This window comes from Vibrio lentus (assembly GCF_002875945.1).
Taxonomy (GTDB): Bacteria; Pseudomonadota; Gammaproteobacteria; order Enterobacterales; family Vibrionaceae; genus Vibrio; species Vibrio apostichopi.
On record NZ_MCZK01000150.1, the window covers coordinates 1 to 57,671 of the forward strand.

The window sequence follows — 57,671 nt, forward strand, 5'->3', positions numbered from 1 at the left end:
AATTACGCAACAAAGCCCTGTAGTTCTTCGAACTTACTGGTCAGATGATTACTGCTCGTTTCTATTATAAAGAATATATTCTTATGATTTCGAACGATATTAGGTATCTGACCTGCACAAATAATGACTATTCGCTTGTTTAGATTTTCGCAAATAGACAGTGCCATTGTAAGTAGTTGAAGTTCATCCGTTCGATTCAATATATAGAATACTAACCTTACATCTAAGTTACTGATTATAGATATGTCTTGTTTATAGTTCTCAATAGGGAAGTAGTGACTAATTTTATTGGTAATAATTGAGTTGAAATCACTGTCTATATCAGAAAGTAGTGGTGTTATTATTTCCATGGGTATTGAACCTGTGTCATATCAAAATAAACAGTAAGAAATAAATGTAAAAATGGTATTTATTAAATAGATTAGAAGTACCACAAAAAAGTGCAAGTAAATGGCAAGAAAATCCTAACCGAATATATTGTTCAGCTCTAGATTTAGTTTACAGGTAAATAAACCTGTAATGTAAATCAAGGAGAGATTCTCATGAGTAAGTTTTTGAAAAATTGTAAAGAATTCATGAATGATGAAGAAGGTCTTACTGTCATTGAATACGTAATTGGTGCTGCTATGCTCGTATTGGGGTTAACGACAATATTTACTGGTATTGGTACTGCGCTATCAACGAAGCTAAGTACAATCGTTGATCAAATTAGTACCTCATAAGAGTTTACCAAAATGAACTTTAAAAGAGTGGGGCGCCAGAAAGGATTAACTGTGGTGGAATATGTCATTGGAGCTGCTTCACTTGTCATTCTCGCTTGGTTAATATTTTCAGGAATAGCAACTGCTCTAATCAGTAAGTTTCTTTCTATTGTGGCGGGTATCTAAATTAATGATAAGTGAATCTTTAGTGTTTTGGGCATTGCTTATTATTGTTTCGGTATACGATGTTGAGAAACATCGTATACCAAATAAGGTTCTGATTTTATTTTTGTTTTTATACTTTTTATCAGTGTTAAATAGTGGGTTTTCTTTAGATGTATTAGTTACTTCATTTATAGGTGCTGTAGTTCTTTTCTGTTCAGGCTTGATTTTGTATTTTCTGAAGGCCATGTCTGCAGGGGATGTGAAATTATTAGGTGTTATTGGGTTGTATATTGGGTGGGGCTCATTACTTGATGTGTCTTATTACATACTCATCGCTGCCGGAATAATAGGAACATTATATTTACTTTATAATCGAGCCAATAATAGTGAGATGACAGTTAGACGATACTTTGAAGAAAAACTAATGCTAGTTAGCGGGATATCACCTGATATTAAAGGTAAGCCTGTTGTGCATTCTCGGTACTCAAATAAAGTAACCATGCCATTTGCTCCTTCCGTTGTTATAGGTTTAGCGATGTACAGTTATTTTACATAGATCAAACTAAATCACTAATCGATGTGTTGGAGAGGACATATGGATATGAGAGGGATATCTTCCCCGAGCAATTTAAAGCCTCAAATATCAGCTCCAGTGGTACCGACTTCCATCGAAATGCTTGGTGTTCCTGAGGTTGTTGTTGAGAACCTATTGCTCAAGCACCTATCAGCTTACCCTAAATCTGATGTGTTAGATTTGTCTAACTATTTATGTGTTGTTACACATGTCATAGAAAATGGACTAGCCACACTCAGAAATAAATCTCTTATCGAAGTATTTCAACCTACTTCTGCTTTGTCTTTGGAATCGTCTTCTCATAGTCACGTCCGTTATTCCTTGTCAGAGAAAGGCTTAGAAGAGGCCGACCTTGCATTCAAACGAGATGCTTATTTAGGTCCAGTTCCTGTTTCTCTTAAACAATATACTGAAATTGTAGAGCAACAAGATTTAAGGGCGGAACTTGTTACTCGTCCTGATGTGGAAGCTGCATTGAGTGATGTTTACGGCGTACAAAAAATGATCTCGGTGTTAGGGCCTGCAATAAATTCGGGTAGGGCGCTGTTGTTGTATGGGCACGCTGGGACAGGTAAAACTTTTGTAGCGTCTCGTATCGTGAACGCGCTTCATACTTCAGTTTTTATCCCTTATGCCGTTTACGCGTTAGGGAATGTCATTAAGGTTTTCTCAGCTCAACATCATACCCCGTTAGATCGTAATGGCAGTGAGCAGACCGTTTCTCTCCGAGATCAATACGATAAGCGATGGCTCAATTGTGAACGTCCTAATATCCAAGTGGGTGGGGAACTCACCATGGATATGCTTGAGGTCAATCACTCCGAGCACAATCGCGTTTGGTTAGCACCTTTACAAATGATGGCTAATAACGGCATTTTTGTTATTGATGATCTGGGGCGCCAACCCATGCCAGTGGATGCTTTGCTCAACCGCTGGATCGTACCAATGGAATACTTCTTTGATCACCTGTCATTACCGAATGGGCAACAAATCACCATGCCATTCGTTTTAACGCTCGCATTTTCTACCAATTTGAATCCTGAAAAGATCAGTGACCCAGCCTTTCTACGTCGCTTGGGCTACAAAATAGAATTCAAGCCTCTGAATCAGCAAGATTATGAAGCTCTGTGGGTGAGCGTAACTGTTGATAAAGAGATAGAGCTGCAAGATGGTTTCTTTGAGCGTTTGTCTCAAATGCATACGCTGCACAAAGTACCGCTTTTCCCTTGTTTACCGAAAGACCTTGTTGGTATTAGCAAAGATATTCTTTCGTTTGAGCAACTCCCACCCGTTATCACATTCGACATTCTAGCCATGGCATGGAAAGTCTATTTTACCTCTGATGGACACGAGGAAGAGAATAATGAATAAGAGTCAAGTTTTCCTACTGTTTTTACTGTCCGTAGTATTCGGTTTAGCCGCTGTATTTTTCGCTAAACAATGGATGGACAATCAAGTTCAACCGACGATTGAAGTCGAGCAAGTTGAGCGTCATCCGGTTGTAGTGGCATCTCAAGAAATTGAAGCTGGAACCATAATTGAAGAGCAATATTTAACAACGAAGTTGATGGAAGTTGATTGGATCAATGAAAACAACTATTCGGATACAGCGGAGCTTATCGGAAAAGTAGTCGCCAATACTATTTATTCCGGAGAGGTGCTTCACAAGTTACGTTTTACTGTGCCAGGAGAGGGGTCAACACTTGCTGCTCTCATCCCTGAAAATAAACGTGCGGTAACGATACGTGTTGATGATGTTATTGGTGTGGCCGGTTTCTTATTACCGGGGAATAAGGTTGATATTCTCAATACCGTTTCTTACGGAAAAAATTCTGCAGCGACTCAAACGGTATTAAAAGATATTAAGGTTTTAGCCGTCGACCAAACGGCTAAAACGAAAGAAAACAGTCCGATTATCGTTCGTGCGGTAACACTTGAGATGACGCCAAAAGAGGCGGAGAAGCTTCTCACGGCTAAAAGCAAAGGTAGTATTCAGCTGACCTTGAGAAATCCACATGAAGTAGAGAAAAAAGTGGTTCGTCGATATGTGCCTAGACCAAGTGTCACCATTATCAAATGGTACAGAAACATCTAGTGTGCGCGTCAAGGATTGAGGTGAGATATGAAAATATTATTAGCGTGTGTTTTTAGCCTGCTTTGTTTTTCGGCAGCCAGTGTTGCTGCACTACAGACGGGAAAAACGGTCACGGTTCCACATCACAAATCTACGCATGTGGTGCTGTCGGGAAAAGCGGCGAAGGTTTCTCTTGGTGATCCTGAAGTCTTAGACATTGTGATTTTGAAATCTAATGAGTTGTTCTTAATTGGTAAAAAATTAGGGGCGACAAATTTGATGGCTTGGGATTCGCGAGGTCAGTTGATTGAGTCGATTAACATCGAAGTTACCCATGATCTTAATAGCTTAAAGTCAAAGCTATACGAGTTTCTTCCTGATGAGACGATTGAGGTTCATAGTGCGCAAAACCGTTTGCTGTTAAGTGGGCAAATCAGTAATCAACAAAAAATGAATGTGGCGATGCGAATTGCCGAAACTTATGCGGCAGGACAAGCCGCGGATGATGCTAAAGAGAGTGGTAGTGAGCAAGCAGCCGCAACGGGTGTGATCAACTTGATGTCTATTGGTGGCGCACAACAAGTTATGCTTGAAGTGACGGTAGCCGAGGTTCAGCGAAGCTTAGTGAGAAAGTTCGATGCTAACTTCCATTTCTTCCAAACCAGTGGTTCTAACTTTTCGTGGGGCGCTTCATCAGTCCCTGCCGGTGTATTGGGCGCAACGCCAATTTTTGATATTCCAACCTCTACCGACTACGGAATTCTAGGTTCTTTCATCGATAGTAATACCTTGTTTACTTTTGCTCTTGATGTCGCGAAGCAAAACGGTGTGGCTAAGGTATTAGCAGAACCTAACTTAACCGCATTAAGTGGTTCTAAGGCTGAGTTTTTAGCGGGTGGTGAATTTCCTATTCCTGTTCCCGACGACGATGGAATTACCATAGAGTACAAGGAATACGGTGTCGGCTTGAAATTCATACCTACCGTACTCAGCGATAAAAAAATCAATCTTAACCTAGCGGTTGATGTGAGTGAGATAGCTAACAGCAGTTCATTGACTATCGATCCTGGGTCGACGAATGCGACTTATTTTATCCCACCAATCACACGTCGAAGCGCTTCTTCTACGCTTGAACTTGCTGATGGTCAAACTATCGGTATTGCAGGGTTGTTGAGTGAGAATGTTCGAGATGTTAGTAACAAAATGCCGGGTATTGGTGATGTACCGATTTTAGGTCAGCTTTTCAATAGTCAGGAATACATATCGGGTGAAACCGAGCTTGTCATTCTTGTCACACCTCGACTCGCCAAGCCGGTGGATAGAAGTAAAATTACACTGCCAACTGATGCCTTTGTTGATCCTAATGATCTGGAATATTACTTATTAGGTAGAAGTGCTTACATTACTGAGCCTTCTGATTCTGAAGACAGCAGCAATACAAATTCAGACAAAGGAATCGCGCCAACTGATGGTGGTAGTGAAGGTTCATTTGGTCATGATTTATAAGGAGATAGATATGATTAGAACAATGATGGTCTTTCTCGTCATTCTATTAGCGGGTTGCGCGAATGACGCACCTTTGGGTCAGTCGGTTGCTAAGCTGCAAACAGAACAAACGTACAACCCTAATGCGACTCAAGAGAACTTACAGGTTTTACCTGATGGTACTGGGGAACGCATGCAAGCTGGCTACGATAAGTATGTGGGTAAAGGTGATGAAGAGCTTTCCGGAAGTAGCAGTCAGGTTTTAAAGAGCGTTAATTAGTTTGGAGGTACTTTATGTTGTATCAAGTATCAAGAACACCTAAAAAACAGGGCGGGTTGGTGGTCATATTTGTGACCATTGCGCTGTTAGTTTTCCTAGCTGTATCTGCTTTAGCGGTGGATATAAACCATATGTTAGTGAATAAAACTCGCCTGCAGAATGCGGTTGACTCAGCGGCTTTAGCAGCAGCGACAATTTTAGATAGCAGCAAAGATCAAACCGCGGTATCAACAGAAGTTACATCAACATTAAATGCAATGGCGGGATCTTCTGGCAATCATGAATTTGATTTTTCGACTGCTGTAGTAACCGTAGAGTACTCGAATGATCCGCAAGATTTTGTTGGAGTGGCAACGTTCGGCGCTGATGACGATGTTTATGTGCGAGTCAATGTCAGTTCATTGGATATGGATGAATTTTTTATTCAGATGTTTGGCTTGGCCAAAAGTGTATCTGCAACCGCTGTTGCAGGGCCAAGTTCTGGTCAACAAGTCGTAAACAACATTGTACCGATTGGAGTGTGTATTGGTGATGGAACCTCAGATAATGATGTAAATGAAGATGGCTATCACGATACTACTGGCGCGGAAATTACCAACGTATTTGGTTATGAAGTCGGTAGTGTTCAGGCGCTTAAAGTCGGGGACAAAAAGCTGTCTCAGATGGGGAATGGTAACTACCACTTGCTGGACTTTGGATCTGGTGGGAGCACAGTTAGAGAAGCTTTGGCTGGATACTATGATTACTCAGTTGCGATTGGCGATGATGTCACAACTAAGCCCGGAGGAACGGTTGGCCCTACAGGTCAAGGGCTGAACACTCGTTTTGGTGATTACGGTGGAGGATTGGCGAGTTCAGATTATCCTTCCGATTACGTAACGACAGAACCTAGTTCTAAAATTACGATAGACAGCAAAACGGGCGATATAGACTTTGATGGTTCTTATACCTATGCGCAATATGAGGCCGCTACAAACGCATGCATTGTTAATAACGGTTCTGGTTGCGTTTCCGGTGGCACTGCATGGCGACGTATCCTCCCAATTCCTATGGTCGACTGTTCAGGGAAAAGTGGTGGAGTAACCACTTTTACTGTTGAGAAAATAGGGTGTTTCTTCTTATTGCAAAAAGCGCCAACAAACAATTCTGGCACGCCTGCTGTGTTTGGTGAATTTATACACTCTTGCAGTGTCGCTGGTGGCTCTAGTGGCTCAGAGTCATCCACTGAAGGTCCATATACGATTGTGTTGTATAAGGATCCTGATGGAGAGGGGTCGTAGTTATGAATAGTAAATTCAAAAAACAGCAAGGTTTTGCTGCGATTGAAATGATGATTGCGACGCCGGTGTTACTGTTTTTCTTGGTGTTGGTTCTTGAGCTGGGAAACATTTTAATCCACTACAACATCATCTCAAAATCTGTTCAAAATGGGGCCCGTTATGCGGTTACTGAGGTTTATGGAACACAAGGTGGAACAGTAGCGCCTACTGCAGAAATTCAAAACATAGTGGTTTATGGGAAGAATACAGTCGGTACTGCAATACTCTCGAGCCTTGTCACTTCTGATGTGACAATTACCCCTCCTTCTGGCGATAGTTACGTGCGAGTAACGGTTAATTACAACTATGTTCCGCACTTTTTATCTATCCCATTTTCATCGGAAAGTTTATCGGTTCCTTTGAGCGTATCGTCCGTGATGAGGGTTTTCTGATGAAGTTAATCAAGAAACAAAACGGTTTAGCCATCATTGAGTTTACGATTGTTTCTTGGTTGATATTCTTGCTGATTTTTTTGATTGTTGCCTTAGGGGCTTATGTATTTTCCCTGCAAATAGTGAACGAAGCGACAAGAAAAGCAGCAAGGTTAGCCACCGTTTGTTACGTGTTGGATCGAGATAATATTGCAGGGGTTGTTGTAGAAGATATACCCATATTAGGCTTTAGTGATAGTAATTTGGAGGTTGCGTATTTGGATGCTGCAGGCGCTGAGATTACTTCTGATCTGGAAGCAAACCTGAGTGCGATTAAGTTTGTACGAGCAAGAGCGACAGGTTATGGCATTCAACTGATCAGTAACCTAAGCTTTTTAGGAACGAATGGTTTTTTGGCTGCACCTGCATTTGAGACAATTTTACCGTCTGAGAACTTAGGTGTGATAAGAGCGAATTCAAATACTAGGACAAGATGTCCGAAACAAATACAGGGTGAGTAGCATGGGCGAAGCAATTGACATTTTACCTAATGAAGACGATGCGATTCGCCTTAAAACTAACTTGAATGTATGGCTGATTTATAACAATGAGAATTTTCACGCTCATATGAGACAGCAATTGAAACGTTGTCGAAACGTGCATATTGAGTCTTTTTCTTTGTTAGGTATGACTGAAGAGTATGTGAAGAATATTGATGCCCCAGATTTAATCTTTGTTGAAGCAAGCGGTGGCTGGGCTCAGAAAATGGTGGATTTGCAAAGCTACAATCTTCAGTTAGAAGAGCATGATTTATCTTTGGTTGTGTTTGGTGATGAAAGTGACAATGGGTCATTAAAAATAGCGCTAAGACTCGGTGCTTCGGATTTTCTGTCTCACGATATATCTATTTCTGGTCTTCTCCCCTTACTAAAGAAAACAGCGGCAGAGAAAATCGAAAACTCTAGCTACGGAGAAGTGTTCTTATTTATCAACACTAAAGGTGGTATGGGGGCGACAACCTTAGCGCTCAATACGGCCGTAGAAATAGCAAGTTATCATCCGAATGAGGTGCTGTTGCTCGATATTGACCTCCAGTTTGGTGTCATTCCTGAATATTTGAATATCACGCCGACCTACAGCATCTCAGATGCTATCGATAGCTCCAATGACTTGGATGAGATGTCTTTGAGTAGCTTAGTGAATAAGCACACATCAGGGTTACACGTTTTAAGTTTCAAGCATGAAAATAACGCAGATGATTATGAACATGCTCAGAAAATCGGGAAGTTACTGCCCGTATTACGTCGCTTCTATCGCTATATTATTATCGATTTTTCTCGAGGGTTGGATCATATTTTTGCATCGGCTATCTCTCCTGCGACTAAGGTGTTACTTGTTGCTCAACAAACCTTGGTTTCGGTTAAAAATAGTAATCGATTAATTCGAACGCTCAAGTTTGAGTACGGGTTGCAGCAGGACTCAATTGAGATCATTGTGAATCGTTATGAAAAGCGACAAACCATCAAGCTAACAGACATAGAACAAACCGTTGGAAAGCATGACATCCATTTAATGCCTAATGATTTTAAGGTGGCTCTTGAGAGCGCCAATTTAGGTTTGCCGTTGGTTGAATCGAAGAAAAAGAGCTCGATTACACGGTCGATTATTGATTTGTCTCATATCCTTTCTCCGCCAGAACAAGAAGAGAAAGGTTGGCTTAAAAAAATATTTTCATAACACGTTTGTTACAGCATATATGAGGGATCGTTATGTTCTTTAAACGAAAAAATATTAATCCGGAGTTTGAAAAGAAAGTAGAACAGTTTTCCCAAGAGGAAGACGGCGTTGTATCGCCCCTCATTCAAAAAGTAGCTAACGTATCTCATGAAGCTAAGAGTTTAGAGGCGAGTGAAGAGCAAGAGAAGTCGGTGAATGAGGCGAAAAAAGTCTTAGAGCAAGAATTGTCGATTAAACACTACTTTCATAAACAACTACTTGAAACATTAGATTTGGGGCTACTTTCTAGTTTGGATAAAGATCGCGCCAAAGTAGACCTTCATGAAGCGATCGTTCAGTTAATGGCGGATGACCAAAGCCACGCATTAAGTGCTGAGGGGCGTAAGCGAGTCATCAAACAAATTGAAGATGAAGTATTCGGCCTTGGTCCACTTGAACCATTATTAGCCGATAAAACGGTGTCCGATATTTTGGTCAACGGACCTAAAAGTGTTTATGTCGAACGCCGAGGCAAATTAGAAAAAACACCGTATACGTTTTTAGATGATCGTCACTTAAGAAACATTATTGACCGTATCGTAAGTCAGGTTGGACGCCGGATTGATGAAGCGTCGCCGATGGTGGATGCTCGATTAGTTGATGGTTCACGAGTGAATGCCATTATTCCTCCTTTGGCCTTAGATGGCCCTTCCGTTTCTATACGACGTTTTTCTGTAGACAGCCTAACCATGGATAATCTGCTGGAATACAAGTCAGCCTCTCCACAAATGGCAAAGTTCATTGAAGCTGCAGTAAAGGGTGAGCTCAATATCCTTATTTCTGGTGGTACAGGTTCAGGGAAAACGACGACGTTGAATATTTTTTCTGGGTTTATTCCTAGAGATAAACGGATTATTACCATAGAAGATTCCGCAGAGTTACAACTGCAACAGCCACACGTGATTCGTTTAGAAACACGCCCAGCAAACCTTGAGGGTAAAGGTGAGATCAGTCAGCGAGAGCTGGTAAAAAACACTTTGCGTATGCGACCTGACCGTATTGTGGTCGGGGAGGTGCGTGGTAGCGAAGCTGTCGATATGTTAGCGGCAATGAACACGGGTCATGATGGTTCACTTGCCACGATTCACGCGAATACACCTCGTGATGCTCTAAGCCGTGTTGAGAATATGTTCTCGATGGCGGGTTGGAATATTTCAACGAAAAATCTCAGAGCGCAGATTGCTTCTGCTATTCATTTAGTGGTTCAAATGGAGAGACAAGAAGACGGTAAGCGTCGGATGGTCAGTATCCAAGAGATCAATGGGATGGAAGGAGAGGTCATTACTATGTCTGAGATCTTCCACTTCCAGCGTCAAGGTATAGACGAGAATGGCAATATCATAGGTTATTACACTGCAACAGGCGTGGTACCTCAGTCTCACGACCAGTTAGTTAAGCGTGGTCTTGATTTGCCGTTTGAGCTCTTTACTGAATCACATAGTTGAGGAGCCGATTATGGATAACGTAACTGTATCGTTGGCCCTATTGTTTGTCGCAGTGTTGTTTATTTCGCAAGCCTTATTATTGCCAGCTGCCGGGAAAAAAGCCAAGCACAAAGAGTTATCTCGTCGCTTAAAAGAGACGCAAAGAAATATTGATGAAGAGAGCTTGTCTCTCTTAAAAGAACATTACAACAAAGAGTTATCACCACTCGATCGGAAGTTGATCGTTATTCCTTTCTTTGCCGATCTAAAGCGCATGCTTGAGTTAGCAGGTCTCAAGCTCACATTAAGCCGCTTCTTATTAATCGTATTTTTGTGCGGAACGTTATTGGCTTTGATTGCTTTGGTTTTCAATCAGGTGTGGTTCATTTGTGTTGCCGCTTTTGTCTTTGTTTGGGTTGTTGCTTATCTGTTTGTTCAAAACAGAGTGACCTACAGAATGGCAAGGTTTGAGGAGCAGTTACCAGACGCCTTAGACATCATAAGAAGAGCCTTACAAGCGGGTCAGCCATTAGTTCAGTCTTTTAATGAGGTTGGCGAAGAGATGCCAGAGCCTATTGGGGTTGAGTTTAAGAATACTTATAACTTACTGAACTATGGTTACGACTTAAGGCTCGCTATTTTACAAATGACAGAAAGAGTACCGACGGTTTCTATGTTGGCTTTTTCAAGTGCGGTCATGCTGCAGAAAGAAACGGGGGGTAATCTCTCTGAGAATCTACAAAAAGTATCTGAAGTATTAAGAGCCCGCTTTAAGCTAGAAAGAAAAATCAAAACCCTTTCAGCTGAGAGTCGACTTTCTGCTTGGATACTGACGCTTTCTCCTTTTGCCCTATTTTTCGGTCTTAAATTCGTAAACCCTGAATACATCGAACCTTTGTACAGCGATCCTAGAGGTATATCTATGGTCAGTGTCGGCGTGATTTTGTTGGCGATTGGGGCATTGTGGATAAGAAAAATAATAAATATCGAGATATAGATTATGGAATTCTTTGATTTAGAAGTATGGAAACAAACACTCTCTGAGTTCGGTATCAGCAGTCAAATTCTGCTGTACGGAATGATTCTGCTTACCACTATGCTACTTACTCTTACTTTAGGGTTTCTTTTTGTTGGTACTCGTTCCCCGTTGGATAAAAAGTTAAAACAGATTTCCGGAGGGAATCATACTGGTAGTCGCAAACCTTATGACTTTACCAATACTTTGGAGTCGCTGACGCCATTTATTGGCCGAGGGAACAAAAAAGATAACGAAACGTATTCAGAAAAGCTAATGCATGCTGGGTACCATGAAAAAAGTGCACTCTCGGTATTTTACGCCTTCAAAGTGCTTTCAACTTTGATAGGGTTTGTTTGTGCATTCACAGTGTTTTATTTAGACATAGGTGATAGTTATAACAACTTGCTGATTGTGACGTGTATTTTTGTCGGCACATTCTTACCTAATTTTATATTGAGTAAAATGCAAAAAGAGAGACAGAGAAAAATCAGAAACGGTGTCCCTGATGCTTTAGACCTTTTGGTGGTGTGTACGGAATCAGGCCTTGGTTTTAATGCTGCACTAGGGCGTGTCGCTAACGAGTTATACATTTCACAGCCCGAACTTGCCGATGAGCTAGATACTGTGTTTGCTAAAATTCAAGCGGGTGTCACCATGCCAGATGCTTTGAGTCAACTTGTAGAAAGAACGGGGCTTCGTGAGTTGGAAGGGCTTGTTTCTTTGCTCTCGCATGCTTCAAGAATGGGGGGCAGTTTAGCTCAAACCTTACGTGACTATACCGAAGATTTTCGAGACAAACGCCAACAAGCTGCGGAAGAAATTGCAGCAAAAATCCCTACCAAAATGCTATTTCCCATGTTGTTGTTCATTTGGCCTTGCTTCTTTATCGTTGCTCTTGGGCCCGGAATGATGATTGTAATGGATGCACTGACATCTCCAGGAGCGAGTTTATGATGCGAATGAATAGAATGGTTTTACTTTTACTGCCGTTAGTAATTCTCGGTTGCGCTTCTTCTGATGAGCCTACCAATCAGTTTGATGCCGAATTGTATTCGGGGAAGCCAATTGACACCTTAACCAGTGACGATCCGCCGGTCAGTGAAAAAGAAGCAATCATGCGTGGTGATGTCGCTTTGAGAGACAACAACATCGATTTAGCTCTTTATGAGTACATCCGATCTCTGTCTTTTCCTGAACAAGAGTTTCACGACAAAACGCTATTTACGATCGGTCGAATTCACTCATCGAGAGGTAATTACGCTCTCGCTGAAAAAGCGTATTTGGCGGCATTAGATTTTAACCCTGCGCATACTGAAGTATTAGAGCAGTTAGGTGTTTTATATACCAAACAACGTCGTACAGATGAAGGTCGAAGCTACTTCTTTAAAGCGATCAATGCAGACCAAGTTCGTTTAAAAAGCAGTGAAACGATTAAAAACTACCAAGCGTTAAGTCAAAGTGAAGTGGCAGGTTTGAAAGTTGACAGTATGTCTCCTGCTTTGGCTTACATGGGAATCGGAGTCTTGGAAGATGTAGAAGGTAAACATCAGATAGCCCAAGAGTATTTTAAAAAGTCGCTGACTATCGATAATACTTCAGTGAAGGCTCTACTGAACATGGGTTACTCCCATTACATGTACGGCAACTACAAAGAAGCGTATCAATACACTCGTTCGGCTTTAGAGATCGAACCTAACAATGAGAAGGCTCAGAATAACCTTGCTCTTATTTATTTGGCATCAGGTGATGTGAAAAAAGCCATAAATGTTTTTATGCGTCATATGGATGCGCCGGAAGCTCTGAATAATGTCGGTTACTTTTTAATTATTCAAGGTCGACCTGATGAAGCGATTCCTTACCTGCAACAAGCCATCGACAAAAAACCTTCGTATTACAAAATCGCCAATGAAAACCTAAATCGAGCCTTAGCTGAGGTGAGAGAAATGAAAGCGAGCACACCAATATAGTATTGTTCTGTGAAGAGTTACTCTCCTTATGGTAAATAGCACAAATGAATTAGCCCCTGATGAGTGTCCTTATCAGGGGCTAATATTTGTCACTCAGTTTTGTATCTAAAGTTGGGTATCTAAGTACTTAATTATAAATAGTTAAGCATCGCACCAGCTGCGATAAAGGTACCAACTAAACCTACAATCGGCATCTTCACGGTTTTCAGTAGCCAAACACCAACAATGATCAGAGCGAAGTCTATGCCGCTGCTCACTGCGCTTGTGAAGATGGGTTGGTATAGAGCTGCAAGTAATAGACCAACAACTGCTGCATTCACACCTGTAAGCGCACCAGCAACTAGAGGCTTACTCGCAATTGCCTGCCAGTTCTTCAGTACACCCAGTAACAACAAGAAGCCTGGCAAGAACACGGCAATTGTTGCGAGCAGTGCGCCTGTAATTGGTGCCGATGGCATTAAGACATAACCGAGGTAAGTCGCTAATGTAAACATCGGGCCAGGAACCGCTTGCGCAGCAGCATAGCCTGTTAGGAAAGTATCTTGAGACAGTTGGTCGCCAATACCATTCTGTAGCAGCGGAAGAACCACGTGACCGCCACCGAATACCAAACTGCCTGCTTGGTAAAATAACCCAAACACTTCGATGCCTTGAGAATATGCACTGAACAGAGGTAAACCAACTAATAGTGCTATAAAAATAACAAGCGGAGTTATGGATATCTTATGTGTCGAAGGCGTTGTTTTTAAGTCTTGTGAGGTTAAAAATTTGCTGCCAATGATTGCTGCAAATAGGAGCACTAAGACTTGAGGCCAGATCCCAGGAATCAAAAGTAGAACAATAGCGGTGATCATACACAGTGCTGTTGCTACCTTTGATTGGCAAAAGTTTTTGTACATGCCGAAAGTGGCGTCAGCTACAACCACGACCGCGAGCAGCTTAAGTCCGTGGATGATTGAAATGAAAAGCGGCGCTTCCAACAACTGGTTGCTCACTAAGGCCAATATCAACATTAGGATGACAGAAGGGGAGGTGAAGCCAACAAATGCGGCAATCGCACCGGTTAAGCCACCTTTTTTATAGCCAACTGCGAAGCCAACTTGGCTTGAGCCTGGACCCGGTAAAAATTGACTGAGGGCGACAATTTGCCCGTACTCTTCGTCGGATAACCAATTCAGTTTCTCAACAAAGGTTTTACGGAAGTAGCCAATATGTGCCGCTGGTCCACCAAAGCTAATCCAGCCAAGCCAGAAAAAGGTTTTAAAAATTGAAAGCATGATCGATTCCAGATAAATGTTTAGCGTAATTTAGGTGGAGTTGAACTATGATTCAAATTAATTGTTTTAATTATAACTATGAATAATATGGGATTGGTTTGTGGCTGATTTTAACTGGAAAGGAATTGACCTTAACTTATTGATTGCACTGCAAGCTCTATATAAAACAAACAGTGTTAGTAAGGCGGCAGAACGTTGTTATGTCAGCCAATCAGCGATGAGTCATAGCTTACAAAGATTGCGAAAGCTGTTTGATGATCCTTTATTTGAACGAGTTGGTAGCAAGATGGAAGCGACCGATCGAGCCATTGAATTATCAAGCACCGTTGATGCGTTGCTTAATACTATTCAATCCGAAGTTCTGTTGTCCAAAAGGTTTGAAGTTGATAGTTATAAAGGAAGTTGGAAGATCGGACTTACCGATTACGCAGAACAGATGTTTGGCCCAATGATCTTTGATTTTATTAAACAAGCTTCGCCAAACTCTCAAGTCGCATTTCTTAACGTTAATCGAACCAATTACCAGCAGGTATTTGAAGAGGCTAAGCTAGATATTGCGATCGGCAGTTTTGGTGAAGTGCCTAAATTGTATGGCACAGAACTTCTCTACACCGAGCAACATGTTTGCTTGCTAGATGAATCAGTGTTGGATGTTGAGTTGCCTATGTCACTGCAATCATTTGTCTCTGTGGAGCACGCCTTAGTGTCTCCTAGTGGTGCCTTAAAAACGGCAGTTGATACTAAATTGTCTGAGTTGGGCTACACTAGAAAAGTGGCAATTGCATCAAGCAACTTCTTAACGGTAAAACGATTGATCAGTGGCAGAAAGCTATTGTGCATTGTGCCTAAGTTAGTCGCTAGAAATGCCCCTAATGTCGATAGTTCACTGATAGCCGTCACTCCGCCGATAGACGTCCCTGATTTTGATATACAGCTTGTTTATCGTAAGGGAAAGCAATTAGACGACAAGAATTCTCACTTGAGGAAAGTGATCTCCCAATCGGTTGAGATTGTCATTGCTGTTGAGTGATTGGTGGTGAGTTCCTTTGGAGGTTCTCGCCTATCTTCTAAGCAAGTAACCTATCAAGTGCCAAAGAGCGATGACCATTAGTGCGCCGATATAGCCGTCAACAGCGTAATGCCATGCCAAATGTACCGACCCAACCTGAATAAAGAAGGCGTAAATCCACGCTATGTAACCGAGGTTCTTATTCAATTTGAATGATGTCATCGCAATCAGAACGGATATGGTTACATGCATGCTGGGCATGGCTGAGATGCCAGTCCCTATATCTCCAATACCTCCAACGTAGCTTGCCCAAAGCGCATCTTGAGTACTGAGTGCCCACAAAGACATAAAGCCACGTTCAGTGAGTTCTGCGCTCTGCATGTTTAATCTTTGCATCAAAGGAAGATACAAATCTTGGTCATTGAAGTGACTAATAAAAACAGGGCCTGCTGATGACAGAAGGGTCGCCATTATGTTCCCAATGATAAACCATGAACTTAAGAATGTGAGTAAAAACTGGTTGCGAAGTTGGTCATCTTTACGGTAAATGACAAAATAAAGCAGCATTCCCCATATGATAAAAAACCACAAGTTGTACAAGATGTTGATGGCGAGTGAAGCTATTGAATTCGGTAAAAAAAAGTGGGTGATTTCCCAAGGTGAAATGCCAAAGTGCAACCATTTATCTAAATGGTAAAAATCGAGATCTAAAAAATATGGATTGAGGTAAGGAATGACTGATTTTAAGAAGGTATAGCTAGAGAATGAGATGTTTAAGACGAGCATTAATAAAATAAAGTAGATCGGCTTTGATACTGGAAACAACAGAGTTTTGATTTTATTGATGAATTGTTTAGTGGGTCTTTTTTCTCGATTGAACAATAAATGGCAGTAGTAGTATGTCGCCCATAAAATAAAGGTGACGTAACAGACCGTGGCTAAGATCTCTAAGTAGGTATATATGTTGTATCGAACTTCATGAGGCACGAAATAATTAACAACTAACGTTAACGGTGTCGTAAATGCAACATAATACAAAATCAGTTTGTTTCTTCTGAATTCATGAAGTAAAGACGATAACAAGTTCGAGCTTTCTTTTTGAGGAACGGGTTTGGCGCTTGTCGTCTCTGAATCCATATAGCCCTTCATCAAGATTTCCTATCATGATTAAAGGTTAGTTCATTTGAGCTGGTTTTCTACTTTTCAACCTTGTGTCTGGGGTAAAAATAAACGAAATAAATCCTTCCATTTTTCACAACCCGACTATACTTAATTTACGACTCAAAGCAGTCGTAAAGAATAGGCTTTTTGATTTACCTAAGTAAAAAAATTGGTTATATCTTCATGATATAGCTTAAAAAACTACCAGGCTAAACGGACTTAGTTGGTCTTAAAGCGCTAGCTCCCCCTAGCGCTTTTTCTTTTATATCGATTCTGGCAAAAGGGTCTGAATCCTTTTTAGCAGTTGCTCGATCTCTTGTTTTTCATAGTGAGCCGTCACCTTAGGTTGGCTGCTTTCTCTTGGGAGTAATGCCGTTTCGATATGGTGCTGCAGTAAGGCATCTTGTGAGTTGGCGTTGAGCTTCTCTGCAAGTACCACAGCTTGTCGGCCAATCGTAGTGAAGTCCTGTTTGATGGTGGTCAGTGGTGGATTAAAAAATGCACTGTCGTCGATGCCATCAAAGCCGACGACCGCAACCTTGTCAGGGACTGGAATTTGCAGTTCTTGCAGCGCACGTAAAGCACCTAATGCCATCTGATCACTTGCCACTAACACGGCATCAAATACGGCTTGTTTAGCGACAGCTTCTCGAACGCCAAGATAACCACTTTCTGCTTGCCAGTTTCCTTGATATTGGTACTGCACCTTACTTTCTGCATCTGATAACGCGGCTAACCAACTTTGATGACGAATCTTTGAGGCGCTGGATTCGTTTGGGCCAGTGATCAGCAGGAATTCCGTTCGTCCGCTCTCAAGTAGATGTTGAGCCGCCAGTTTTGCTCCTTCCGCATGATCACCGCAAACATAGTTCACTTGGCTGTTAGAAGGGACATCAATGAAGATTAGGTTGAGGTGCTGATACTGCTCCACTAACAATTCTGCATCGGCACTCTTTAAAGGCACATTCAGAATAATGCTGTCGACCTGTTGAGCCATCAGTTCACGGATTGCCTCACGGGTGTTCGCGAGATTGGGCTCGGAAACAACAGAGAAAGCGACGCCATAACTCATGTCATGAGCTTGCATTCGCACGCCATTTGCGATCATTGCTGCGCCATGTAGTGCCATATCGAGAGTGACTAAACCAACGCTGGTGGACTTGGCTCGACTGAGCATTTGAGCACCTTTATTGGGTACATAACCAAGGTGCTTTATGGCGGCGTTAACCTTGTTGCGGGTGGATTCCGCGACGTCTTGTGAGCCATTAGTTACTCGAGATACTGTCTGGGTGGATACCCCTGCCAGTTTTGCTACGTCTTTGAAGGTGATACTCATCGCTCTGCTCATCGAATATTTTAGAGTGAAATAAGACTACCGAAATTTACCAAACTAAACTCTGCTCACTCTCAAATAAATGTCTTTTAAAACATTAAAAATGTTTCCGGAAACAGTCGATCTTGTGCAAGTTTTTCGAATGTTAAAGCCAATTTACATCACGATTTTGTCGATATTGGATACTAATCTAGCGTGATGGGTTCACTATTATTTCTATATTATGTTTACGAAAACAATAGAGATTAGTAATGAACGAATTTATTCATTTAAAGAGTAAAAATCATAGTTTGATCATTAAATCAGGGCGTGTTCCAGAGGTTTTGCATTGGGGGGCAAAGATCGCAAGTATTGATGAAGATCTTCTTCTTTCGACAGAGAGGCCGATTTCTCAAGCTCGACTTGATGTGGATGTGCCACTTTCTCTTTGCCCTGAGTTAGGTAGTGGACACTTTAACGCTCCTGGCATTGAAGGTCATCGAGAAGGACTTGATTGGGCTCCCGTCTTTAAGACCGTTCGTTATGACGCTCAAGATCAAGAAGTGAGTTTTTTCCTTGAAGACAAGGTTGCTCTATTGGAGCTTAAGGTTGAGATCAAACTGGATTTCGAATCTGACGTTGTCCAAAAGCGTGTAACCGTCACCAATAACGGTAGCAATAAATACTACCTGAACAAGCTTTCTTCCACGTTGCCATTGCCAAATCATGCCAACGAGCTCATGACGTTCCATGGCCGTTGGTGTCATGAGTTTCAAACGCAACGACAGCACTTTGAACACGGTGGCTTCATGCAAGAAAACCGTCGTGGTCGCACATCTCACGAAAACTTTCCGGGGATGTTTGCAGGGACTCAAGGGTTCTCAGAGCAACATGGTTTGGTGTGGGGATTTCATTTGGGTTGGAGCGGTAACCACCAAATGCGCGCCGATGTTCGTAGTGATGGTCGCCGTTTTGTTCAAGCTGGTGAGTTGTTACTTGCAGGCGAATCCATTCTCGAATCTCAAGCAAGCTACGAAACGCCTTGGTTGTTTGGTTGTTACAGCAACTCAGGTTTAAATGGCATCGCGCAACGCTTTCAGCAATTTGTTCGCGACAACATTATTCAATTCCCAACCGATAAACCTCGTCCCGTTCACTTGAATACATGGGAAGGGATCTACTTTGATCACAAGCCTGACTACATCATAAAGATGGCAACGGAAGCGGGCGTGATGGGTGTTGAACGTTTCATTATTGATGATGGTTGGTTTGTGGGGCGTGATGGTGAACGTACCGCACTGGGCGACTGGTATTTGGATGAGGTGAAATATCCAAATGGCTTAGAGCCTGTAATTGAACATGTAAACCAACAGGGTATGGAGTTTGGCCTTTGGGTTGAACCTGAGATGGTAAGCCAAGATTCTAATCTTTACCGAAATCACCCTGATTGGGTGCTTGGTTTACAAGGCTATCATCAACCGTCTGGTCGTTGGCAATACGTGTTAGACCTACAAAATGAAGCGTGCTTTAACTACTTGTATGAACGCCTTAATGCGCTTTTGACTCGATACAACATCACTTACCTTAAGTGGGACATGAACCGAGAGTTGGTTCAACCTGGGCATCAAGGTAAGGCTGCGGTGCATGGTCAAACGAAAGCGCTATACCGCCTTGTTGATGAGTTGAATCGAGCGCACCCAGAAGTCGAGATTGAATCTTGTTCTTCGGGTGGTGGTCGTATCGATTTTGAAATTCTAAAACGAACCCATCGTTTCTGGGCATCAGATTGTAATGATGCCTTAGAGCGCCAAGCCATTCAGAAAGGCATGAGTTACTTCTTCCCGCCAGAAGTAATGGGAGCGCACATCGGCCCAGCAGAATGCCACTCAACAAATCGTCGTCACAGCATCAATATGCGTGGTGTAACTGCACTCATGGGGCACATGGGAGTTGAGCTTGACCCTGTTAAAGAGTCACCGGAAGAGAAACAAGCATTCTCACATTACATTTCACTGCATAAGCAATTTCGTCATGTTTTGCATTCTGGTCGTAGTTTCCGAATGGATCCTTCGGACAAAAATCAGAACATTTATGGCGTTGAAAATGACGATGAAATGCTGATCACCGTGTGCCAATTAGCTATGCCTGAATATGCTCTGCCTTCGCCACTTCGTATTAGCTGCGTGGAAGACAACGCGATGTATCAAGTGAAGTTAGTGGACATGCCAAAAACCAGTTTCCAGTTGATGAAACAACGCCCTCAATGGCTCGACAAAACGTTAACCCTGAGTGGCGATAATCTCAAGGAAATTGGATTGACCTTACCGATTCTAGACCCAGAGTCAGCCTTGATTGTTCATCTGAAAAAGATATGAAGCGCTAACTCTGAGTACCCCTACAAATAAAATTCTAAATATAAAAATATAATCGGCAGCGAGGAATTGCTGCCGCAATAACTAAACTTAAGGAAAACAAAATGTCTATTACAGTTCTGCTGTCATTCTTGTTATTTACTGGTTTTGTTGTCGCGTTTACCTACAACAAAGTTAAAAATGACAAGAACACCTCACAAGACGGTTTCTTTCTCGGTGGAAGAAGCTTAACCGGTGGTTTGATTGCCAGCTCCCTAATTTTGACCAACTTGAGCGCGACTAGCTTTGTTGGCATGAGTGCACAAGCTTATACCCACAACATGAGTGTCATGGGTTGGGAAGTGGCGTCTGGTGTCACCTTAGTAATCATCGCTCTGATGCTGGTACCGCGTTACCTCAAGCAAGGGATCACGACGATTCCTGACTTTCTAGAGAGTCGTTACGACATGTCGGTGAAGAAGTTTGTGACGTTACTTTTCTTGTGCCAGTACGTCATCAATATCTTGCCAACCACACTTTATGCCGGTGCCGTTGTTCTCGGTGAGATCTTTGATGTTCAAGCTCTGCTCAATATTTCAGAGTTCAGCTCTATTGCCCTAATTTCAGCAACAATCGGCCTACTTGGTTTCTTTTACGCGATTTATGGTGGACTCAAAGCGGTCGTGATTGCCGATACTATTAATGGGGTTGGTCTTATTATTGGCGGCTTGATGATCCCTGTTTTTGGCTTGATGGCATTAGGGGAGGGCAGTTTTGGTGCTGGCTTAGATACGCTGTTGTACGCTGCGCCAGAGAAACTGCAATCGGTTGGTACAGAGACCGATCCACTGCCGTTCTCAACCTTGTTTACCGGTCTTTTACTTGTGAACCTTTACTACTGGGGTACGGATCAATCAATCATCCAGCGTGCGTTGGGTGCTAAGAACTTAAAAGAAGGCCAGAAAGGGGTGATTCTTGCGGGGGCAATTAAGGTTATCTCTCCGTTGTTCCTAATCATTCCTGGCATCATTGCATTCCACATGTTTGGCGCAGATGCTGGTAATCCAGACACCATGTACACGCGCTTGGTAAACGAAGTCTTGCCTAAACCATTAGTCGGTTTCTTTGTTGCGGTGATGTTTGGCGCCATCCTAAGTACATTTAATGGTGTGCTTAACAGTTCGACCACTCTGTTTGCATTGAATGTCTACAAGCCTTTGTTTGGTCAAGGTAAAACGGATGAAGAGTTGGTGGGTAAAGGCCGTATCTTCGGTGTTGTGATCGCGATTATCTCTGTGTGCATTGCACCGTTCATCATGTATGCGCCTGAAGGCCTGTTCCAATACCTACAGATGGTAGCGGGCTTCTTCAGCGTGCCAATTTTTACGATTGTGTTTGTGGGCTATGTCTCTAAACGTGTACCTGCTGTGGCGGCTAAAGTTGCGCTGGTGGTGTTTGTAAGTTCATACGCTGCGATGCAGTTAGTGTTCAAAACGCCCATTCACTTCTTACACCAACTGGCGATTCTGTTTGTTGTATGTACGGCGCTGATGTTCATCATTGGCTACTTTATGCCACGTGAAGATGATTATGTGATGCCTGTGAATGAAAACATTGATGTTACGCTTTGGGCGTTCCGTTTCGAAGCTTCAGCGATCATTCTTTACATGGTGCTAGGCGCTTATGTGATGTTCTCTGATGTTGGTTTTGTCTCGGATGATCCAACCATCATGCAAGTGTACGGTGTATGTGGCATTGTAATGTTGTTCGGTATTGCAGCACGCTTAGCAAAGCGCAAGAAAGCCGTTGAAGCTACGGTCTAATTTTCCTAACTTAACTGCTAACTGCTAACTGCTAACAGTTTGATAATTAGAGTTAATCATGGTTTGAAAAGTAAAAAGATCATCATAGGCTAATTACTGTTAAGACTAATAGTTATTAACACTCATAGCTCTCAATCTTAGTAAGAATTAACGCCAACAAAAAAGCCGCACCATCAAATGATGGTGCGGCTTTTCTGTATTTGGAGACAGTTATGTTGAGCGATAACCGTTAACCAGAATTTAGACTCCTAATTACGCTAGGTCGTCTTTGCCTTCGATAAGTGCGTGGTGGCTAACTGAACCCGCAGTACGTGCAGCTAGGTGTGGTACGTAACCTGGATCGTTCATGAAATCTACCGCGGCTTGCTTTGATGGCCACTCAATGATGATGCGAAGTGCAGGTTGTTCTGCGTCGCCTTCAAGGCGTTCGTGGCTAGAAGTGCGCGCTAGATATTTACCGCCGTATTGCGCCACCAGTTTGTTTGCAGGCGCAATGTAATCTGCAACCCATGCGTCTGTAGTGGGTGTGACTTCTAATACTGAGTAGTAAGACATAATGATGTTCTCCACGTTGTGCACTCTGAGCGAGCATGCGCACTTTAGTTATTGGTAGTTATGGATAGTAATTGATAGCTATTTTGCTAACGTTTTGGCTAGCCGATGGAATAATAGTAGTTCGAGAGAACCTGTTTGATAATCCCTACGATTGCAGAATCTTTATATAGGAAATGTTGATAATTCGGCTTTCAAGTAGCCGTTTTTATATTAGATAAAGGGTGAAGAAGAGAGTTGGGTGACTAGAGGCTAGGTGATTACAGGCAGGGCGTATTGTTCGGCGGCAGATAAAGGCTGACAAAGGCAGTACAGCGAAAATAGGGAAAGGAACATCATAGGCCAAATACTATCAGGGCACCTCAGTAGCGATAACTGAGATGCCTAACGTATTGTATTGGCAGTAAATATACCCATGATTAATTATTGTATTTGTTGGGCTATAAAGAGAAGCGAGTCCATTTTCTTGTTCTCCAACGATACGCCATAATGATTCCTCGGAACCATTCATCCATTGCTATCGCCATCCACGCTCCTAACACGCCATAACCCCAATGCACGCCAAGTAAGTAGCTCATCGCAACGCCAATGCCCCACATACTGAGTATTCCCATTTTGATAGGAAACTTAATATCGCCTGCGGCTTTCAAGCAAGAGATGAAAATCAAATTAAATACGCGACCACCTTCTAAAAGTATCGAGCCAGCGATGAGTGCGGCAGTCAGTGCGATGATCTCTGGATCTTGAGTGAAGAGATCCAAAATCTCGAATCGGAAAATATAGACCACGCAGGTAATGCTGATAGAGGCGATGAAACCAACCACAAAATAGCGTTGTACACGGTTGGCTATTTCATCTATCCAACCTTTGCCTATGTAGTATCCAGTTTGAATTTGGCTACCCTGACCAATCGCCAGTGCAAAGGCAAAAGAGAGGCGAGCGATATTTTGCGCGTAGGTAAACGCCGCCAATGAAGAAGTGCCCATTTGCACCACAAAGAAGGTAATGCTGATCTGCGCCATGTTGTAAGAGAGTACTTCTCCCGCATTCATTGAGCCGATCTTAATGATTTTTTGATAGATGGCTTTAGGCACAGATTTGAACTGCTTCATTGGCAGCTCAATACCTTTACTTCTCACCACACCAATCAAGATAAACATGCCGATTAATTGGCTAATCACAGTTGCGGTCGCCACCCCTTGTACGCCGTAAACGGGCAGTCCAAATGGTTGGTAGAGTGCGCAATAGTTTCCGAATACGTTGATAACACCAGCAATCAAATTGATGACCATTGGCGATTTCGAATAACCATGGCTACGTAGAATTGTGGTGAGAACCACTCCTATCGTCACATTGAAGGTTAGTGCGCCACTGATGAATAGGTACTCTTGAGCGTACTGTTCGACTTGAGCTTCCAGTTGATAGAGCGGGATAAAATATTCAGCGCCAAGAACGGCGATAATGCTCAACAACACGCCAGTAACAATGGCTAAGATAATACTCGCTACGCCTACATGAGCGCTCTCTTGGCTACGAGATGCACCGTTGTATTGAGCGATGAGGATGCCTGTGCCACTGCTGACCATGGTGGATACGATGATCAGAAAAAAGGATATCTGAGAGATAACACCAACGGCAGACACGGCTTTGTCTGAGTATCCCGACAGCATGAATACATCACTGGTGTTGAGTGCGGTTCTTAGAAGAACTTCGATAAAAATTGGCCAGGTGAGCGCAACGATTCCCATGCGTTTGTTTAGGGTGGAATCAGCATTAGGCATTTAGGTTTTCTCAAAAAAAAGGGGGAGGCGACACTATAGTTTAGCCATTATTGAGTAAACGACTATCAAATTAATGTCCGGATAGCGGTTAAGGGTAAAGAAAATACCAATAAGGTCGTTAAACCCAAAAACTAAGTAGAGTGCATGAAATTTTTTGAATCGTTTCATAGAGAGACAAGAAGTAAAGAAGAGAGGTAAGCAATAAAGAAGAGGTGATAACGGTGAATTAATAACGAGGTAAAGCTAGCCTTTCTAGCCAGCTTTACCGTTTGAAAGGTCTAGTTAATACGCTGACCTTCAGCATCAAACAGATGGCAATCTTTTGATGCGAAATTTAGATTGAGAGACTGATAACGTGTGACTTCTTGATCCCCGGGGAGGTGCACTTTAAAGCTATCAACACCACATGATTGACCAAACATATACGTACTGTTGCCCAATCGTTCTACTACCTCACTCTGGAATTCAATCGTGATATCAGAATCGCCATTGATCTCCAAATGTTCTGGTCGAATACCAAGCGTCAGCTTTTGTCCTTCAGCAAGGCCATCACTTGGCAATGGCAGAGTAATTTTACTCAAGCCATTAACGGTCAGTTGGGCATGAGTATCAGAGGTGCTATTGACCAAACAAGGTAAGAAGTTCATTTTCGGTGAACCAATAAAGCCTGCCACAAATTCATTTTGAGGGGCGTGATACAGTTCGAGAGGTGAGCCAACTTGTTCCACTCGACCGTCTCTCAGCACGACGATTTTGTCGGCAAGCGTCATCGCTTCCACTTGGTCGTGCGTTACGTAAATCATGGTATTTTGCAGATCTTGATGCAATTTGGCGATTTGTAAGCGCATATCGACACGAAGTTCAGCATCTAGGTTAGACAGAGGTTCGTCAAATAAGAACACTCTTGGGTTACGAACTATCGCTCGACCGATAGCGACACGTTGACGTTGTCCACCCGATAACTCTTTAGGTTTACGTTTCAATAAAGGTTCTAGCTGAAGTGTTTTCGCGGCACTGGTGACTTGCTTCTCGACGGTTTCTTTGGCAACTCCGTTCATTTTAAGTCCAAAGCCCATATTTTCTTCAACGGTCATATGCGGATAAAGGGCGTAGGATTGGAATACCATCGCCACGCCACGCTCGGCAGGATCGACATCATTAACAAGATCATCGCCAATATGGATCTCACCTTCAGTAATCTCTTCCAAGCCAGCAACTAAGCGTAAGAGGGTTGATTTACCACAACCAGACGGCCCAACGAATACTACGAATTCGCCGTTACTTATTTCTAGATCAACACCATGGATCGTTTGAACATCACCATATCGTTTGATGACCTGTTTTAAGCTGATATCAGCCATGCTCTCTCCTTGCTTCGTTGGACTACATCACTTTGCCTTTAAAACATACGCTTTCATCAGAAATTTGTTAGATGCCTCGGATAAATTATTGATCGGGGTCATACAAATTTTACAAATCATACTGATTTTTGTGGAAACGTTTACAAAAATAAAACATAACCGTGCGTAATATTATCAATAAGCCTAATATTTGAACGTAATTACCATAAATGCTGAGTTGCTAGATTAAATTTAGAAATCTAGGTGGAAATTTATCAAATAGTAAATGAAGCTTTGAAGACAAGGAATTCCGGGAAATGGAGCAATCTGTGAAAACGATATACCCAGAAAATCGCATCCCATCTGCTAAAAAGAAAAGACGTATTAGTTCTAAGGTATCGCCTTGGTTGTTCTTGGCACCTGCTATTGCCATCTTTTCTCTCTATGTTGTTTATCCGATCTTGGACAGCATTTGGCTCAGTTTCTTTGAGTGGGACGGGCTCGGTGAGAAAGAGTGGGTAGGGCTCGAGAACTATCGCGAACTGTTTGACTCAGAGGCGTTCTACACCTCCTTAACGAATAACTTTCTTTGGTTGATCTTCTTTATGCTCGCGCCACCTTGTGGCTTGGCGATTGCCCTTTTCTTAAACCAACAAGTGAAAGGCATTCGTGTCGTTAAATCCTTATTCTTTTTCCCCTTTGTTATTTCTCAAGTGGTGGTCGGCCTCGTATTTTCTTGGTTCTATGACCCGTCATTTGGTCTTTTCAACATGGTACTGGGTGCCTTCGGTTTTGAGCCCGTTTCAATACTTGCTGATGAAGACTATGTGACCTATGGAATCATTGCTGCAGGCCTATGGCCACAAATTTCTTACTGCATGATCTTGTATCTCACGGGGTTGAACAACCTCGATCCAGAGCAATTAGAAGCGGCGCGACTGGATGGCGCGAAGAAGTGGCGCATGTTGTGGTATGTGGTACTTCCTCAATTAAGACCTGCGACGTTTATTGCTGTGGTCGTGACCGTGATTGGTGCCCTTCGTTCTTTCGATTTAGTGGCAACCATGACGGCGGGTGGACCTTGGGGAAGCTCGACAGTATTGGCGTATCAAATGTATGAAGAGTCTATTTTTAACTATCGAATGGGTTACGGTGCGGCGGTGTCTGTGGTGCTGTTTCTGATTATGGATATCTATATCGCTTACTTCTTGTGGCGCATGTTAAGGAGTGAAAAATAATGTTTCCGCAACCAATTCAAAAAGCCGGTCGCTTTACTAATATCAGCTACCGAGTCGCGTTACCTATCTCGATCGTGATGTGGTTATTACCGCTAATCGCCGTGATGATGACGTCGATTCGTTCGATGGATGACATCAACAAAGGTAATTACTGGGGCTGGCCGAGCGAGATTCAGTTCATTGAGAACTACACCCAAGTTTTTTCCTCGACCTCAATGGGGCAGTACTTAATTAATAGCTTGATCATCACACTGCCAGCGGTCGCAGGGGCTGTCGCTCTCTCGACTTTGGCCGGGTACGCTTTGGCGAAATACAACTTCAAAGCCAATGTGTGGATATTTGCGATGTTCATTGCGGGCAACTTTGTTCCGTTCCAAATCTTGATGATTCCAGTGCGTGATCTAACGATTGGCCTTGGTCTCTACGATACTCATTGGGCGTTAATTTTCTTCCATATCGCTTTCCAAGCCGGCTTTTGTACCTTGTTCATGCGGAACTTTATTGTTGGCATTCCCGATGCCTTGATTGAAGCAGCGCGTGTAGAGGGAGTCAGCGAATGGAAAATATTTTGGCATGTGGTGCTGCCTTTAGTTCGCCCTGCATTAGCTGCGCTAGCCGTATTGGTGTTTACCTTTATTTGGAACGATTTCTTCTGGGCACTAGTACTGGTTCAGAGTGATGACGTTCGCCCGGTAACGGCGGGGTTGAGTTCACTGCAAGGCCAGTGGTTGGCGTCTTGGCAGTTTATGTCTGCGGGAGCGGTCGTGGCTGCCATTCCACCAGTCGTGCTTTTCTTCACCATGCAAAAACACTTTATTGCTGGCCTGACATTAGGTGCGACCAAAGGGTAAATAACGAGATAAGAATAGATACACGAATCTAGCGATAGCGACGGCTTTAAGTCGTTATTGCTAACGGCATCCCGAATGGATGAATTATTGAAGAGAAACTAAAACACGCATAACCCTACGAGACAAAACAATAAAAATTGGACTTAGTGAGCTTAGCTCTATAACAAGGACCTCAATATGAAATACGTGAAACATATCGCTGCTACGGCAGTGCTTGCTGCCTCCGTTTCTACAACAGCGTTTGCAGGAACCTTAGTCATCAACTCTGATGCATCTGATCCTGCGCCGAAAGAAGCGTGGGGTGAGATCATCAACCGCTTTGAAAAAGAAAACCCAGATATTACGGTCAAGTACAACTTGTACGATCACGAGTCGTATAAAACAACGATTCGTAATTGGTTGGTCACTTCGCCGCCGGATGTGGTTTTTTGGTATGCGGGTAACCGAATGAAAGCATTCGTTGACCGTGGCTTGTTCGAAGATGTGAGTGACACTTGGGCTGACAACAATATGCAGCAAGATTTTGCGTCAGCCGCACCTGCAATGACGGTGAACGGCAAGCAATTTGGTGTGCCTTATACGTATTATCAATGGGGTATCTACTACCGTAAAGACATCTTTGAGCAGTATGGAATTGCTGAACCTAAAACATGGGATGATTTGAAATCGGCATCGGCAACGCTTAAAGAAAATGGGGTTGCACCGTTTGCGATTGGTACTAAGTACCTGTGGACTGCAGCAGGTTGGTTTGATTACATCAACATGCGTACCAACGGCTTGGATTTCCACATTCAGTTGATGGAAGGCAAGGTGCCTTATTCTGATGAGCGAGTGAAGAAAACGTTCGCTAACTGGGCAGAGCTTGTTGAGCCTGGTTACTACTTAGAAAATCACGCGTCTTATTCTTGGCAAGAAGCTCAACCATTCTTGTACAACGGCAAGGCAGCGATGTACCTGATGGGTAACTTCATTACGCCAAACTTCCCTGCCGAATTAGATGGCAAGATGGACTTCTTCCAATTCCCTGTGATCGATCCAAGCGTTCCAATGTCAGAAGATGCGCCAATGGATACGTTGCACATTCCTTCTAAAGCGAAAAATAAGGAAGATGCACGTAAGTTCCTAGAGTTTGTTGCGCGTGCGGAAAATCAGCAACTTATCAATGAGATGCTGCTACAAATCCCGACCAACAATAAAGCCAAAGCGAAATCTGATCCGTTCTTAGATAAAGGTGTAGCAATGCTGGCTTCTACTGATGGTACGGCTCAGTTCTATGACCGCGATACCGATCCTGCGATGGCCAAAGAAGGCATGAAGGGCTTCCAAGAGTTTATGGTTCACCCTGATCGCATCGAAAAAATATTGAAGAAACTCGATAAGGTGAGTAAGCGCGCCTTTAAATAATGTGTTATTCGCCGCAGCAGTTCTCGCTGCGGCTTCTACTTTTTCTAAGTTTGTCATTGCTGGTGTTATTTCGTCGGCATTTGTCGCGTCCAAAGCGCGGTTTAAGCACTAAGCACTACTTGCAATGATTCACTTTGAACGGTTTATCGTAAGGAACACTCCATGAGAACTTTCTCTCAAGTCATCTCTGCCCGTGAATGGGAAAACCAATATATAACTCACCATAATGTCATTGAGGCTCATGCACCTCTCAATGCTTACACCTCATTCGTACAAGCGCTCACCAAAAATTCACCACGTAAAGTTTCCCTTAATGGGGAATGGAAATTTCAGTTGTTTGATGCGCCCGAGTTCGTGACGGAAGAGTCGGTGTCTGAACATTTCGATGATTCATTGTGGGAGAAGATAGAAGTACCAAGCAATTGGCAGATGCAGGGCTTTGATAAACCGATATACACCAATGTGAAATACCCGTTCGATGACAAACCGCCTTTTGTGCCAACCGACAATCCAACTGGGCTGTATCGCACGCGTTTTAATTGCGCAGAGCACGCGTTATTAGACACTCATCGACTCACCTTTGATGGCGTTAACTCAGCGTTCCACTTGTGGTGTAACGGCAAGTGGGTTGGGTATTCGCAAGATAGCCGTTTACCTGCTGAATTTGATGTGTCTGATTACCTACAGGCGGGAGATAACACCTTAGCGGTGATGGTGCTGCGTTGGTCCGACGGTTCTTATCTTGAAGATCAGGATATGTGGTGGTTGAGTGGTATCTTCCGCGACGTCGCCTTATTGAGAAAACCAAAAGTCGCCATTGAAGATGTTCGGGTTGAAACTCAACTGGACGCTTGTTATCGAGATGCGTGTTTGAAGGTGTCGACACAAATATCGAAACCAAATCCATCAGCTCAAGATAATCAAGCTAACCAAGATCAACAAATAAACCGAGTTAAAGTCGAACTGTTTGATGCGCAGGGGCAACTCATCTCTGAGTCTCAAACTGTTGGCTTGGGTGAGCGAGTGGTGGATGAGAAAGGGCCTTGGTCTGAAGTCGCAGAACACAGTATTTCAGTTGTGAATCCGAATAAGTGGAGTGCCGAGTCACCTTACGTATATCGCTGTGTGGTGTCGTTACTCAATCAACAAGATGAGCTCATAGATTGTGAGGCTTACGATGTCGGATTTCGATGTGTTGAAATTACCGATAGTTTGCTCAAAGTTAACGGTAAGCCGTTGCTGATTCGTGGTGTGAATCGCCATGAACATCACCCTGAATTGGGTCACACCATGACTCGTGAAGGGATGATTCAAGACATCAAACTGCTCAAACAAAATAACTTCAATGCCGTTAGAACCGCTCATTATCCGAATCACCCATTATGGTATGAATTGTGTGATGAGTATGGCCTGTATTTGGTTGATGAAGCCAATGTTGAAACTCATGGCCAGTTTCCTATGTGCCGACTATCAAATGATGCTTCATGGTTAAATGCTTATATGCGCCGTATGACTCGACTGGTCGAGCGCGATAAAAACCACGCCAGCGTGATCATTTGGTCGCTAGGCAATGAATCAGGTATTGGGCGTAATCACCATGCGATGTATCAATGGGTGAAACAAGCCGATCCAACCCGACCAGTTCAGTATGAAGGCGGCGGTGCCGATACTGCAGCGACTGATATTTTATGCCCAATGTACGCACGTGTTGATTGGGATCTACCTGTGGTTGAGAGCCAGCCTGAAGTCACTCCTAGAGTGGGTATTTGTAAAGCTATTGCTCTGCCTAACGAACAGCGCCCGCTGATCTTGTGTGAGTATGCACATGCGATGGGCAATAGCCTCGGTAGCTTCGATAAATATTGGCACGCGTTCCGAGACAACCCTAGGCTGCAAGGTGGCTTTATCTGGGATTGGGTCGATCAGGGGATAACCAAAATTGACTCGAACGGACAGAAATACTGGGGATATGGCGGTGATTTCGACGATGAGATTAACGACCGCCAATTCTGTATTAATGGATTGGTTTTCCCTGATAGAACGGTTCATCCAACCTTACATGAAGTGAAAAAAGCGCAGCAGTTTTATCAGTTCAAGTTGGTTTCTGCATCACCACTGGTGATCGAAATAACCAGTGAGTATTTGTTTGATGCTGAGCTTATCGAAACACTGAATTGGAACATCACGCAAAATGGCGTTATTCAGAGTAATGGAAGCGTTGAATTACTTGTGAAGTCGCAATCGAGCGTACTGCTTGAGCTTGATGGAGCCAACGTTGTTTGCCAACCAAATAGCCTTAATTATTTAAACCTAGAAGTGGTGCTGAATTCAGCGACGCGATGGGCTGATAAAGGACATGTAACGGCCATTGAACAACTGAATTTACCCACCTTATCGCAACTTGTACTTGATGCGAATGTCTCGACGCACCCTCCGAAAGTCAGTGAAACGGAGAAGCGATTGTCTGTGATAGGCGATGATTATCAAGTTGAGTTTGATGTGCTAACGGGGGCTTTAGACCGTTGGCAAGTGAAGGGGGTTGAACAGTTAGTCAGTGGTCTCAAAGATAACTTCTATCGAGCACCACTCGATAACGATATCGGTGTCAGTGAAGCAAACCGAGTCGATCCTAATTCATGGATAGCACGCTGGCAGGCAATGGGGCTTGATTCACTAACACCTGAGTGTATTGAATTTTCCCACTTCACTCAGAAAAACTCAGTCTCAGTGACGGCAAGAATTGCTCACTTAGTTGAAGGGCAAGTTCGTTTGTTGTCGACTTGGCAATACCAATTATTTGCTGATGGTGAGGTTAAGCTAGATGTGGATGTGCAAGCGGCGAAAGGCTTGCCGTCTTTACCTCGAGTGGGATTAACATTCGCATTGAAAAACATCCCTGATAACGTGAGATGGTTCGGTCGCGGACCTCATGAAAATTATCCCGATAGAAAGCTTTCGGCACATGTTGGTTTACATCAGCAGAGCATTGCTCAAATGCATACCCCTTATATTTTCCCGTCAGACAGCGGCTTACGTTGTGATGTTCGTGAAGCAAATATTGGTGAATTTGAACTGAAAGGAAACTTCCATTTTTCTGTCAGTCGATTTGGTCAGCAGCAATTGCAGCAGGCGAAACACACCTGTGACTTAGTAGAGCAAGAACAGCTGTTTGTGAACATCGATGGCTTTCATATGGGAGTTGGCGGGGATGACTCTTGGACGCCAAGCGTACATGATGAATTCAAATTATTGGAAGAGCATTACCATTATCAGGTGCGTTTTCATTGTGGTAAACACAGTTAACGTACAGCGAATAAAGTAAAAAGATCATGGCAGGCCAAATGCTATCTAAGCGGATATAAAAGGGGCACTCAACTTGCGCTGAGTGCCCAAACCTGAAAGAGAAGTCAGGGGCAGAAATTAATATTATCAATCACTTGAAGTATCTAAGTGATTGATGTTTTAGCGCTTATTTACTTCGTTACTTATTTACCTAGCAACCTAGTTATTGATTTATCTAGCAAGCAAGCTACTTAGCCTTATTCAGCTTCGGTAAAGAAGTCGTTGTAAAGCATGTATAGGTGAGCGGCACTCCAAGAGAAGTTTGGTGCACCTTGTTGTTCACCAGTTAGTGGATTGTAGTTCTCACGGATAGGGCCATCTTGCACCAAGCCATCGGCGTGGTCGAAGAATGCGCCTGCCATTTCAATCGCATCGTCACGGTAGCCGTAGCTGTCCATGCCTTTTAGGCCGAAGTAGAACTGGTCTACCCATACACGTCCACGCCAGTAAATATCTGGGCCAAATGCTGGGCTAGACAGCGCCGCAGTACCTAGTGGAACGTAGGTGTTGAACTCTTCCGTATCCTTCATCACCGTTACGACTGCATCAGCGTGTTCTTGTGTTGCTGCGCCGTTGAACAGTGGTGACCAACCTTCAGGGCCTTTACCACGTTCTACAATCGGTTTACCTGCACAGCCGTTGGCTAGTGGTTTGTCTTCAATGCGAATGTCGTAGAAGAAGTTAGTGCCTTCGTCGAACATACAGGTGTTGATGTAGTTCGATAGATGCTCCGCTTTTTCACGGAACTCTTTCGCTTCTGCGTCTTTACCAAGAATGTCAGCCATTTCTGCTAGGTACTTGTTATCGCTGTACATGTAGCTTGCTTGATCGACAGACTCTTGTAGCAGTGAGTAACCCAATAACGTGCCATCTTCAGCGCGGTTTTGAGCGAACTCAACATCCCAATCGCTGCGTTTGCCGCCGTTCGCGACATACGCGTCTAGCTGATCTTTATCGATGAAACCAAATGCGGCTGCATCGTCACGACCTGATTCCCAAGACGCTGCCGTTTGAGCTGGGCTTTCGATGTAATCGTAATTACCTTCAGCGACAACTTTATCGAGTGCTGCTTGGCCTACGACGGTTTCATGTTTGTCGCCACGAACCACAGTGAAGTACATTTCGCCTTCAGGTGTGTTGTGTGCTTTGTCGCGAGCAGCGCCATATTCAGGTACACCGTTGCCGTTGTTATCACGGTTGCGTAGCCACCAATTATGGTATGCCACTAGCTTTGGATATATCTCTTCAAGCCAAGCTTCGTCGCTGGTGGTCTTGTAGACTTCCATTACTGCCCATGCCGCTAAGCTTGGCTTGGTATTACGTTCATTCCAGTTACCTCCGTCGCCGCCACGTTCTGGGCTTATGTTGTAAGCCAATAGATCGGGTACGTAGCCTTCATCCCAAGGGCGAACGGCGTCGTCAGCTTGAATTTGGTAAGCGAACATCGCGCGGATGTTGTCTTTCGCTACGTCTGGGTTGAAGTGAGCCATTGCGTAAGCTTGCTTCCATGTGTCCCACGGCCAAGTTTGGTTGCCCGAGAACCAACGCGCGGTTACTGATGGTGTCACTGAGTCAAACTCCATTGCACCTGCTGCGCCACGCCAGTTACCGTTTAGGGTTTCCATCGCTTTAACAGCAACACGTTCTTGTTCTGGTGTCGCGTTCGGGTTGGTTAAGCCCATCTCAAGATAGCCTTCCCAACGCTCTGCTGATGCTGCGAGGAAGTCGGTCGGGTTTGCCATGATCTTTTTGATTTCTGGCTGTTCAGCTTGTGCTTCTTCTGCCGTTAGAACATGCGAGTAAGTGGTGTAAATGGTGGTCGATTCTTCAATGTTTGCCGTTGAAGTAAACGCTAAACCATCCACTGTAGTTTGTGTTGGAATCGATTTGTGAACTTGGTACTCAGACTCACCTGATGTCAGCAGATCCCAAGTTGAACGCACCTTACCAAAGGTGACCTTTAGGCCATCGTCGGTTGCGACGATTTGACGGTCATACTCAGGGTAAGTTTCAGCGATTGTTTTGTCGGTTTGTGCTACGCCTTCTTTCGCATGGGTCTTTTCTAGCAGTTCACCATCCCACACCAATTCAACAGGAGAGTCGGTAGTGATTTTGGTTTCTAGCAGAGAGGTGCGGTTTGAAGCAAAACGCATCGTCATTTCTACCGTGACATCGTCAGATTTTAGTGTCTGAACTAATGCACCTGGCAGGCTGTAAGCTTCCATGGTGAATGCGACTTTTTTGCCATCTTTGAACACGCTTAGGCGGTCAAAGTTATCAGCCATGAAGTTGATGTATTCTTCAGTAAGCAAAGCAGTTCCTGGGAAACCGCCCATGCCTTCAGCTGTGTCTGGCAGCAAGTGACCATGCCATGCACCTAAGTCAAAGAATGGGTTGAAGCGCTGGTGGTCATCGAAGTCGTAATCACGCATGTATTCTGGTGAACCAGTGCGGTCGATAACGTTCTTAAATTCGTTTGCTTGCAGTTGCTCCGTGTCAGAGCTTGAATTTGATGTACAGCCAGTAACAACAAGTGCTGCGCCGATAGCGAGAGCTGCGAATGATTTATTCAGTTTCATGATGAGTTCCTGTTATTACCAGTAGAAGTATTGCATTGCGAACACTTGCGCGTCGCCGATTTCAGTGTCGCTGCCTACGCCAAAGCGGCTGTCGAACGCAGTAGCAAATGCGCCGTTTCCGTATTCGTACCAAACGCCGGCATTGATGTAAGAGGTGATCTCTTTGTCGCCATTGTCACCGTCAAAGTTTGCGTAGTTGTAGGCTGCTGATAGATAAACGCCTTGTGCGGCTTCGTACCATGCACTGGTTTGAATACCTGATTCACTACCGAAAGACTCTTGGTTGCCTTTGTCGGTATCGTGCCAAACACGAGTGGCAAAGTTTTTGTACTCAGCACCCAATAGTAGAAGCTCACCGCCATCGTTATTACGTACTTCACCGCCACCCATTAGGGTTAGGTCGTCAGTGAGGTCATATTGGAGGTAACCGTTGACCATGGCATTTTTGTCTTTCCATTGGTCTGCAAAACTATCGTACTTACCGAAGTGAAGTAGGGCATCGTCTTCAGAGAAGTCAGATTCTGGAGCGAATGAAACGCTGTAGCGAAGTTTGCCTTCTAGGTTTTGAATCTTCACACCGACGTGTACATCACGCGTGTTTGAGATTGCGTAGCCGTATTCGACTGTTGGGTCACCCCACCATTGAACGTCATCCAGTGACGAGTCCATACGACCGACAATAAATTCTGTTTTTGCGTCGGTGCGGTAGCCAGCGTAAAAGCGGTTAAAACCACCTTCGAAGCCGCCCCAGCCGTGGCCAGTCGCCCAAGCATTACCTTCGTCATCGGCCTGTACTGTCCAGCCTTCCATGTAAGCAAGACCAAACCAATTACCATGCTCGATAGCTAAACCTGCTTCAATGTAAGTGCCGTCTGCGTAGCGACCCTTATCATCACCTTCGAGTGCCACATGACCACCAAGGCCAAGCTCACCGTAAAAGTTAAACAGCGTTTCTGATTCTGTTTTAGGGGGCTGAGTGTCGCCGTGGTTAGCCGCGGTTTCATCAGCGTGCGCATTAGCCGTAAGGGCAGCAAGAATACAGCTTGTAATAAGAGTCTTTTTAGTAAAACTACTTTTCATTTTGTTCACTTCTGTGTCGGGGTTATAAATGAAGCTTCGTAAGCAGTTCTGACTTCTAATATGGGTTGCTCTTCAAGGCGTATATGGTCAGGTCACTTACGATCGCAAAACCAATATTAATGATTATTTTTGTGTTTAAAATTAAATAAACCTAAAAGTGTGATCTGTTTTTAGTAAATGTTTACTTGTGATTTATTTTGGGTTTTAGTTGAATTTATAAACAAATGTCAGGCGAGGGATATATCGGTGTTGTGAATCTAATTTTGATGAAAGGAATAGCTCAGTAAATAGGATGTAAGGAGCAGCGATAAGAAAAAAGGGAAGCGAATAAAAAGGCACTCGCCAAATAGTGAGTGCCTAAGAGAGTTCAAATCAAGATTAAAGCCAAGGTCAAGATTAAAACTAAGGTCAAGATTAAAACTAAGGTCAAGATTAAAACTAAGGTCAAGGTTAAAACCAAGGTCAAGGTTAAAACCAAGGTCAAGGTTAAAACCAAGGTCAAGGTTAAAACCAAGGTCAAGAGAACACTAGGCGTTCGCCGCTTCCGGTTTTGCTTCTAGTTTCTTCTCTTCTGGAGATAAGCTTTTCTCGTATTGACCGTACTTCCACCACGCGTAGCCAAGGAAGATCACTATTCCGCCCACGTTGTAGAAGATGATGGTCATGATGTCTGCACCTGTCGGGAAGGTAGAAGCAAAGAACCCTACAGTGAAGATAGCGATAAGAATCGATACTGCGGTGATACCTACTCGGCGTGAGCCCATGCGGAAATCACGTGGCAAGTGGTCGAGTTTCACACGCAGGTGCAAGTAAGCGATCATGATGAACAGTGGCGGCAACATAGAGGCTGCAGCGGTCATGTTGATGATTGTGCTCATCAGATCTTGTACGGTGTCAGACGCCAATGTTGGGATAAACATCAGTGGAATAACGATGAAGAACTGAACCCAAGCCGCACGCTCTGGCACGCCTTGTTTGTTGAGTGCGACCGTTTTCTCTCCGAAGATACCTTTAGGGATTTCAGAGAAGAAAATCTTAACCGGAGTCGCTGTCCACATCAGTAGGGAACCCAACATCGCAGTGAATGAAACCACGCCCACAAAGCGATTCATTAGAATTTCAGACAATCCAAAGTGTCTTGCTAGTCCTTCGAATACCTGCACCGAACCGCCAGTAAACTTAAGCTCTTCACGAGCAACGAATACGTTCGCAAGCACAGAGCCAACCGAGTAAAGCGCACCGATAAAGATACCGGCAATGATGATCACTTTAACGAAAGACTTGTGTCCGCCCTTGATGTCGTTGACGTAAACCGCAACCGATTCAGCACCGCCAGCCGCCATGAAGATCCAAGTGATTACCCCAAGGAATGCCCAGTTAAAGCTTGGTGTCATCGCTTCAATGGTGATTGGGTCAGCTGGCTCGATGCCACCGATCAGTGCGCCACCAGAAAGCAGGATGTAAGACAGAGTCAGCAACAGCATGAGTGATGATGTTAGTGAGGTGATTGGGCCAAGTAGCTTCGCACCGTTGTTTGAAATGTGCGTAGCAACTGCAAATAGAATCGTGCTCAAGATCGCCGTAGTTATCGGCGTAAATATGTACTCGAAGCCTAAGAAAGCATACGACGCATAAGCGATGATTCTAGGCAGCAGAGAGGTGAAGAAGAATAGGTTAACAAACCAGTAGGTGTAAGCTGAAATAAACGCCCAGCGACCGCCTAGAGAGCTTTTAACCCAAGAATAAACACCCGCCTCAGAGTCTTTATTCAATGATACGAACTCAGCCACGATCAAACAAAATGGCACAAAGTAAAAGATGGTGGCTAAAAAGAACATCGGAGCTGAGGAAAGGCCGATCTCGATGTTGTTGTTTATGATGTTATTGAAGCTGTATACCGCCGCGAAGGTCATAGACAGTAGGGCAAACTTGCCTATCGTACTGCGTTTATTATCGGACATGATGTTCTCCGGTGAATCACGTTGATGATCGTTATTACTAGGTCCTAGAGAGGGAAATCTAGGCCGTGTTTTTATTGTTATGTTGGTTTGGCAAACACCCGCTTTATGAAGTCAGGCTTGGCTCATTTATTATTTTTGTATTGATTTACGAACGAATTTCTTGGCGTTGATCTTGTTGATTTCAGTAAATTTATTACTTGAATAACAAACGCAACACTAAGGCATTCATTGAAGAGGCTGGCTTTCTCATGTACGACGATGTAGCAGGTTTGTAGGGCTTTATGTCGTTTTTTGTTCTATGAGTTTGTCTGTCTCTTCAGAAAGAAGATTAAAGATTAAGCGGCGGGAAGTTAATCTAAATTGATCGAATATGTGACATTGAGTAAATAAATTTAGTTAATGTTTTACCTTGGTTTTTGTTCGGGTTTTATTACGAATTAACTAACGTTTTTCGTGAAGTGAAGCCTTGACGGAATGGCGTTTTTATTTTTTGAAAGCGAGGTTTTAATTGTCTGATTAAAAAAAAAAAAGCGCCACGAAGGCGCTTATTAATTTGTGCGATTTTTATAGATTCATCATCTAGCGAAGCTTTGAATATTTGAATATTTGAAGCTTTGAATATTTGAACCTACGATTGCTTCGCGGCTTCTAGCTTTGCGTCTTTACCTGCTTGCTTCTTTTCAAAGCGAGAGATCCACCACCAAGCGATAGCTGAGAACACTGCCGTCATAAATACGTTGACGAAGAACGCTTGCATTAAGTCAACACCTGTTGGGAATGCTGATGCCGTCATGCTCACAACGAAGATACCGATAAGGACAGATACCACACTCATACCTTGAACACGAGTACCCATGCGGAAGTCACGTGGCGTATCGTCATGCTTCAAGCGGAATACAAAGTACGCCACCATGATGAAGATAGGCGGTAACATTGCCGTACCCGCTGTTAGGTTAATCGCTGTGTTCATCATTTCTTGTACAGACTCAGAACCGAAGCCGTTAATCACTAGCATTAGGAATACGAACGCAAACTGCCACCATGCTGCACGTACTGGCACGCCGTGTTCGTTAAGCTCAGTCGTCTTCTCACCGTAAACACCTTTAGGGATTTCAGAGAAGTGAATTTTTACTGGCGCTGCTGTCCACATCATCATCGAACCGAACATAGCGACGAATAGGATGATACCGACAAAGCGACCTGTCAGAGATTGTGAAATGTCGAAGTAGTTCGCCATACCAGTGAAGATTTCAACCATGCCGCCAGCATAAGTGAGTTCATCACGTGCAACGAATACGTTCACTAATAGAGAACCGACTGCGTACATGATACCGATAGCGATACCCGCGCTGATGATCACCTTGATGAAAGACTTATGACCACCTTTAACATCGTTTAGGTAAGCGGCTGCAGTTTCTGCACCACCGGCTGCTTGGAAGATCCAACACATGATGCCTAACGTTGCCCAGTTGATGGTTGGCGTCATTGCTTCAAGCGTGATTGGCTCTACAGGTTCATGGTTACCACCGAGTGCCATCATCGCGCCGATAACGTAAACCGCGAACAGTGCAAATACGCCGTATGCCACGATCTCTGCAATCTTACCTAACCAGCTCGCGCCTTTAGTAGAGATGTGCGTTGCCGCCGCAAATAGACCAATTGAGATTGCCGATGTCACAATAGGAGAGAAGGCGTACTCGTAGCCAAGCATTGCGTAAGACGCGTATGCGATAACGTTAGGTAGCAATGATACAAACCAGAATAGGTTAACGAACCAATAGAGGAATGAACCTAAGTAGGCGGCTTTTGAGCCTAAAGGTTGTTTAAGCCAGTCATACATGCCTGACTCAGAATTTTTATTTGCTGATACGAATTCAGCAATAATGAATACGAATGGAATGAAGTAAATAAGAGTCGCAAGCAAAAATATAGGGGCTGAACTCAATCCCAATTCGATGTTGTTATTTACAATGTTGCGAACGTTAAATACCGCTGCAAATGTCATGGAGAGCAAGGCAAATTTACCTAACTTACCGCGTACAGATTCAGACATAGTGTCCTCCAAGGGTCACGTAATTATAGTCGTTATTTCTTTAAGCTTCCTTGTAGGGAAGAAGCGTAAAGGCGTTATGCAGTGTGACTGAGCCTTGAACGGCAAGGCTCGGTACACACTGTGAATAGATCTTGTTGTTGCTGCTTTCGGCTGTTTGGCTTCAGTAGCTTGGTTTCAGTTACTTATTTGTTTTTAGCTTTGGTTACATAGCTTCAGTTGCTTATTTATTGAGGAAGTAACCGTCTTCAATGGTCACTTTTAGCACCACTTTGCGAACGCGATGATCACCGTGGAAGCGGTAAGCTTTGCTGTTATCAAATATCGCTACTTGGCCTTCAACTAACTCACGAGTTTCACCGTTACCTATTAGGTGTTCACGGTCGGTTTCATCGCTGTAAGCTTGGATTTGCTCTAGCTCTGATTTGGCTGCGAACTCGACGGTTTCACGACCTTCTAGGTAGTAATGCACGTCGAAGTAACGACGGTTGCCAGTAAAGTTTTCTGTGTTACGAGCCACGCCGTCTTCAATCATGTAAGCCAATGAGTCACCAATTGAATACATCACACCATCTTTGATGTTGCCGATGTTTTCAATCGCTTCTACACAGCGTTGCCATTTACGACCGTCGCGGTAAACGACTTTAAATTGTTCTAAGTTCTCTAAAACGATCATCGCTTATGCCTCGTTCTTTTGTGGTTGAGTTTTCGGTGTATTCGCCGTAAAAAACTCATCGCCAAAGTTGTGATTGATTAGGTGTTGCGCATCGCAATCGCCTGCTTGGAATGGAATTAGAGTTAAGCCGTAGCGGAACTCGTCCATGTAAACTCGGTAAGAGTCGAGCACTTCGCTGCCCCAAGAGTTCGAGCCTAAGCCCATCACTTGGTGGTCTAGGTTGAGGGTGATGTAACCGCTCTTCTCTAACTCAATGGTGTGTTGTGCTTGGTGCAGGTTTTGGTTGGTGTAGAACCATGCGCTGAAGTTGATTTCTTGCTGTGGTTTTACTGCAATACCATTACCCGCGCGGCTTGAAAGTGCAGCCCAACGAACGTGTTGGCGGTTGCCGTTGTTTTGTGGGAACGGGTAGTTCTCGAACATGTCAGCCACGGTTGATTGGTAAACATCAATCATGTTTGCTTGCTTGCTGTCTTGGTAGTTCTCTTCAGGGCCGCGGCCGTAGTATTGAACTTGGTCGAAGTCACCGTTGATGCCCAGATCGAAACCAATCACTGGAATCACATGTGGGTAATCACCGTAGCGCTCACCGCTCAGCTCAACGTTTAGCTGGCCTTCGGCACTGATTTGGTAGCGGTATTCACAACGCATGCCGAAATCGAAGACAGGCGGAGCAACGATGCTGGTGGTGGTGATCTCTACCTTGCCGTTGTTCTCTTCCACGTTTAGCGTGCGGAAGTGCTCTTGCATGATCTGTAGGTGTGCAGGCTCCCAGTAACCATCGTGCTCTTGCTTATGGTTATCGATCATTGGCTTGAAGAAGTTCAGTTTCGGCTCTGACTTAATCAGTTCTTCACCGTTCACTAACCATGACGTCAGCTTGCCGTTCACTTTCGAGAAGTTCAGTGCAAAGTTGTGGCCCTTGATTAGGTAAGCGAGGCGAGATTCTTCAACATTCAGTGCTGTCGCATTGTTGTTGGTGAAAGCTTCTAGCTGTGCTGTGTTCTCTTTCACTTGGAATTGGTAAACCGCGATGTCGTGGTTCGCTTCGCTGTAAGGCGTGCGAGAATCTTTGCGAACAGTAAAGTTCACAAACACTTCGCGCTCATCAAGCTGTGGCAAGTTAAGTGTCAGCTCGCGGCTAGAGTTTTCAGCCAGTTCTTCAACCTTGATGTGCTGTACAGCAATGGTCTCACCTTCAGCGCGGATTTCTGCAGTGATGGTGTAGTCATCAATGTTTGAGAACCAAAGTTTGTTATCAACGGTGAAGGTGCCCGTTTGAGCATCGAAATCACGAAGCTTCACTGGGGCAATCACTTGTTTGTACTCTTTCAAGCCTGGGCCTGGAGTTTGGTCTGGGTAGATCAAGCCGTCCATGCAGAAGTTGTAGTTGTTCGGGTAGTCACCATAGTCACCGCCGTACTTGTAGAACTCTGTACCCGCTTCATCACGCGCTAGAATGCCGTGGTCACACCATTCCCAAACATAGTGACCTTGAATTGCATCATGCTTGTAGAACACGTTTTGGTATTCGGTTAAACCGCCCGGGCCGTTACCCATTGCGTGTGCGTATTCACAGATGATGCGTGGTTTTTCATGTGGGAATTCACCGAAGGCATTCATCAGTTGAGCGCGTGAGTACATGGTTGAAATGATGTCGACCACTTCAGCATCACGGTCTTCTTCGTAGTGAACCAAACGCGTGTCATCAATCGCTTTCGCTGCATCGTACATAGAACGGATGTTGCAGCCGTAGCCTGACTCGTTACCCAGCGACCACATGATGATAGAAGGATGGTTCTTTTGAGCGTGAATGTGACGTTCGATACGCTCAACAAACACCGCTTCCCATGCTGCATCGTTAGTGATGCGGCTTAGGTCGCCAACGTTAGCAAAACCGTGTGTTTCGACATCGGTTTCACCCATCACGAATAGGCCGTAGATATCACACAATTCATAGAAGCGTGGGTCGTTCGGGTAGTGCGCGGTGCGTACTGAGTTGATGTTGTGTTGCTTCATCAGTACTAAATCTTTCTCTACGCGATCCATCCCGACAGCACGACCTTTCAAGTGGTCGTTGTCGTGACGGTTTACACCGTGCAGCATCACGTACTTGTTGTTGATGTAGAACAGACCATCGCGCACTTTAATATCACGGAAACCAACGCGTTGTGGAATCACTTCCAGCACCTTGCCGTCAGCGTCTTTCAGCGTCAATAGCAGTTGGTATAGGTAAGGGTTTTCAGCGTTCCATTGAACTGGGTTAACCACATCAATAGAGAATTGAGTATCTACATTGCCACCAGTCTTATGATTAGGGACGGCTAAGCTATCTACTGAGCCTTGCGAGATAACTTGGCTGCCATCAAGCAATGCGTACTCAAGGGTTGCGTTTGCCGCTGCTGCTAGGTTTTCTAGGGCAACATTGCACGAAAGGGTCGCGCTTTGGTAAGCATCGTCAAAATCAGTGCGAACTGTTAGGTCTTGAACGTGCAACTGCTCTTTACCCACAAGGTAAACGTCACGGAAGATACCGCCCGTCCACCACATGTCTTGGTTTTCAATGTAGGTTGAGTCGGCCCACTGCATCACACGAATAGAAAGAAGGTTGTTGCCTGCTTTTACGTGGCTAGAGATATCGAACTCAGCGGTTAGGCGGCTGCCTTTGCTGAAACCTACGTACTCACCGTTTACGTAAACTTCGAAGTAAGTCTCTACGCCATCAAATTTAATGATGGTTTGCTTCTCGTCCCAGCTTTCGCCAAGGAAGAAAGAGCGTTGGTATGCGCCAGTTGGGTTGTCTGATGGGACGAAAGGCACATCAATTGGGAATGGGAAACCTTCATCTGTGTATTGAAGATCGCCGTGGCCTTCCATTTGCCACATGTTTGGAACCGTAATGTGGCCCCAGTCTTTCATTTCTTGAGAGTAGAACTCTTCAGGGACCAATAGTGGATTGGTGAAATAGCTGAAATTCCATTGGCCACTCAATAGTTGGAAGTGGCTGCTAAGTTCACGCTGAAACGTTTTTGCATTCTTTTCTGATGCGTATGAGAAGAAGTATGCACGCGGTGCCATACGGTTCTCATGTAAGTTCAGGAAGTTTTCCCAGTTGTTCACGTTGCCTCTCTCTCGGCCTAGATGCAATTTGCTGACCGACGTTCTTATGCGTAATTGGGTCGTAGTGAATACGAGTATTTTTGGACTGAGGTAATTATTAGTAAAAGTTTTACTAAATGAAATTGGTGAAAACGTTTTACTTTAACTCCATCACGTTTTTTGTGGGCTTTTTACAGTGGTGTGTGATCCACTTAAAAGAATGCCATTTGGTGATTTAAGTGAGTGTTTCTGAGGGGAGATATGCGTATGTTGGCGTATATGAAAGACATAAAAAAGGCCACCTTCAATAAAGGTGACCTTATTTTATATATTTGATTTATATGATTATTTTGTTGTGTCGCGCAGCTTGAGTTTACTTGGGACATAGACTCTAAGTGGGATGGTTCTTCCGTCGCGAGCTTTCTCTATCAAAAGGTTAACACCTTGAATTCCCATCAGTTCAGAATGGATACGAACCGTTGATAAAGATGGGAAGGTAAACTTAGCGGTTGGGATGTCATTTACACTGATCAGCGCAATGTCTTCAGGAATGCGCAATCCGTGCTCATGAATCGCTCGTAAAACGCCAATAGCGATGGAATCTGATGCAATAAACATGGCTTTCGGGTAGTTCTCGCTTTCTAGCATTTTCTTCGCTAGGTCGTAGCCCGACGAGCTAGAGAAGTCGCCGCGATAGATATCTTGCTCACTGACGACGTTTTTAAGGCCGCCGTATTCAGCAAAAGCCACTTCACGAATATCTGAAGTATTGATGTCGTCTTGTCCACCAATGAAACCAATGCGTTGATAACCTTGGTTAATGAAGAAGTTGGTGATCTCTTTGCTGATACGAGCAAGGTCGATATCGACAGAATCATAAGGTTCTGAGTGATCCGTGAAGTCGACGTAGCAAATATTATCTGTCAGCTTTTTCGCTTGTTCGATAACTTCCTGTGTCATTCTACCGACTAATAAAACACCAGTAATATTGCTAGAGTTAACCTGTATTTTGCTTTCATAACAATTGGTTAGGCCAACTTCCATTTTTTCGCACTGAGTTTCAATACCGTGGCGAATCGATAGGTAGTAAGGGTCGTTAACTTCTGCTTCTTGCTTATAGTTATACAAGGCAAGGAAGTGATGATTTTGTTTTTTACTGCTAACGGTTTTTCGTGAGCTGCTGGTTTTGTATTCCAGCTTCTCGGCAATTTCAAAGATACGCCTTTTGGTCTCTTCCTTGACGCTTAATGTAGGATCTTCATTGAGAACCCGTGAAACTGTAGCCAATGAAACATTTGCTTCAGTCGCGATATCTTTTAACGTTGCCATACTCACTTCCTGTTATTGGAACATTGCGTTGCTTGGAAAATACATCTTTAGTAAAAAATGCAATGCACCTCTTTATTCTACTTACCTATTGTAATCAAACTGGACGTCATTGCATTAACTTTTAGTAAAATAAATCCTTAACTCCCACCCTATATCGCAAATTCAACTATCTATAATTATCTTATTAAAATTCAATGGATTAGATGTAAATGCTCATTGGTTATTTCTATGTGTTGGTCTCTATGCTCTGTGAAAGTTAGTGTAAACGTTTACACTTCGTGGTTTTGATCACAGAATTGTAGCCAAAATGACTGCTACTATTTCTATAACACGGCGCCAATCCACCGAGTATCGGTTCGAATGATGCCAAGAATGACAACAAAGAGAGGTTGATTGTGAAAGTACTGGTTACGGGCGGCATGGGTTACATCGGAAGTCATACATGCATTCAAATGATACAGGCAGGCATGGAACCAATCATTGTCGATAACCTTTGCAACAGTAAAGAGCTGGTACTGGAACGAATTGAATCGTTAACCGGTAAGCGACCAACTTTCTATCTTGGTGACATTCGTGATGAATCTTTTCTAGATAAGGTGTTTTCAGAAACCGACATTCAAGCGGTGATTCACTTTGCTGGCCTTAAAGCGGTAGGGGAATCGGTCGCTAAACCTCTGGAATACTACGATAACAACGTCAATGGCTCACTGGTATTGGCGCGTAGCATGAAAAAAGCAGGCGTGAAAAGCATCGTGTTTAGCTCTTCAGCAACGGTTTACGGTGATCCTGAGATTGTGCCAATTACCGAAAGCTCACCAACCGGTGACACGACCAACCCTTATGGCCGTAGTAAATACATGGTGGAAGAGTGTTTGAGCGATTTGTTCAACGCTGAAAACGACTGGAGCGTGACGTTACTGCGCTACTTCAACCCTGTTGGCGCACACCCATCAGGCACTATGGGCGAAGATCCACAAGGTATCCCAAACAACTTAATGCCGTTTATTGCTCAAGTGGCAGTAGGCCGCAGAGACAAACTTTCTATCTTTGGAAACGATTACCCAACCGTTGATGGTACGGGCGTTCGTGACTATATCCACGTGATGGATTTGGCTGACGGCCACGTCGCTGCGTTAAAAGCGGTGGGCGAAAAAGCTGGCCTGCATATTTACAACCTAGGCACTGGCAAGGGATCGAGTGTACTTGAGATGGTCGAAGCCTTTGCACAAGCATCGGGTAAGCCTGTTCCTTACGAACTGTGTCCGCGCCGCGCTGGTGACATTGCCGAATGTTGGGCAAGCACAGAAAAAGCGGAACGCGAACTTGGCTGGAAAGCGACACGCAGCGTGATGGAAATGACGGCAGATACGTGGAACTGGCAGTCGAATAACCCGAACGGTTACTAAGGAACTTTTAGGTTATTAAGAAAAGCGAGATTCCAGATATCTCGTCCCTCGATTCTGGAATGACGAATGAGTAAACGTTATTGAGTGCTAAAGGTTTTTAGCTGATGCGCAGAACCATATAACTCTGAAAAGACGCTTAAAACATACAGTTTTATATCCTGAGTTTTAAAGCGACGAACCAAACGTCATTCCCTACAGCGAGGCACGAGCGTGATAGGGAATCTCCTTGTAGAAGAATTATTCATCTTGGTGAATTGACCAAGACACAAAATTTGAGAGCAATCTAAACATGTCAAAAGTTGAATTTAACCCAGTAGACCATCCGCACCGTCGTTATAACCCATTAACGGGTCAGTGGATCTTGGTATCACCGCACCGCGCAAAACGTCCGTGGAGCGGCCAAGATGAAAAGCCATCGACTGCGCAGCTTCCAGCGTATGAAAAAGAGTGTTTCTTGTGTCCAACTAACACACGTATCTCGGGTGACGAAAACCCAGATTATGACGGTACTTACGTATTCAGTAATGATTTCGCGGCGTTGATGCCTGATTCACCTGACGCTCCAGAGTCTGAAAACCCTCTATTCAAGACTCAAGGTGTTCGCGGGTTGAGCCGTGTTATCTGTTTTTCTCCGGACCACAGCAAAACGCTGCCAGAGTTACCGGTTAATAAAATCCGTGGTGTGATTGATACCTGGAACGAGCAGATTGAAGAGCTAGGTAAAGATTACCTATGGGTTCAAGCCTTTGAAAACAAAGGCGAGACCATGGGCTGTTCTCAGCCTCACCCACACGGTCAAATTTGGGCGAACAGCTTTCTGCCAAACGAGATTGAACGTAAAGAAAAGCTACTGAAAGAGTACTTCGATCAGCAAGGTTCGAACTTATTAGTCGATTACGTTGAAGCTGAAATGAAAGACGGCTCCCGCACTGTGGTTGAAACTGAACATTGGATTGCTGTGGTGCCTTACTGGGCGGCGTGGCCATTCGAAACCATGTTGCTACCAAAAACTCATATTCGCCGTATGAGTGAATTGACGGACGAACAGCGTGATGACTTAGCGCTGGCAATCAAGAAGCTGACTAGCCGTTACGATAACTTGTTCCAGTGTTCATTCCCGTACTCGATGGGTTGGCACTATGCGCCGTTCTTCGAAGAAGGCACCGACATCGATCATTGGCAGCTGCACGCTTTGTTCTACCCACCGCTACTGCGCAGCGCATCGGTTCGTAAGTTCATGGTGGGTTATGAAATGCTGGCTGAATCTCAACGTGATTTGACCGCAGAACAAGCCGCGCAACGTCTTCGTGATTTGAGTGACGTTCATTACAAAGAGCTGTAATACGTTGCTTCGTAGATAACGAGCGAGATTCCTGATATCTCGTTCCTCGATTCTGGAATGACAGTTTCATTGAAACGTTTAGCGTCAATCCCGAGAGTGAGGAACAAAGGAGTCGGGAATCTAAAAGAATTAAAGTGGTGCCGTAAAGGGGCCATTACCAATTGATTAAAGAGTTTAAGCAGAGAGTTTACTTATGTCTGATCTAATCCAAAACGTGAAAGCATCTTTTGAGCAAGTCCTTGGCTATCAAGCGACTCATATCGTTCAAGCTCCGGGTCGTGTGAACCTGATTGGTGAGCACACTGACTACAACGATGGTTTTGTTCTACCGTGTGCCATTAACTACCAAACCGTTGTAGCGGCAGCGAAGCGTGACGACAACATCGTTCGTGTTGTGTCTGTCGACTACGATAATGCAGTAGACGAATTCGATATCACTCAAGAGATCACGTTCCAACAGGACAAGATGTGGGCGAACTACATTCGTGGTGTTGTGAAGTGCCTAATGGGTCGTGGCTTCGAGTTTAAAGGTGCGGACATCTCGGTAACGGGCAACGTGCCTCAAGGTGCTGGTTTAAGTTCTTCTGCGGCACTAGAAGTTGTCATCGGTCAGACATTTAAGGTGTTGTATAACCTAGAGATCAGCCAAGCTGAAGTTGCTCTGAATGGTCAGCAAGCTGAAAACGAATTCGTTGGCTGTAACTGCGGCATCATGGATCAGATGATCTCAGCTGAAGGTCGTGCAAATCATGCGATGCTATTGGATTGTCGTAGCCTAGAAACTCAAGCGGTTTCAATGCCTGAAGACATGGCGGTGGTTATCATCAATTCAAACAAGAAACGTGGTTTGGTCGACAGTGAATACAACACACGTCGTGAGCAATGTGAAGAAGCTGCACGCATCTTTGGTGTTCCAGCATTGCGTGATGTGACGATTGAACAGTTCAATACCAAAGAGTCTGAACTTGATGAGATGGTCGCTAAGCGCGCTCGTCACGTGATTACAGAAAATGACCGTACGGTTGAAGCGGCTCAAGCTCTACGCACTCACGACATGAAGCGTATGGGTGAGTTGATGGCAGAATCTCATGCTTCAATGCGAGACGATTTTGAAATCACAGTCAAAGAAGTCGACACTCTGGTTGATATGGTCAAAGACGTGATTGGTGACCAAGGTGGCGTGCGCATGACGGGCGGTGGTTTTGGTGGTTGCATCGTGGCATTGGTCCCGCCCGCTTTAGTGGATGAAATTAAAACAACGGTAGAACAGAAATACCAAGCTGCGACTGGCCTAAAAGAATCGATTTATGTGTGCCAAGCGAAAGACGGCGCTGGCCTAATTGAAGTAATCTAACTGTTTCAATATTTAGCGTTTCGAGATTTCATGCTTGAAAGATAGTGCTTACCAAGTAAAAAGATCATGGTAGGCCAGATGGTAAAGCCTTTACTTAAATGTAGAGGCTTTTTGTTGGCACTAGGAAGGAATTTAGAATGACATCAGAGCAGAATTTGCATCAATCCATGACACAAACGGTAGCCTACGATGGTCAACCTGCTCAGTTAGTTACCTTGTGCAACAAGCACGGCATGCAAGTAACTTTCATGGATATTGGCGCGACTTGGTTGAGTTGTATTTTGCCAGTAAAGGGAAATCAGCGAGAAGTTCTGTTGGGTGTCGATTCAATGGAAAACTTTCAGAAACAAGCCAGTTATCTTGGTGCGACGGTTGGGCGTTATGCCAACCGCATTGCCAATGGTCGTTTTAAAATTGATGGCACGGGTTATAAGCTCGATGCGAATCAAGCTGGTAATACTTTACACGGTGGCTCTGATGGCTTTGATAAACGCCGCTGGCAGTTAACCGCTCAAACATCGATGTCGGTTGTTTATAGTTTAGTGTCTGCTGATGGTGACCAAGGCTTCCCGGGGTTGTTGAATGTGTCTGTGAGTTACGAGTTAACCGAAGACAACCGAGTGTCTATTGAGTACTTTGCGACAACCGACAAAGCAACGGTCGTGAACCTAACTAATCACGCTTACTTTAATTTACTTGGTGCAAACAGCGATCACGATTGTTTGTCTCATATTGTCAGCATCAATGCCTCGCAATACCTACCGACAAATAAGGTGGGTATCCCATTAGGTAATTTGAAATCGGTGAAATCAACCAGCTTTGATTTCAATCAGCCGATGATGATCTCTGAACGCTTATTGGGTGATGAACAGCAAAAAGCGGCCAAAGGTTATGATCATTCTTTTCTATTAGCGGAAAACTGTAAACGCGACCAATGTGCGGCTACAGTGACTTCGCCTGATGCACTTGTCACTCTGAAAGTCTTTTCAACCAAGCCAGCAATGCAGTTGTATACCGGTAATTGGTTGGGCGGAACACCTAATCGAAATGGTGGGTGCTACGAAGACTACGCAGGAATTGCATTGGAAACCCAGTTCTTACCCGACTCACCTAACCATCCAGAGTGGAAACAGGGCAGTTGTATTCTTAGGCCTGAACAAGAATACCGCTACCGAACCTGTTATCAGTTTGAATTTTCGGGGGATTATTCAAACTAGTCCGCTCTAGCTCAAAATGGTTTATGCCAAATTGGCGCCTAACAAAGGGAATTATTGTTGGGGAGAGTAAGGTAAGAAAGCCCTGACAGAATCACTTCTGTTAGGGCTTTTTTTTGTTTTCTATATTTAATGCTAACGGCTTAATGTTCAGCGGATTAGCAGGTTAGCGAAAGCAAGGAGAGGCTGCTATGCGGCTAGACGACTTTCTCAACCGAGTTTCTGCGAACCAGAGTCGGAGAGAACATCATCGGCTCTGATGACACGCCTTCACCTTTCGCTAGGACAAGCGCTAAGCGAGTCGCTTTTTCTGCCATCATTTGAATTGGGTAACGGATCGTAGTCAGCTTAGGATGAACATAACGAGCAATTAAGCCGTCATCAAAGCCAACAATAGAAACCTTGTCTGGCGCTTGAATTCCATTCTCATCAAGCACTGAGAGCGCGCCTGCTGCCATGTAATCGTTGTAAGCGACAAGGCCAGTGATTGGCAGAGATTTGGTTAATAGGTTGGTCATCGCATATTCACCACCATCACTGGTCGGCGCCGAATATTCGATATAGCTTTCAGACAACTCGATCTTGTAATCGCTTAATGCTGCTAGGTAGCCTTGCACGCGCTCATCGGCATCTTCAATGCTATGAGAAGAGGCGATGCAGGCGATGTTTTTGTGGCCATGACGAATCAGATATTCAGTGGCAAGGTACGCGCCTTTCTTGTTATCTAAGAAAATACAACGCTCAGCAATTTCGGCAATATAGCGATTGATTAACACAAGGCCCTTTACTTCTTTTGCGTAGGCGATGAGCTCTTCATCCGTTAATCCCTTTGAATGAATCACCAAGGCATCACAGCGACTATTGATCAGCAGTTCAATGGCTTGTCTCTCTTCTTCACGATCGTGAGAGCCATTGCCGACAAGGATATGTTTACCATTTTCTCGCGCAACGTTATCAACCGCTTTTACTAGTGTGCCAAAGAAAGGATCGGAGATATCGCCGACCAAGACACCGACCGTGTTGGTACTTTGGCTGACTAACGCACGAGCATTCGCATTCGGGCGGTAACCCAGTTTAACCATCGCTTTGGTTACGGACTCAATCGAGCTTGCGCTTGCCTTCGGAGACTTGTTGATCACGCGAGATACGGTAGCGACTGATACGCCAGATTCTTTTGCGACATCCTTGATTGTTGCCATTAGGGACCTTTCTTGGGCTAAAAAAATGTTAACTGAAGTATTAAACACCCATTGTGTAATAAGTGCAATTAGTGTCTTTTTTATATTTCACTTCAGTCCGCTTACCCTATGAATTTATTGATAATATTTGAAGTGTAAACGTTGTCCTGATTGGGTGGGTAGGAAAGGTGGAAGCTGTTAGATTGTGAGGTTTTTTAACGGCTAAACAGTTAATACAGCTAAACCAATTACAGTTTAATTAATGACAGATTAACCGCTAATGCATCTGAAACAGCGAATACATCTGAAAAAGCAAAAATCGCGGTCAACAAAGTCGACCGCGAATTAGAGAGCGAAAGCTTAAGGCTAAGCTCTGGGGAATTGTCTGGTCTTGAACTAGTTATTGTTCATCCAGTCGACCATTTGGGTTTTGTAAACATCACTGTTGCCACCGAAAATAGCCTGTACGCCAGTGCCGACTCTTACCACACCTGCAGCGCCGAGCTGTTTCAGTTTCGCTTCGTCGACTTTGTCCTGCTCGACGATTTGGATTCTTAAGCGCGTAATACAAGCATCAGTGCTTAAGATGTTCTGCTTACCACCAAACGCGCTCACCAATTCACTGGCGAATTCAGAGCTGGTGTCGTTGATGATGGTGCTGTTGTCTTGTTTTTCACGACCTGGTGTTTTTAAATCGAACGTCTTGATGAACCATGTGAATACAACGTAGTAAAGTGCCGCGTATGCCAGACCTAGCGGAATGATCATCCAGCCTTTGGTTGAGATGCCGAAGAAGGTCACATAGTCGATCAAACCTGCACTAAAGCTATAGCCGTGTTTAACACCCAGTAGAATACACAGTGGGTAAGCAAGGCCGGCAATGATCGCGTGAATCACGTAGAGCAATGGTGAGATGAACATGAACGCAAACTCGATTGGCTCTGTGATGCCCGTCAGGAATGACGTCAGTGCTGCAGAAATCATGATGCCCATAACCTTGGTACGGTTCTCTGGTTTCGCTGCGCGACCAATCGCGATGGCTGCGGCAGGAAGGCCAAACATCTTGAATAGGAAGCCACCTGCTAGGTTGCCTGCATTTGGATCGCCTGCGAAGAAACGTGGGATTTCACCGTGGAATACTTGCCCCGCAGAGTTAATGAATTCGCCCGTTTGCAGCTGAATAATCACGTTGATGACGTGGTGCAAACCAAATGGAATCAATGCACGTTCTGCGGTGCCATAAGCCCAAAAGGCCATCAGTGGGTTTTGTTCTGTTGCCCAAGCGCCAAACCAATCAATGCCTGCGCCAATCGGCTGCCAGATAAAGGCAATCGCGATACCCAAGAACAGCATAGAAAATGAGGTCACGATTGGGACAAAGCGCTTACCCGCAAAGAAGGCCAAGTAGGCTGGCATCTTAATGGTGTAAAAGCGGTTAAACATATAGGCGCCAACCGCACCAGAGATGATACCGCCCAGTACGCCAGTATCAATATGCTCAACACCAAGTACGCTCGCCATTACCTTCAGTGTTGCCACCAAAACGTAATAACCGATACCTGCCGCTACTGCACCCACACCGTCATTGTTGGTGAATGAAATCGCGACACCTAATGCAAAAATCAGTGGCAGGTTACCAAAGACCGCGCCACCGGCTTCCGCCATTAATTCAGAAACCACAGGTGGGATAATCCCGAATTGCGCCGAGCCAATACCCAACAAAATACCCGCAGCGGGCATTGAGGCTATGGGCAACATCAAGGCTTTACCGACCTTAGACAGGTTGGCAAAAAAGTTAGCAAACATACATATACTCCAATTTGTTATATAAAATTTGGGGGCGCAATATCATCGGTGAGTCATGGCAAAAGGGGGATTAGCGATAGCATCGAGATTATGGTTTGCAGGGGGTAGGAGCATAAACATAAAGTAGGTTGCTATCGCTAAAGCTTTTAAAATGTGAATTTGCCAGTGATGGAGGGAGTCTTTTCTTGTGAATGCTTTTTTGCACTCAACTATCGATGAATTATCTTCGCCTGAAATACTCAACCGTAGGGCTGCGCTAGAATCTGAGGCTATTTTTGCTAAAAATGAGGCAGGAAAAAAGAGCGTGATTTTTAGATTTTAAGTTCCTTATAACGAAGTTTTTAGACCTTTTTACTTGAGTTAGGTACTGATGAGCTAATATAAGGAACTCAAACTTAGCTTTGGAGTGCCTGTTTTGGAGAGTATTAACCTTTTTCGATACTACGAACGCCTAGAAGAATTTGAATTGTTGGTTGAGCATGCTGTCACGCTTGCTGAGACCGCAGGCAAGATGTGCACCAGCCCAAGACATGCGCGCGCCATTCTTAAACAGATGAGTGGGCTAAAGTGGATTGCTTGGATACCACGAGTAGGGCGAAATCAGCGTTCGACTCTGATTCGTCGCATCGACCGCACCGAGGTGAAGCGCACGATTGCCTTGGAGTGGATCAAAGAGAGCAAATACGACCGCGCTCTGGAGTTTCTTGAATACAACCAAGTGGTTTTCGAACAATTATTGAAGCAGACTTCTGGAGCACAAGTGACAGAAGGCAAAGTGAGTGTTCAGCTGACTTACAATCGCCCGTTTGCTTCTCTCTCCCCAACAAGGCCGCATCGTAATAGTGAGCGCTATTTGATTCGTCAGATCCACTCTTGTTTGGTTTCAATGAGCCCAGAGGGTGAGTTAATTCCTAATATTGCACACCATTGGGAAGCGGATGAAAATTGGAAAGTGTGGACGTTTTATCTTCGCCCCTCAGTGAGTTTTCATTCTGGTGACAAGGTCGATGCTGAGGTTGTCTCGCAACTGTTGCTTGAGCTGCAAGCACTTCCATACTATCAAAATGAACTCGACCATCTTGAAGCCATCACAGTTGAAACTCCTTATCGATTCTCGGTTCAACTCAGTCGCAGTGACAAGGGCTTTGCGGCGTTAATGAGTGACTTAAAATATTCACTTCAACCTCCAGAACAACTCAAAAACTCATCATCTAATGTTGTCGGTTGCGGCATCTTTGCCCTTGAGCTGCATTCAGACAGCAAGCTGACCCTAGCGGCTAATGAGCATTTTCATGGCTTCCGATCTTTGACGGATAAAGTGACGATTTGGTCTTTGAACACGGCCTCAACGAACCATGACCAAGCCTCTGGTGATTCACAGACGCTTCCTGACACAGAGCAGTACTCTAAGAAAGTCATCACCAACGCGAGCAGTGAGCCCAATGAGAGTGTATTGGAAAACAGCAATACGCCAGACTCGCAACATACCGCATCAAGAGCTCGAATAGAGGAAGGGTGTTTGTTTGTGATTTTCAATCAGAACAACTCTAGCTTGTCTTACCTTCAGCGTCGTTGGTTGAGTGAACGACTGAATGGAGAAGAAATCTGGCGTCAGCTCGAACTCAATGAAACGACATTTGGCGCCGAAATAGCGCACAACTTCTTCCCTTTCTGGCATAACGTTAAACACATCAGAAGCCAATCGATCGAATTGCCTCGCTCAGTTCGGATTGCCTGCTATTCACATTTAGGTGTTCAACGCAGTGCCAAAGCCGCGGTGCAAATATTGGCGAAAGAAGGCATTGAAGCGCAGATCAATCTTTACTCATTCGAAGCCTTTATAGAGAAAGCACAGGGTGATGGTTTCAGTGAAGAGATCGTCTTAAGTAGCCTTAACCTTGATGACAATCGCCAAGTGTCGGCTCTGTTGTACTTTTTGAGTGATCCTGTGCTGCATGCCACGATTGGAGCTGACGTGAGTGAATGGCTGGTGGCTGAACTTAACCGTATCCGAGAGGATTTCTCACCCAATGAATACCTTAATCAGCTTGAGCAATTGGGCTCTGTGCTTATCTACGAAGGTTTAATTACTCCGATGCTCCACCATAGGCAAACACTCAGCTTTCTGGATATCTTTAAAGGTGTGGAAATCACGGCTTGGGGTTGGCCAAAATTGAGTGAGATTTGGTAACAGTCACTGACAACTTTTATGCTCTTTATTGACCAGAATGAGATCTTTACCGCTTGTAATTATTAGGCTTACTGATAGTGTTAGATTTGTGTTTTACTGAATTTTAGTAAATTGTCAGTAAGTAAAAAATGAATCAATATAGGAAGTGAGAAATGGATACTGTCTCTTATGGTGACTTTGCTAAGTTAGAAATGCGAGTGGGTAAGATCATCGAAGTTGTGCGTCATGAAAACGCAGACAAGCTGTACATCGTGCAAGTGGATGTGGGTGAGAAGACGCTACAAACAGTGACCAGCCTAGTCCCTTACTACACAGAAGAAGAGTTGATGGGCAAGCAGGTTGTTGTACTGTGTAATTTAGCGAAAGCCAAGATGAGAGGCCACACTTCTGAATGCATGCTGCTATGTGCGGAAACGGATGATGAATCTGAAAGCGTATTGCTGACACCAGAACGTGCGATGCCAGCGGGTATTCGAGTCGTTTAAGTTGTCTCGTTTGGTCGGTGAGCTTGTTCGTTATAAGCTCATCGACTTATCTGTACTCAAAGCTCCAAATTATCAAAGCTCCAAAATAACCAAAGCTTCAAAATAACCAAAGCCCTCAAAGATTAGCTACGAACAGCCAGTATCAAACCATCGATGACACTGTGGTGGTGATCCGACACCCCGGCAAGATTGCTGTATTTTGGTTGGTGACGATCATTTTCTAATGGATGGTGCCAACCCTGAGTATGTTCCACAAAATGTGCGGCAAAGCTTTCAGACACTTCTAAACATCCCGCCATAACGGTATCGACATAGGTTTGAACGATAGGGCTGTTTTCACAAGGCGCTTGAATCTCATCTTTGATGTATACCCAAATCGATTGATCCTGCTTGAACTCAGTCTGGCTCTCTATCTGATCGGCTTTGAGTTCGATTCTGTGATAACCACGCTCACGACGATCAAATTCAGCCAATGCAACATCATCGACCTCAAGCAAAACACCATTCACTTGTCCCTCACCAAGATTGACGATCAAAGGTGATAAAACGTAGCTGTCATCGATCTTACTCCAGTGACGCACTAGGCCATGAACAATTGCAGGGATCGCTTGCCCAGTTTGACCGGTAAGTTGACGTGAAGAAGAGTTGATCAAGCTGCCATAACCAAAAATATACATCGTGTTCCTTATCTGAGTTCTTCCATTTAAGTCTAGTCTTACTATATGTGTCGCCATGGCAAAAGTCAGTAAGTTTATATTTACACATCTATAGGTCTTTATGACTCTTTGAGTTGTGTTTTTTTGACTTATTTATTGGCGGGTGAACTCTGCGAGTGGTTGTTTTTACTGGCTTTATCTATTTGGCTCGTTTCATGCAATGTGATCAGCATATTGCATCGATTCCGATGCACACCAAATTTGGTTTAGGTAATCCCTTGACCGCTTATCTGAGAATTAGGAGCGAGTTTGTTAAATATCACAGATAAAAGTGTAGAAGACGCGATTCCAGCTTACCTGCGTTTAGGCTTTCGACCTTTCTTCTTTCTCGGCAGTCTCTATGCCGTGATTGCCATTGTGGCGTGGGTCATCATGTTTCAAAACGGTCAGCCTGAGGTTTTAACAGTGCCAGCGTTGTGGTGGCACGTACACGAAATGTTATTTGGTTTTGCCATGGCGATTGTTGTGGGTTTTGTTTTAACCGCCGTACAAACGTGGACTGGCGTTAATGGCACTAAGCATCATCGATTAGCCGTATTAGTCGGCTTGTGGTTAGCACCTCGTATCTTATTTTGGACACCAGCGCCGTTATGGCTGATCTCATCGGTTG

General features: G+C 44.2%; 44 protein-coding genes and 2 pseudogenes (1 of these 46 running past the window's edge). 29 read left to right on the plus strand and 17 right to left on the minus strand.

The features are described from left to right. Positions 1 to 17: 17 nt before the first annotated feature. Positions 18 to 350: pseudogene (locus tag BCT49_RS18170) on the minus strand (helix-turn-helix domain-containing protein); the annotation flags it as partial. A gap of 192 nt (positions 351 to 542) precedes the next feature. Here BCT49_RS18170 and BCT49_RS18175 point away from each other — a divergent pair. The 15 genes and pseudogenes from BCT49_RS18175 to BCT49_RS18240 all read left to right on the plus strand — a co-directional run bounded on the left by BCT49_RS18175 (position 543) and on the right by BCT49_RS18240 (position 13,154). After that, complete coding sequence (locus BCT49_RS18175) at positions 543 to 722, plus strand: Flp family type IVb pilin (RefSeq protein ID WP_017088257.1); 180 nt, start codon at positions 543 to 545, stop codon at positions 720 to 722. A 12-nt stretch (positions 723 to 734) separates the two neighbouring features. Next, entirely contained in the window at positions 735 to 887 is a 153-nt protein-coding gene (locus tag BCT49_RS25935) for a hypothetical protein (protein ID WP_017108790.1), read from the plus strand. 4 nt (positions 888 to 891) lie between these two features. Then, positions 892 to 1,422, plus strand: coding sequence for an A24 family peptidase (locus tag BCT49_RS18180; RefSeq protein ID WP_102437210.1), 531 nt, complete (start codon positions 892 to 894; stop codon positions 1,420 to 1,422). A gap of 39 nt (positions 1,423 to 1,461) precedes the next feature. Further along, a complete protein-coding gene (locus BCT49_RS18185) occupies positions 1,462 to 2,811 on the plus strand; it encodes an AAA family ATPase (RefSeq protein ID WP_102437212.1) in 1,350 nt (449 codons plus the stop codon). Further along, positions 2,804 to 3,554: pseudogene (gene cpaB / locus BCT49_RS18190) on the plus strand (Flp pilus assembly protein CpaB). The gene BCT49_RS18185 and the pseudogene cpaB overlap by 8 nt, the downstream one beginning before the upstream one ends. An 8-nt stretch (positions 3,555 to 3,562) precedes the next feature. Further along, the gene (locus BCT49_RS18195; protein ID WP_102437214.1) at positions 3,563 to 5,020 is read left to right on the plus strand and encodes a type II and III secretion system protein family protein; all 1,458 of its coding nucleotides are present in this window, start codon (positions 3,563 to 3,565) and stop codon (positions 5,018 to 5,020) included. Continuing rightward, positions 5,010 to 5,279 (plus strand): hypothetical protein, encoded by a 270-nt coding sequence (locus BCT49_RS18200; protein WP_102437216.1) that lies wholly within the window; start codon positions 5,010 to 5,012, stop codon positions 5,277 to 5,279. Before BCT49_RS18195 ends, BCT49_RS18200 begins: the two co-directional genes overlap by 11 nt. 14 nt (positions 5,280 to 5,293) lie before the next feature. Next, on the plus strand, positions 5,294 to 6,559 hold the full coding sequence (locus BCT49_RS18205; RefSeq protein WP_102437218.1) for a Tad domain-containing protein: 1,266 nt from the start codon (positions 5,294 to 5,296) through the stop codon (positions 6,557 to 6,559). A 2-nt stretch (positions 6,560 to 6,561) separates the two neighbouring features. Next, on the plus strand, positions 6,562 to 6,990 hold the full coding sequence (locus BCT49_RS18210) for a TadE/TadG family type IV pilus assembly protein (RefSeq protein WP_065110856.1): 429 nt from the start codon (positions 6,562 to 6,564) through the stop codon (positions 6,988 to 6,990). Continuing rightward, positions 6,990 to 7,490, plus strand: a complete 501-nt coding sequence (locus BCT49_RS18215) for a TadE family protein (RefSeq protein ID WP_017076274.1) — start codon at positions 6,990 to 6,992, stop codon at positions 7,488 to 7,490. Before BCT49_RS18210 ends, BCT49_RS18215 begins: the two co-directional genes overlap by 1 nt. A 1-nt stretch (position 7,491) precedes the next feature. Further along, a complete protein-coding gene (locus BCT49_RS18220; RefSeq protein ID WP_017076273.1) occupies positions 7,492 to 8,706 on the plus strand; it encodes an AAA family ATPase in 1,215 nt (404 codons plus the stop codon). Positions 8,707 to 8,738: 32 nt separating this feature from the next. After that, positions 8,739 to 10,190: a CpaF family protein gene (locus tag BCT49_RS18225; RefSeq protein WP_102437220.1), complete on the plus strand. Its 1,452-nt coding sequence runs from the start codon at positions 8,739 to 8,741 to the stop codon at positions 10,188 to 10,190. Positions 10,191 to 10,200: 10 nt separating this feature from the next. Beyond that, positions 10,201 to 11,166, plus strand: a complete 966-nt coding sequence (locus BCT49_RS18230; RefSeq protein WP_102437222.1) for a type II secretion system F family protein — start codon at positions 10,201 to 10,203, stop codon at positions 11,164 to 11,166. Between the two features lie 3 nt (positions 11,167 to 11,169). After that, entirely contained in the window at positions 11,170 to 12,141 is a 972-nt protein-coding gene (locus BCT49_RS18235) for a type II secretion system F family protein (protein WP_102437225.1), read from the plus strand. Next, the gene (locus BCT49_RS18240) at positions 12,138 to 13,154 is read left to right on the plus strand and encodes a tetratricopeptide repeat protein (protein WP_102437227.1); all 1,017 of its coding nucleotides are present in this window, start codon (positions 12,138 to 12,140) and stop codon (positions 13,152 to 13,154) included. Before BCT49_RS18235 ends, BCT49_RS18240 begins: the two co-directional genes overlap by 4 nt. A gap of 131 nt (positions 13,155 to 13,285) precedes the next feature. On the opposite strand, the gene chrA is transcribed toward BCT49_RS18240, so the two are convergent. After that, the gene (gene chrA / locus BCT49_RS18245) at positions 13,286 to 14,431 is read right to left on the minus strand and encodes a chromate efflux transporter (RefSeq protein ID WP_102437229.1); all 1,146 of its coding nucleotides are present in this window, start codon (positions 14,429 to 14,431) and stop codon (positions 13,286 to 13,288) included. 100 nt (positions 14,432 to 14,531) lie between these two features. On the opposite strand from chrA, the gene BCT49_RS18250 reads away from it, so the two are divergent. Next, complete coding sequence (locus tag BCT49_RS18250) at positions 14,532 to 15,461, plus strand: LysR family transcriptional regulator (protein WP_102437231.1); 930 nt, start codon at positions 14,532 to 14,534, stop codon at positions 15,459 to 15,461. Between the two features lie 30 nt (positions 15,462 to 15,491). Here the strand turns inward: BCT49_RS18250 and BCT49_RS18255 are convergent, their stop codons facing one another. Further along, entirely contained in the window at positions 15,492 to 16,589 is a 1,098-nt protein-coding gene (locus tag BCT49_RS18255; protein ID WP_102437233.1) for a phosphatase PAP2 family protein, read from the minus strand. A gap of 274 nt (positions 16,590 to 16,863) precedes the next feature. Beyond that, positions 16,864 to 17,937, minus strand: coding sequence for a LacI family DNA-binding transcriptional regulator (locus tag BCT49_RS18260; RefSeq protein WP_102437235.1), 1,074 nt, complete (start codon positions 17,935 to 17,937; stop codon positions 16,864 to 16,866). Between the two features lie 248 nt (positions 17,938 to 18,185). On the opposite strand from BCT49_RS18260, the gene BCT49_RS18265 reads away from it, so the two are divergent. Beyond that, on the plus strand, positions 18,186 to 20,288 hold the full coding sequence (locus tag BCT49_RS18265) for an alpha-galactosidase (RefSeq protein ID WP_102437238.1): 2,103 nt from the start codon (positions 18,186 to 18,188) through the stop codon (positions 20,286 to 20,288). A gap of 101 nt (positions 20,289 to 20,389) precedes the next feature. Further along, positions 20,390 to 22,087: a solute:sodium symporter family transporter gene (locus BCT49_RS18270; RefSeq protein ID WP_102437240.1), complete on the plus strand. Its 1,698-nt coding sequence runs from the start codon at positions 20,390 to 20,392 to the stop codon at positions 22,085 to 22,087. A gap of 252 nt (positions 22,088 to 22,339) precedes the next feature. Here BCT49_RS18270 and BCT49_RS18275 read toward each other — a convergent pair whose 3' ends face one another. The 3 genes from BCT49_RS18275 to BCT49_RS18285 form a co-directional block, all read right to left on the minus strand. Next, positions 22,340 to 22,642 (minus strand): DUF1330 domain-containing protein, encoded by a 303-nt coding sequence (locus tag BCT49_RS18275; protein ID WP_050647949.1) that lies wholly within the window; start codon positions 22,640 to 22,642, stop codon positions 22,340 to 22,342. Positions 22,643 to 23,079: 437 nt separating this feature from the next. Beyond that, positions 23,080 to 24,420: an MATE family efflux transporter gene (locus BCT49_RS18280; RefSeq protein ID WP_102437242.1), complete on the minus strand. Its 1,341-nt coding sequence runs from the start codon at positions 24,418 to 24,420 to the stop codon at positions 23,080 to 23,082. 278 nt (positions 24,421 to 24,698) lie between these two features. Further along, positions 24,699 to 25,781, minus strand: coding sequence for an ABC transporter ATP-binding protein (locus BCT49_RS18285; protein ID WP_102437244.1), 1,083 nt, complete (start codon positions 25,779 to 25,781; stop codon positions 24,699 to 24,701). A gap of 296 nt (positions 25,782 to 26,077) precedes the next feature. On the opposite strand from BCT49_RS18285, the gene BCT49_RS18290 reads away from it, so the two are divergent. From BCT49_RS18290 to BCT49_RS18305, 4 genes are all read left to right on the plus strand, one after another. Continuing rightward, the gene (locus BCT49_RS18290) at positions 26,078 to 26,998 is read left to right on the plus strand and encodes a carbohydrate ABC transporter permease (protein ID WP_102437246.1); all 921 of its coding nucleotides are present in this window, start codon (positions 26,078 to 26,080) and stop codon (positions 26,996 to 26,998) included. Further along, positions 26,998 to 27,849 carry a carbohydrate ABC transporter permease gene (locus BCT49_RS18295; protein WP_102437248.1) on the plus strand — a complete coding sequence of 284 codons (852 nt, stop codon included), beginning with the start codon at positions 26,998 to 27,000 and terminating at the stop codon, positions 27,847 to 27,849. Before BCT49_RS18290 ends, BCT49_RS18295 begins: the two co-directional genes overlap by 1 nt. Before the next feature lie 177 nt (positions 27,850 to 28,026). Next, on the plus strand, positions 28,027 to 29,253 hold the full coding sequence (locus BCT49_RS18300) for an ABC transporter substrate-binding protein (RefSeq protein ID WP_102437250.1): 1,227 nt from the start codon (positions 28,027 to 28,029) through the stop codon (positions 29,251 to 29,253). Positions 29,254 to 29,415: 162 nt separating this feature from the next. Further along, positions 29,416 to 32,556, plus strand: coding sequence for a beta-galactosidase (locus BCT49_RS18305; protein WP_102437252.1), 3,141 nt, complete (start codon positions 29,416 to 29,418; stop codon positions 32,554 to 32,556). 236 nt (positions 32,557 to 32,792) lie between these two features. Here the strand turns inward: BCT49_RS18305 and ygjK are convergent, their stop codons facing one another. The 7 genes from ygjK to ebgR form a co-directional block, all read right to left on the minus strand. Beyond that, on the minus strand, positions 32,793 to 35,174 hold the full coding sequence (ygjK, locus tag BCT49_RS18310; protein WP_102437254.1) for an alpha-glucosidase: 2,382 nt from the start codon (positions 35,172 to 35,174) through the stop codon (positions 32,793 to 32,795). Between the two features lie 15 nt (positions 35,175 to 35,189). Then, positions 35,190 to 36,254 (minus strand): protein YgjJ, encoded by a 1,065-nt coding sequence (gene ygjJ / locus BCT49_RS18315; protein ID WP_102437256.1) that lies wholly within the window; start codon positions 36,252 to 36,254, stop codon positions 35,190 to 35,192. Between the two features lie 527 nt (positions 36,255 to 36,781). Continuing rightward, entirely contained in the window at positions 36,782 to 38,215 is a 1,434-nt protein-coding gene (locus BCT49_RS18325) for an amino acid permease (protein ID WP_102437260.1), read from the minus strand. Positions 38,216 to 38,843: 628 nt separating this feature from the next. Continuing rightward, complete coding sequence (locus BCT49_RS18330) at positions 38,844 to 40,268, minus strand: amino acid permease (RefSeq protein ID WP_102437262.1); 1,425 nt, start codon at positions 40,266 to 40,268, stop codon at positions 38,844 to 38,846. Positions 40,269 to 40,488: 220 nt separating this feature from the next. Then, the gene (locus BCT49_RS18335) at positions 40,489 to 40,941 is read right to left on the minus strand and encodes a beta-galactosidase subunit beta (protein WP_102437264.1); all 453 of its coding nucleotides are present in this window, start codon (positions 40,939 to 40,941) and stop codon (positions 40,489 to 40,491) included. Positions 40,942 to 40,944: 3 nt separating this feature from the next. Next, the gene (gene ebgA, locus BCT49_RS18340; RefSeq protein WP_102437266.1) at positions 40,945 to 44,061 is read right to left on the minus strand and encodes a beta-galactosidase subunit alpha; all 3,117 of its coding nucleotides are present in this window, start codon (positions 44,059 to 44,061) and stop codon (positions 40,945 to 40,947) included. A 324-nt stretch (positions 44,062 to 44,385) separates the two neighbouring features. Beyond that, on the minus strand, positions 44,386 to 45,369 hold the full coding sequence (ebgR, locus tag BCT49_RS18345) for a transcriptional regulator EbgR (RefSeq protein WP_102437268.1): 984 nt from the start codon (positions 45,367 to 45,369) through the stop codon (positions 44,386 to 44,388). A 395-nt stretch (positions 45,370 to 45,764) separates the two neighbouring features. Between ebgR and galE the strand changes: the two genes are divergently transcribed. From galE to galM, 4 genes are all read left to right on the plus strand, one after another. Next, the gene (gene galE, locus BCT49_RS18350; RefSeq protein ID WP_102437270.1) at positions 45,765 to 46,775 is read left to right on the plus strand and encodes a UDP-glucose 4-epimerase GalE; all 1,011 of its coding nucleotides are present in this window, start codon (positions 45,765 to 45,767) and stop codon (positions 46,773 to 46,775) included. A 289-nt stretch (positions 46,776 to 47,064) separates the two neighbouring features. Continuing rightward, positions 47,065 to 48,117 (plus strand): UDP-glucose--hexose-1-phosphate uridylyltransferase, encoded by a 1,053-nt coding sequence (locus tag BCT49_RS18355; protein ID WP_102437272.1) that lies wholly within the window; start codon positions 47,065 to 47,067, stop codon positions 48,115 to 48,117. A gap of 193 nt (positions 48,118 to 48,310) precedes the next feature. Next, on the plus strand, positions 48,311 to 49,471 hold the full coding sequence (gene galK / locus BCT49_RS18360; protein ID WP_102437274.1) for a galactokinase: 1,161 nt from the start codon (positions 48,311 to 48,313) through the stop codon (positions 49,469 to 49,471). A 137-nt stretch (positions 49,472 to 49,608) separates the two neighbouring features. Further along, positions 49,609 to 50,688: a galactose-1-epimerase gene (galM, locus tag BCT49_RS18365; protein ID WP_102437276.1), complete on the plus strand. Its 1,080-nt coding sequence runs from the start codon at positions 49,609 to 49,611 to the stop codon at positions 50,686 to 50,688. A gap of 194 nt (positions 50,689 to 50,882) precedes the next feature. Here galM and BCT49_RS18370 read toward each other — a convergent pair whose 3' ends face one another. Beyond that, positions 50,883 to 51,884 carry a substrate-binding domain-containing protein gene (locus tag BCT49_RS18370; RefSeq protein WP_102437278.1) on the minus strand — a complete coding sequence of 334 codons (1,002 nt, stop codon included), beginning with the start codon at positions 51,882 to 51,884 and terminating at the stop codon, positions 50,883 to 50,885. A gap of 375 nt (positions 51,885 to 52,259) precedes the next feature. Then, the gene (gene ptsG / locus BCT49_RS18375) at positions 52,260 to 53,669 is read right to left on the minus strand and encodes a PTS glucose transporter subunit IIBC (protein WP_102437280.1); all 1,410 of its coding nucleotides are present in this window, start codon (positions 53,667 to 53,669) and stop codon (positions 52,260 to 52,262) included. A 406-nt stretch (positions 53,670 to 54,075) separates the two neighbouring features. Here ptsG and BCT49_RS18380 point away from each other — a divergent pair, with 406 nt between their 5' ends. Beyond that, positions 54,076 to 55,860, plus strand: coding sequence for an SgrR family transcriptional regulator (locus BCT49_RS18380; RefSeq protein ID WP_102437282.1), 1,785 nt, complete (start codon positions 54,076 to 54,078; stop codon positions 55,858 to 55,860). Positions 55,861 to 56,012: 152 nt separating this feature from the next. Continuing rightward, positions 56,013 to 56,345, plus strand: coding sequence for a tRNA-binding protein (locus tag BCT49_RS18385; RefSeq protein ID WP_102437284.1), 333 nt, complete (start codon positions 56,013 to 56,015; stop codon positions 56,343 to 56,345). A 122-nt stretch (positions 56,346 to 56,467) separates the two neighbouring features. Here BCT49_RS18385 and BCT49_RS18390 read toward each other — a convergent pair whose 3' ends face one another. After that, a complete protein-coding gene (locus BCT49_RS18390; protein ID WP_102437286.1) occupies positions 56,468 to 57,022 on the minus strand; it encodes a gamma-glutamylcyclotransferase family protein in 555 nt (184 codons plus the stop codon). Positions 57,023 to 57,310: 288 nt separating this feature from the next. Between BCT49_RS18390 and BCT49_RS18395 the strand changes: the two genes are divergently transcribed. Next, on the plus strand, positions 57,311 to 57,671 hold the beginning of the coding sequence (locus BCT49_RS18395; protein ID WP_102437288.1) for an NnrS family protein. 824 nt of this gene lie beyond the right edge of the window; the window shows 361 of its 1,185 coding nt (coding positions 1-361); it begins with the start codon at positions 57,311 to 57,313; the stop codon falls past the right edge of the window.

Bases quoted from the DNA above. Each gene is read 5' to 3' on its own strand.
- BCT49_RS18175 (WP_017088257.1), top strand. From the start codon at position 543: ATGAGTAAGTTTTTGAAAAATTGTAAAGAATTCATGAATGATGAAGAA.
- BCT49_RS25935 (WP_017108790.1), top strand. From the start codon at position 735: ATGAACTTTAAAAGAGTGGGGCGCCAGAAAGGATTAACTGTGGTGGAA.
- BCT49_RS18180 (WP_102437210.1), top strand. From the start codon at position 892: ATGATAAGTGAATCTTTAGTGTTTTGGGCATTGCTTATTATTGTTTCG.
- BCT49_RS18185 (WP_102437212.1), top strand. From the start codon at position 1,462: ATGGATATGAGAGGGATATCTTCCCCGAGCAATTTAAAGCCTCAAATA.
- BCT49_RS18195 (WP_102437214.1), top strand. From the start codon at position 3,563: ATGAAAATATTATTAGCGTGTGTTTTTAGCCTGCTTTGTTTTTCGGCA.
- BCT49_RS18200 (WP_102437216.1), top strand. From the start codon at position 5,010: ATGATTTATAAGGAGATAGATATGATTAGAACAATGATGGTCTTTCTC.
- BCT49_RS18205 (WP_102437218.1), top strand. From the start codon at position 5,294: ATGTTGTATCAAGTATCAAGAACACCTAAAAAACAGGGCGGGTTGGTG.
- BCT49_RS18210 (WP_065110856.1), top strand. From the start codon at position 6,562: ATGAATAGTAAATTCAAAAAACAGCAAGGTTTTGCTGCGATTGAAATG.
- BCT49_RS18215 (WP_017076274.1), top strand. From the start codon at position 6,990: ATGAAGTTAATCAAGAAACAAAACGGTTTAGCCATCATTGAGTTTACG.
- BCT49_RS18220 (WP_017076273.1), top strand. From the start codon at position 7,492: ATGGGCGAAGCAATTGACATTTTACCTAATGAAGACGATGCGATTCGC.
- BCT49_RS18225 (WP_102437220.1), top strand. From the start codon at position 8,739: ATGTTCTTTAAACGAAAAAATATTAATCCGGAGTTTGAAAAGAAAGTA.
- BCT49_RS18230 (WP_102437222.1), top strand. From the start codon at position 10,201: ATGGATAACGTAACTGTATCGTTGGCCCTATTGTTTGTCGCAGTGTTG.
- BCT49_RS18235 (WP_102437225.1), top strand. From the start codon at position 11,170: ATGGAATTCTTTGATTTAGAAGTATGGAAACAAACACTCTCTGAGTTC.
- BCT49_RS18240 (WP_102437227.1), top strand. From the start codon at position 12,138: ATGATGCGAATGAATAGAATGGTTTTACTTTTACTGCCGTTAGTAATT.
- chrA (WP_102437229.1), bottom strand. From the start codon at position 14,431: ATGCTTTCAATTTTTAAAACCTTTTTCTGGCTTGGCTGGATTAGCTTT.
- BCT49_RS18255 (WP_102437233.1), bottom strand. From the start codon at position 16,589: ATGAAGGGCTATATGGATTCAGAGACGACAAGCGCCAAACCCGTTCCT.
- BCT49_RS18260 (WP_102437235.1), bottom strand. From the start codon at position 17,937: ATGAGTATCACCTTCAAAGACGTAGCAAAACTGGCAGGGGTATCCACC.
- BCT49_RS18265 (WP_102437238.1), top strand. From the start codon at position 18,186: ATGAACGAATTTATTCATTTAAAGAGTAAAAATCATAGTTTGATCATT.
- BCT49_RS18270 (WP_102437240.1), top strand. From the start codon at position 20,390: ATGTCTATTACAGTTCTGCTGTCATTCTTGTTATTTACTGGTTTTGTT.
- BCT49_RS18275 (WP_050647949.1), bottom strand. From the start codon at position 22,642: ATGTCTTACTACTCAGTATTAGAAGTCACACCCACTACAGACGCATGG.
- BCT49_RS18280 (WP_102437242.1), bottom strand. From the start codon at position 24,420: ATGCCTAATGCTGATTCCACCCTAAACAAACGCATGGGAATCGTTGCG.
- BCT49_RS18285 (WP_102437244.1), bottom strand. From the start codon at position 25,781: ATGGCTGATATCAGCTTAAAACAGGTCATCAAACGATATGGTGATGTT.
- BCT49_RS18290 (WP_102437246.1), top strand. From the start codon at position 26,078: ATGGAGCAATCTGTGAAAACGATATACCCAGAAAATCGCATCCCATCT.
- BCT49_RS18295 (WP_102437248.1), top strand. From the start codon at position 26,998: ATGTTTCCGCAACCAATTCAAAAAGCCGGTCGCTTTACTAATATCAGC.
- BCT49_RS18300 (WP_102437250.1), top strand. From the start codon at position 28,027: ATGAAATACGTGAAACATATCGCTGCTACGGCAGTGCTTGCTGCCTCC.
- BCT49_RS18305 (WP_102437252.1), top strand. From the start codon at position 29,416: ATGAGAACTTTCTCTCAAGTCATCTCTGCCCGTGAATGGGAAAACCAA.
- ygjK (WP_102437254.1), bottom strand. From the start codon at position 35,174: ATGAAACTGAATAAATCATTCGCAGCTCTCGCTATCGGCGCAGCACTT.
- ygjJ (WP_102437256.1), bottom strand. From the start codon at position 36,254: ATGAAAAGTAGTTTTACTAAAAAGACTCTTATTACAAGCTGTATTCTT.
- BCT49_RS18325 (WP_102437260.1), bottom strand. From the start codon at position 38,215: ATGTCCGATAATAAACGCAGTACGATAGGCAAGTTTGCCCTACTGTCT.
- BCT49_RS18330 (WP_102437262.1), bottom strand. From the start codon at position 40,268: ATGTCTGAATCTGTACGCGGTAAGTTAGGTAAATTTGCCTTGCTCTCC.
- BCT49_RS18335 (WP_102437264.1), bottom strand. From the start codon at position 40,941: ATGATCGTTTTAGAGAACTTAGAACAATTTAAAGTCGTTTACCGCGAC.
- ebgR (WP_102437268.1), bottom strand. From the start codon at position 45,369: ATGGCAACGTTAAAAGATATCGCGACTGAAGCAAATGTTTCATTGGCT.
- BCT49_RS18355 (WP_102437272.1), top strand. From the start codon at position 47,065: ATGTCAAAAGTTGAATTTAACCCAGTAGACCATCCGCACCGTCGTTAT.
- galK (WP_102437274.1), top strand. From the start codon at position 48,311: ATGTCTGATCTAATCCAAAACGTGAAAGCATCTTTTGAGCAAGTCCTT.
- galM (WP_102437276.1), top strand. From the start codon at position 49,609: ATGACATCAGAGCAGAATTTGCATCAATCCATGACACAAACGGTAGCC.
- BCT49_RS18370 (WP_102437278.1), bottom strand. From the start codon at position 51,884: ATGGCAACAATCAAGGATGTCGCAAAAGAATCTGGCGTATCAGTCGCT.
- ptsG (WP_102437280.1), bottom strand. From the start codon at position 53,669: ATGTTTGCTAACTTTTTTGCCAACCTGTCTAAGGTCGGTAAAGCCTTG.
- BCT49_RS18385 (WP_102437284.1), top strand. From the start codon at position 56,013: ATGGATACTGTCTCTTATGGTGACTTTGCTAAGTTAGAAATGCGAGTG.
- BCT49_RS18390 (WP_102437286.1), bottom strand. From the start codon at position 57,022: ATGTATATTTTTGGTTATGGCAGCTTGATCAACTCTTCTTCACGTCAA.